52 protein-coding genes and 4 tRNA genes (1 of these 56 only partly in view) are annotated in these 55,962 nt (G+C 62.5%); 33 read left to right on the plus strand and 23 right to left on the minus strand.

Annotation, left to right across the window (positions count from 1 at the left end; genetic code table 11):
- Positions 1-479: 479 nt before the first annotated feature.
- Complete coding sequence (locus tag QP884_RS09280; RefSeq protein WP_284821825.1) at positions 480-1,067, minus strand: hypothetical protein; 588 nt, start codon at positions 1,065-1,067, stop codon at positions 480-482.
- A 192-nt stretch (positions 1,068-1,259) separates the two neighbouring features.
- Between QP884_RS09280 and QP884_RS09285 the strand changes: the two genes are divergently transcribed.
- The 5 genes from QP884_RS09285 to rlmB are packed head-to-tail and all read left to right on the plus strand — an operon-like array spanning position 1,260 to position 5,444.
- Positions 1,260-1,844: a CarD family transcriptional regulator gene (locus tag QP884_RS09285; protein WP_284821826.1), complete on the plus strand. Its 585-nt coding sequence runs from the start codon at positions 1,260-1,262 to the stop codon at positions 1,842-1,844.
- Complete coding sequence (ispD, locus tag QP884_RS09290; protein WP_284821827.1) at positions 1,816-2,565, plus strand: 2-C-methyl-D-erythritol 4-phosphate cytidylyltransferase; 750 nt, start codon at positions 1,816-1,818, stop codon at positions 2,563-2,565. Before QP884_RS09285 ends, ispD begins: the two co-directional genes overlap by 29 nt.
- Positions 2,558-3,040 (plus strand): 2-C-methyl-D-erythritol 2,4-cyclodiphosphate synthase, encoded by a 483-nt coding sequence (gene ispF / locus QP884_RS09295; RefSeq protein WP_005329967.1) that lies wholly within the window; start codon positions 2,558-2,560, stop codon positions 3,038-3,040. The genes ispD and ispF overlap by 8 nt, the downstream gene beginning before the upstream one ends.
- A 44-nt stretch (positions 3,041-3,084) precedes the next feature.
- Positions 3,085-4,473, plus strand: coding sequence for a cysteine--tRNA ligase (gene cysS / locus QP884_RS09300; protein ID WP_284821828.1), 1,389 nt, complete (start codon positions 3,085-3,087; stop codon positions 4,471-4,473).
- A gap of 23 nt (positions 4,474-4,496) precedes the next feature.
- On the plus strand, positions 4,497-5,444 hold the full coding sequence (gene rlmB / locus QP884_RS09305) for a 23S rRNA (guanosine(2251)-2'-O)-methyltransferase RlmB (RefSeq protein WP_005325725.1): 948 nt from the start codon (positions 4,497-4,499) through the stop codon (positions 5,442-5,444).
- Positions 5,445-5,459: 15 nt separating this feature from the next.
- Here rlmB and QP884_RS09310 read toward each other — a convergent pair whose 3' ends face one another.
- From QP884_RS09310 to QP884_RS09330, 5 genes are all read right to left on the minus strand, one after another.
- Positions 5,460-6,470: an HNH endonuclease signature motif containing protein gene (locus QP884_RS09310; RefSeq protein WP_284821829.1), complete on the minus strand. Its 1,011-nt coding sequence runs from the start codon at positions 6,468-6,470 to the stop codon at positions 5,460-5,462.
- A gap of 63 nt (positions 6,471-6,533) precedes the next feature.
- Positions 6,534-7,370, minus strand: coding sequence for an alpha/beta hydrolase family esterase (locus QP884_RS09315; protein WP_284821830.1), 837 nt, complete (start codon positions 7,368-7,370; stop codon positions 6,534-6,536).
- 11 nt (positions 7,371-7,381) lie between these two features.
- On the minus strand, positions 7,382-8,296 hold the full coding sequence (locus QP884_RS09320) for a metal ABC transporter permease (RefSeq protein ID WP_284821831.1): 915 nt from the start codon (positions 8,294-8,296) through the stop codon (positions 7,382-7,384).
- Positions 8,274-8,975, minus strand: coding sequence for a metal ABC transporter ATP-binding protein (locus QP884_RS09325; protein WP_284821832.1), 702 nt, complete (start codon positions 8,973-8,975; stop codon positions 8,274-8,276). The genes QP884_RS09320 and QP884_RS09325 overlap by 23 nt, the downstream gene beginning before the upstream one ends.
- A complete protein-coding gene (locus tag QP884_RS09330) occupies positions 8,975-9,970 on the minus strand; it encodes a metal ABC transporter solute-binding protein, Zn/Mn family (RefSeq protein ID WP_434736462.1) in 996 nt (331 codons plus the stop codon). Before QP884_RS09330 ends, QP884_RS09325 begins: the two co-directional genes overlap by 1 nt.
- A 50-nt stretch (positions 9,971-10,020) precedes the next feature.
- Between QP884_RS09330 and QP884_RS09335 the strand changes: the two genes are divergently transcribed.
- Positions 10,021-11,133: a LacI family DNA-binding transcriptional regulator gene (locus QP884_RS09335; RefSeq protein ID WP_284821834.1), complete on the plus strand. Its 1,113-nt coding sequence runs from the start codon at positions 10,021-10,023 to the stop codon at positions 11,131-11,133.
- Positions 11,134-11,144: 11 nt separating this feature from the next.
- On the opposite strand, the gene otsB is transcribed toward QP884_RS09335, so the two are convergent.
- The 5 genes from otsB to thrE all read right to left on the minus strand — a co-directional run bounded on the left by otsB (position 11,145) and on the right by thrE (position 16,115).
- Complete coding sequence (gene otsB, locus QP884_RS09340; protein ID WP_284821835.1) at positions 11,145-11,927, minus strand: trehalose-phosphatase; 783 nt, start codon at positions 11,925-11,927, stop codon at positions 11,145-11,147.
- A gap of 18 nt (positions 11,928-11,945) precedes the next feature.
- Positions 11,946-12,467 (minus strand): META domain-containing protein, encoded by a 522-nt coding sequence (locus tag QP884_RS09345; RefSeq protein WP_284821836.1) that lies wholly within the window; start codon positions 12,465-12,467, stop codon positions 11,946-11,948.
- Positions 12,464-13,906: an alpha,alpha-trehalose-phosphate synthase (UDP-forming) gene (locus QP884_RS09350; RefSeq protein WP_284821837.1), complete on the minus strand. Its 1,443-nt coding sequence runs from the start codon at positions 13,904-13,906 to the stop codon at positions 12,464-12,466. The genes QP884_RS09345 and QP884_RS09350 overlap by 4 nt, the downstream gene beginning before the upstream one ends.
- Positions 13,907-13,920: 14 nt before the next feature.
- Positions 13,921-14,292: a hypothetical protein gene (locus tag QP884_RS09355; RefSeq protein WP_005325749.1), complete on the minus strand. Its 372-nt coding sequence runs from the start codon at positions 14,290-14,292 to the stop codon at positions 13,921-13,923.
- Positions 14,293-14,378: 86 nt separating this feature from the next.
- Positions 14,379-16,115 (minus strand): threonine/serine exporter ThrE, encoded by a 1,737-nt coding sequence (gene thrE, locus QP884_RS09360; RefSeq protein ID WP_239281185.1) that lies wholly within the window; start codon positions 16,113-16,115, stop codon positions 14,379-14,381.
- Between the two features lie 151 nt (positions 16,116-16,266).
- On the opposite strand from thrE, the gene QP884_RS09365 reads away from it, so the two are divergent.
- Positions 16,267-16,339: transfer RNA gene (locus tag QP884_RS09365), tRNA-Thr, on the plus strand.
- 28 nt (positions 16,340-16,367) lie between these two features.
- On the opposite strand, the gene QP884_RS09370 is transcribed toward QP884_RS09365, so the two are convergent.
- Positions 16,368-16,922 (minus strand): TetR/AcrR family transcriptional regulator, encoded by a 555-nt coding sequence (locus QP884_RS09370; protein ID WP_005325753.1) that lies wholly within the window; start codon positions 16,920-16,922, stop codon positions 16,368-16,370.
- On the minus strand, positions 16,888-18,399 hold the full coding sequence (locus QP884_RS09375) for an MFS transporter (RefSeq protein ID WP_284821838.1): 1,512 nt from the start codon (positions 18,397-18,399) through the stop codon (positions 16,888-16,890). The genes QP884_RS09370 and QP884_RS09375 overlap by 35 nt, the downstream gene beginning before the upstream one ends.
- Positions 18,400-18,571: 172 nt before the next feature.
- Between QP884_RS09375 and QP884_RS09380 the strand changes: the two genes are divergently transcribed.
- The 3 genes from QP884_RS09380 (at position 18,572) to QP884_RS09390 (ending at position 22,726) form a co-directional block, all read left to right on the plus strand.
- The gene (locus tag QP884_RS09380; RefSeq protein ID WP_284821839.1) at positions 18,572-20,317 is read left to right on the plus strand and encodes a pyruvate dehydrogenase; all 1,746 of its coding nucleotides are present in this window, start codon (positions 18,572-18,574) and stop codon (positions 20,315-20,317) included.
- A 186-nt stretch (positions 20,318-20,503) separates the two neighbouring features.
- On the plus strand, positions 20,504-21,208 hold the full coding sequence (locus tag QP884_RS09385) for a response regulator transcription factor (protein ID WP_150850895.1): 705 nt from the start codon (positions 20,504-20,506) through the stop codon (positions 21,206-21,208).
- A 12-nt stretch (positions 21,209-21,220) separates the two neighbouring features.
- Positions 21,221-22,726 carry a sensor histidine kinase gene (locus QP884_RS09390; RefSeq protein ID WP_284821860.1) on the plus strand — a complete coding sequence of 502 codons (1,506 nt, stop codon included), beginning with the start codon at positions 21,221-21,223 and terminating at the stop codon, positions 22,724-22,726.
- Here the strand turns inward: QP884_RS09390 and QP884_RS09395 are convergent.
- Positions 22,723-23,154: an HIT family protein gene (locus QP884_RS09395; RefSeq protein WP_284821840.1), complete on the minus strand. Its 432-nt coding sequence runs from the start codon at positions 23,152-23,154 to the stop codon at positions 22,723-22,725. The two genes, QP884_RS09390 and QP884_RS09395, sit on opposite strands and share 4 nt — an antisense overlap.
- A gap of 35 nt (positions 23,155-23,189) precedes the next feature.
- On the opposite strand from QP884_RS09395, the gene purD reads away from it, so the two are divergent.
- The 5 genes from purD to QP884_RS09420 all read left to right on the plus strand — a co-directional run bounded on the left by purD (position 23,190) and on the right by QP884_RS09420 (position 29,894).
- Entirely contained in the window at positions 23,190-24,464 is a 1,275-nt protein-coding gene (purD, locus tag QP884_RS09400; RefSeq protein ID WP_284821841.1) for a phosphoribosylamine--glycine ligase, read from the plus strand.
- Between the two features lie 41 nt (positions 24,465-24,505).
- Complete coding sequence (gene purB / locus QP884_RS09405) at positions 24,506-25,936, plus strand: adenylosuccinate lyase (protein ID WP_284821842.1); 1,431 nt, start codon at positions 24,506-24,508, stop codon at positions 25,934-25,936.
- A 161-nt stretch (positions 25,937-26,097) separates the two neighbouring features.
- A complete protein-coding gene (locus QP884_RS09410; protein ID WP_284821843.1) occupies positions 26,098-26,991 on the plus strand; it encodes a phosphoribosylaminoimidazolesuccinocarboxamide synthase in 894 nt (297 codons plus the stop codon).
- Between the two features lie 39 nt (positions 26,992-27,030).
- On the plus strand, positions 27,031-29,154 hold the full coding sequence (locus QP884_RS09415; protein ID WP_284821844.1) for a S9 family peptidase: 2,124 nt from the start codon (positions 27,031-27,033) through the stop codon (positions 29,152-29,154).
- 56 nt (positions 29,155-29,210) lie between these two features.
- Positions 29,211-29,894: a DUF2334 domain-containing protein gene (locus QP884_RS09420; RefSeq protein WP_250409047.1), complete on the plus strand. Its 684-nt coding sequence runs from the start codon at positions 29,211-29,213 to the stop codon at positions 29,892-29,894.
- 186 nt (positions 29,895-30,080) lie between these two features.
- On the opposite strand, the gene QP884_RS09425 is transcribed toward QP884_RS09420, so the two are convergent.
- Positions 30,081-32,843 carry an ExeM/NucH family extracellular endonuclease gene (locus QP884_RS09425; protein WP_284821845.1) on the minus strand — a complete coding sequence of 921 codons (2,763 nt, stop codon included), beginning with the start codon at positions 32,841-32,843 and terminating at the stop codon, positions 30,081-30,083.
- Positions 32,844-33,075: 232 nt separating this feature from the next.
- Between QP884_RS09425 and purS the strand changes: the two genes are divergently transcribed.
- The 4 genes from purS (at position 33,076) to trhA (ending at position 37,250) form a co-directional block, all read left to right on the plus strand.
- Entirely contained in the window at positions 33,076-33,318 is a 243-nt protein-coding gene (gene purS, locus QP884_RS09430) for a phosphoribosylformylglycinamidine synthase subunit PurS (RefSeq protein WP_150850979.1), read from the plus strand.
- Entirely contained in the window at positions 33,319-34,002 is a 684-nt protein-coding gene (gene purQ / locus QP884_RS09435) for a phosphoribosylformylglycinamidine synthase subunit PurQ (RefSeq protein WP_005325791.1), read from the plus strand.
- A 13-nt stretch (positions 34,003-34,015) separates the two neighbouring features.
- Positions 34,016-36,325, plus strand: a complete 2,310-nt coding sequence (purL, locus tag QP884_RS09440; RefSeq protein WP_284821846.1) for a phosphoribosylformylglycinamidine synthase subunit PurL — start codon at positions 34,016-34,018, stop codon at positions 36,323-36,325.
- A 202-nt stretch (positions 36,326-36,527) separates the two neighbouring features.
- On the plus strand, positions 36,528-37,250 hold the full coding sequence (trhA, locus tag QP884_RS09445; protein WP_434736463.1) for a PAQR family membrane homeostasis protein TrhA: 723 nt from the start codon (positions 36,528-36,530) through the stop codon (positions 37,248-37,250).
- Here the strand turns inward: trhA and QP884_RS09450 are convergent.
- Positions 37,247-38,257 (minus strand): acyl-CoA thioesterase, encoded by a 1,011-nt coding sequence (locus QP884_RS09450; protein ID WP_284821847.1) that lies wholly within the window; start codon positions 38,255-38,257, stop codon positions 37,247-37,249. The genes trhA and QP884_RS09450 overlap by 4 nt on opposite strands.
- A 33-nt stretch (positions 38,258-38,290) precedes the next feature.
- On the opposite strand from QP884_RS09450, the gene QP884_RS09455 reads away from it, so the two are divergent.
- Genes QP884_RS09455 through purM form a run of 3 tightly spaced genes read left to right on the plus strand, consistent with a single transcriptional unit; the run spans position 38,291 to position 41,273 of the window.
- Positions 38,291-38,695 (plus strand): sterol carrier family protein, encoded by a 405-nt coding sequence (locus QP884_RS09455; RefSeq protein ID WP_284821848.1) that lies wholly within the window; start codon positions 38,291-38,293, stop codon positions 38,693-38,695.
- 10 nt (positions 38,696-38,705) lie between these two features.
- Positions 38,706-40,202, plus strand: coding sequence for an amidophosphoribosyltransferase (purF, locus tag QP884_RS09460; protein WP_284821849.1), 1,497 nt, complete (start codon positions 38,706-38,708; stop codon positions 40,200-40,202).
- Between the two features lie 18 nt (positions 40,203-40,220).
- Positions 40,221-41,273 (plus strand): phosphoribosylformylglycinamidine cyclo-ligase, encoded by a 1,053-nt coding sequence (gene purM, locus QP884_RS09465; protein ID WP_239230571.1) that lies wholly within the window; start codon positions 40,221-40,223, stop codon positions 41,271-41,273.
- Positions 41,274-41,365: 92 nt separating this feature from the next.
- On the opposite strand, the gene QP884_RS09470 is transcribed toward purM, so the two are convergent.
- Both QP884_RS09470 and QP884_RS09475 read right to left on the minus strand, forming a co-directional pair.
- Positions 41,366-41,563, minus strand: a complete 198-nt coding sequence (locus QP884_RS09470) for a DUF3073 domain-containing protein (RefSeq protein WP_005330028.1) — start codon at positions 41,561-41,563, stop codon at positions 41,366-41,368.
- Between the two features lie 140 nt (positions 41,564-41,703).
- Complete coding sequence (locus tag QP884_RS09475) at positions 41,704-42,768, minus strand: YgfZ/GcvT domain-containing protein (protein ID WP_284821850.1); 1,065 nt, start codon at positions 42,766-42,768, stop codon at positions 41,704-41,706.
- A gap of 30 nt (positions 42,769-42,798) precedes the next feature.
- Between QP884_RS09475 and QP884_RS09480 the strand changes: the two genes are divergently transcribed.
- Positions 42,799-43,662, plus strand: coding sequence for an aminodeoxychorismate lyase (locus QP884_RS09480; protein ID WP_284821851.1), 864 nt, complete (start codon positions 42,799-42,801; stop codon positions 43,660-43,662).
- Here QP884_RS09480 and QP884_RS09485 read toward each other — a convergent pair.
- Positions 43,659-44,354 (minus strand): FABP family protein, encoded by a 696-nt coding sequence (locus tag QP884_RS09485; protein WP_005325810.1) that lies wholly within the window; start codon positions 44,352-44,354, stop codon positions 43,659-43,661. The genes QP884_RS09480 and QP884_RS09485 overlap by 4 nt on opposite strands.
- 65 nt (positions 44,355-44,419) lie before the next feature.
- On the opposite strand from QP884_RS09485, the gene QP884_RS09490 reads away from it, so the two are divergent.
- Positions 44,420-45,445 (plus strand): diacylglycerol/lipid kinase family protein, encoded by a 1,026-nt coding sequence (locus tag QP884_RS09490; protein ID WP_179387593.1) that lies wholly within the window; start codon positions 44,420-44,422, stop codon positions 45,443-45,445.
- Here the strand turns inward: QP884_RS09490 and QP884_RS09495 are convergent.
- The gene (locus QP884_RS09495) at positions 45,429-46,256 is read right to left on the minus strand and encodes an LmeA family phospholipid-binding protein (protein ID WP_284821852.1); all 828 of its coding nucleotides are present in this window, start codon (positions 46,254-46,256) and stop codon (positions 45,429-45,431) included. The two genes, QP884_RS09490 and QP884_RS09495, sit on opposite strands and share 17 nt — an antisense overlap.
- Positions 46,257-46,289: 33 nt before the next feature.
- On the opposite strand from QP884_RS09495, the gene mshD reads away from it, so the two are divergent.
- The 5 genes from mshD to pstB all read left to right on the plus strand — a co-directional run bounded on the left by mshD (position 46,290) and on the right by pstB (position 51,448).
- Entirely contained in the window at positions 46,290-47,207 is a 918-nt protein-coding gene (gene mshD, locus QP884_RS09500) for a mycothiol synthase (RefSeq protein WP_284821853.1), read from the plus strand.
- Positions 47,208-47,421: 214 nt separating this feature from the next.
- The gene (gene pstS / locus QP884_RS09505; RefSeq protein ID WP_284821854.1) at positions 47,422-48,525 is read left to right on the plus strand and encodes a phosphate ABC transporter substrate-binding protein PstS; all 1,104 of its coding nucleotides are present in this window, start codon (positions 47,422-47,424) and stop codon (positions 48,523-48,525) included.
- Between the two features lie 121 nt (positions 48,526-48,646).
- Positions 48,647-49,693 (plus strand): phosphate ABC transporter permease subunit PstC, encoded by a 1,047-nt coding sequence (pstC, locus tag QP884_RS09510; RefSeq protein ID WP_005330047.1) that lies wholly within the window; start codon positions 48,647-48,649, stop codon positions 49,691-49,693.
- A 14-nt stretch (positions 49,694-49,707) separates the two neighbouring features.
- The gene (gene pstA / locus QP884_RS09515; protein WP_005325819.1) at positions 49,708-50,622 is read left to right on the plus strand and encodes a phosphate ABC transporter permease PstA; all 915 of its coding nucleotides are present in this window, start codon (positions 49,708-49,710) and stop codon (positions 50,620-50,622) included.
- 52 nt (positions 50,623-50,674) lie between these two features.
- Positions 50,675-51,448: a phosphate ABC transporter ATP-binding protein PstB gene (pstB, locus tag QP884_RS09520; protein ID WP_023019857.1), complete on the plus strand. Its 774-nt coding sequence runs from the start codon at positions 50,675-50,677 to the stop codon at positions 51,446-51,448.
- A 75-nt stretch (positions 51,449-51,523) separates the two neighbouring features.
- Here the strand turns inward: pstB and phoU are convergent, their stop codons facing one another.
- Both phoU and dusB read right to left on the minus strand, forming a co-directional pair.
- Entirely contained in the window at positions 51,524-52,252 is a 729-nt protein-coding gene (gene phoU, locus QP884_RS09525; protein ID WP_284821855.1) for a phosphate signaling complex protein PhoU, read from the minus strand.
- A 101-nt stretch (positions 52,253-52,353) separates the two neighbouring features.
- Positions 52,354-53,499, minus strand: a complete 1,146-nt coding sequence (gene dusB / locus QP884_RS09530; protein WP_284821856.1) for a tRNA dihydrouridine synthase DusB — start codon at positions 53,497-53,499, stop codon at positions 52,354-52,356.
- A gap of 191 nt (positions 53,500-53,690) precedes the next feature.
- Here dusB and QP884_RS09535 point away from each other — a divergent pair, with 191 nt between their 5' ends.
- Positions 53,691-55,193, plus strand: coding sequence for an acetyl-CoA hydrolase/transferase family protein (locus QP884_RS09535; RefSeq protein WP_005330051.1), 1,503 nt, complete (start codon positions 53,691-53,693; stop codon positions 55,191-55,193).
- 108 nt (positions 55,194-55,301) lie between these two features.
- Positions 55,302-55,374: transfer RNA gene (locus QP884_RS09540), tRNA-Lys, on the plus strand.
- Positions 55,375-55,404: 30 nt separating this feature from the next.
- Here the strand turns inward: QP884_RS09540 and QP884_RS09545 are convergent.
- Positions 55,405-55,737 (minus strand): metal-sensitive transcriptional regulator, encoded by a 333-nt coding sequence (locus tag QP884_RS09545; RefSeq protein ID WP_005325826.1) that lies wholly within the window; start codon positions 55,735-55,737, stop codon positions 55,405-55,407.
- Positions 55,738-55,819: 82 nt separating this feature from the next.
- Here QP884_RS09545 and QP884_RS09550 point away from each other — a divergent pair.
- Both QP884_RS09550 and QP884_RS09555 read left to right on the plus strand, forming a co-directional pair.
- Positions 55,820-55,895: transfer RNA gene (locus QP884_RS09550), tRNA-Glu, on the plus strand.
- A 35-nt stretch (positions 55,896-55,930) separates the two neighbouring features.
- A tRNA-Asp gene (locus QP884_RS09555) sits at positions 55,931-55,962 on the plus strand; it runs 42 nt beyond the window's last position.

A 55,962-nucleotide genomic window follows, 5' to 3' on the forward strand; every position in this document is an offset into this window, starting at 1 on the left:
CTTAACTGCGTCTGGCGGACTTTCCGAGCATACTGACTTAACCGGATATGGCACCCAGCTTCCGTAGCTACGGCATACGCAGCGGTAAGATGCATCCCACATCTTTTAGCAGCTTGGCGTACCGACAGTCCGCTTCGGACTAGCTCTACAAGCTGGACAGCCTGGCTGCCGCGGCGATCAACTCGTTTGGCTTTATACACGACTGGCAATCCAAAGGCATGGCAAAAATTCAAAGCATGCCCGTAATGACAGCCAAGCTCACCAGCCGCCGAACGGACACTACGCCCACTGCCAACCAAGGCAACTAAGCCACGACGATCCGATTCAGACAACGAATGAAACGGGCCAACAACCCCGGACACAACAACACCCTCCTAAGGGAAAGTGTTGCAACGACCCTCTGAACTCAAGCTAGCCTAAAACACACAAACGCCCCCGGCCCGAAACGGGCTGGAGGCGAGATCTTTGGGCGACAGGGCTTAGTTCTTTGGAGCCTCGGAGGAGTAGCCCTCGGAGGACTCGACGTCGCGGTCGAACTCGCCGGACTGCATCTGGGTGGCGGCGATGGTGGCATCCACGTCGATGGAACCGTTGGAGAACTCGAAGGTGACTGGGCGGCTGCCGGCGTAGCCGAAGTCATCGTTCTTCAGCGTGGTGGCGATGTACTGGACGGTCTCGGAATCCTGCTGGGTGGTTGCGTCCAGGTTCTCCTGGGAATCCGCGATGATGGACTGGTCGCGGTGCAGCGGCTGGGCCTTGTCCATCTCGACGCGCTGGCCGTCGACCTTGACGGATTCCAGGGAGATGACATCGGTGTCGTAGCCCTGGTTTACGGCGGTGAACTTCAGGGCAGCGGAGCCGTTCGGCTCTGCCAGGATGGTGACATCGCGAACCGCAACCTTGTTATCTTCCGTGCTTGCAGAAGCGCCATCGACCGCAGCCACCTTGTCAGCGGTCTGGGTGACGTGACCCGCCGAGCAAGAAGCCAGCGCCAGAGCGGAGACGGCGGTAACGGAAATAATGGCACCGCGGCGGGCGGCGGACTTCAGGGACTGCACGTTGAGCATCCTCCATCAATTGCGATCACAGGGCTTATCAACGCTTTAGCCTAGTCCCTTTCGCATTAAAGTACACAGTTTGTCCCAAACCGGGCGGGTAGACCGTGGGGGTATACGGGGGTATCCGCAGGTGGGGCGGCCGTGCGTGATAAAATAGCGGCCTTAGTCAACCGGGATAAATCGGGAACACAAGGAGTGGCAATGGAGTATAAGGTCGGCGAGGTCGTCGTCTACCCGCACCACGGTGCGGCCGTCATCGAGGATATCGAGACCCGCGAGATGGGCGGCGAGACGCTGGAATACCTGGTGCTGCACATCAACCAGTCCGACCTAGTCGTTCGCGTGCCCATCAAGAACGCCGATAGCGTCGGCGTGCGCGACGTCGTGGGCAAGGAAGGCCTGGAAAAGGTCTTTTCCGTGCTGCGTGACGAGGACGTTGAAGAGGCCGGCAACTGGTCCCGCCGTTATAAGGCTAACCAGGAGCGTTTGGCTTCCGGCGATATCAATAAGGTCGCCGAGGTCGTCCGCGACCTGTGGCGTCGCGACCAGGACCGTGGCCTCTCGGCCGGCGAGAAGCGCATGCTGGGCAAGGCCCGCACCATCCTCGTGGGCGAGCTCGCGCTGGCCAAGCCGGTTGATGAGAAGAAGGCCGACACCATGATGGAAGAAATCGATGCCACCATCGAGCGCCACCGCGCGGCCGGATTGGTAGACGATAAGTCCATCACCACCGATATCGACAACGACATCGATCTCGATGACCTCTCCTTCGACGACGAAGACTAAACCGCGCGTCATCGCGCTCATCGCGGCCGCCGGCCAGGGCACCCGCCTCGGGGCTGAGGTGCCGAAGGCGTATGTTGAGCTGCGCGGACGCACCCTCCTGGAGCGCTCCGTGCGGGCGCTGCTGGCCTCCGGCGTGGTCGATGAGGTCATTGTGCTGGTCAGCCCAGATATGGAGCCCGAGGCAGCCCGCATCATCGGCCGCATCGACACCGCAGGCACTAAAAGCGATACAAACGCCGCGCCCATCCGCCTCGTGCACGGCGGTAGCGAGCGCGCCGATTCCGTGTGGGCCGGCCTCCAGGCAATTCCCGACGACGACGCCGTGGTACTCATCCACGATGCGGCCCGGGCGCTGACTCCGGCGGCGATGGTGCGGGGCGTCGCCAAGTGCGTGCTCGAAGGCGCCCCCGCGGCCGTGCCCGTGGTTCCCGTGGCCGATACCATCAAGGAGGTCGCGGCCGACGCCGTGGTGAGCACTCCCGACCGCTCCCGCTTGCGCGCCGTGCAAACCCCGCAGGCCTTCCGCCTGTCCGCGCTGCGCCAGGCCAACCTCGATTATTGGGACCAGCAGCCCGAATTCACCGCCACGGATGACGCCAGCCTCATGGAATGGCACGGCGAGCGCGTGGCAACCGTGCCGGGCGATACCCTGGCGTTCAAAATCACCACGCCCATCGATCTCACCCTGGCCCACGCCCTGACCGAGGAGACCCATGACTAACCCGATTATCCCGCGCGTTGGCATCGCCACCGATGCTCACCAGATCGAGGCCGGCAAGGACTGCTGGATCGCCGGCCTGCTCTTCGAGGGCGATGCTGGCTGCGAGGGCCACTCCGATGGCGACGTCGTAGCGCACGCGCTTGTCGACGCCCTCTTATCCGCCTCCCACCTCGGCGACCTCGGCTCCTTCGTGGGCGTCGGCCGGCCCGAATACGACGGTGTATCCGGAGCGAAACTGCTGCGCGAATGCCGCGAACTCCTCGAATCCGAGGGCTTTATCATCGGCAACGCCGCAGCGCAGCTCATCGGCCAGACCCCCAAGATGGGACCGCGCCGCGAAGAAGCCGAAGCGGTACTGAGCGAAATCCTTGGTGCCCCCGTGTCCGTCTCTGCCACCACGACGGACCATATGGGCTTTACCGGCCGTAAGGAGGGCCGCGCGGCGGTTGCCACGGCCGTCGTCTGGCGCGCCTAGCCCACCACACTAACCCCGCGCACGCGTCAATTAGACTGGGTGGCGTGAGTACTTTGCGCATTTATGACACAGCCACCCGCAGCCAACGCGATTTCGAGCCGATTCGCCCCGGCCACGCTTCCATCTATCTGTGCGGCGCCACCCCGCAGGCCCAGCCGCACATCGGGCATCTGCGCTCCGGCGTCGCCTTCGACATCCTGCGCCGCTGGCTGCTCGCCCAAGGCTATGACGTAGCCCTGGTGCGCAACGTCACCGATATCGATGACAAGATCCTCACCAAGGCGGCCGAGAATAATCGCCCCTGGTGGGAGTGGGTGTCCACCTATGAGCGCGAGTTCACTAAGGCCTATAACACCCTGGGCGTCATCCCGCCTTCTGTCGAGCCGCGTGCGACCGGCTTTGTCACCCAGATGGTCGACTATATGCAGCGGCTTATCGACGCCGGCTTTGCCTACCCCGCCGACGGCTCCGTCTACTTCGACGTCGCCGCCTGGACCAAGGCCGAAGGCTCCGATTATGGTTCGCTGTCCGGCAACAAGGTTGAGGAAATGGAGCAGGGCGAGGGCGAGGATTCCGCCAAGCGCGGCGCCCAGGACTTTGCCCTGTGGAAGGCCGCGAAGCCGGGCGAGCCCAGCTGGCCTACCCCGTGGGGCGACGGCCGCCCTGGCTGGCACCTGGAGTGCTCGGCCATGTCCACCTACTACCTGGGCTCTAATTTCGATATCCACTGCGGCGGCCTGGACCTGCAGTTCCCGCACCACGAGAACGAGATCGCGCAGTCGCATGCGGCCGGCGATAAGTTCGCCAACTACTGGATGCACAACCACTGGGTGACGATGTCGGGCGAGAAGATGTCGAAGTCCCTGGGCAACGTGTTGTCCATCCCGAATATGCTCGAGCTGGTGCGCCCGGTGGAGCTGCGCTACTACCTGGGCTCGGCACACTACCGCTCCGTGCTGGAGTATTCCGAGGCCGCGCTGACCGAGGCCGCCGCTGGCTACCGCCGCATCGAGGACTTCCTCGGCCACTTTGACGATCTGGAGCTGGGTGAGTGGACGCAGGGCTTTGCAGACGCGATGAATGATGACATCGCGGTGCCCAAGGCTTTGGCGGAAATCCACACCACCGTCCGCGCTGGCAATAAGGCGCTCGCGGCCGGCGATGAGGCCGAGGCACGCGCGCTGGCTGGCCAGGTCCGCGCGATGGCGCATGTACTTGGTTTTGACCCGCTGGAGTGGGAAGATGGAGCGCAAGCTAGCGGGGCGGATGCCGCGCTGGATGCGCTGGTACAAGCTGAGCTGGAGCGGCGCACCCAGGCGCGCGCGGACAAGGACTTCGCTACTGCCGACGCCGTCCGAGACCGCCTCGCGGCCGCCGGCATCACCATCACCGATACCCCAGACGGCCCGACCTGGTCGCTGGCGCAGCGTTAAGCACTCCGAAAGGACAATAAACTATGGCACGTACCCACGGCCGCGGTGGCGCGGGAATCCGCAAGACCAATAAGAAGGGCGCTACCAAGGGCTCCGGCGGCCAGCGCCGCAAGGGCTTGGCCGGTAAGGGCCCGACGCCCAAGGCAGAGGACCGCATCTACCACGCCAAGCACAAGGCCAAGCTGGAGCGTGACCGTCGCAATTCCGGCCGCCACCAGAAGGAGACCGCCGAGATGGTCGTGGGCCGCAACCCGGTCATCGAGTGCCTGCACGCCAAGGTGCCGGCCACCACGCTCTACATCGTGGCCGGTACCCGCAATGACAAGCGCCTGTCCGAGGCCGTGGCCATGTGCAATACCCGCAATATCCCCATCATCGAGGTGCAGCGCCACGAGATGGACCGCATGACCGGCAACGGCATGCACCAAGGCATCGGGTTGCAGATCCCGCCGTATAAGTACGCCGACGTCGACGAGCTCATCGCCCGTGCGGCCGAGAACGCACGCCCAGGCATGTTCGTCATCCTGGATAACATCACCGATCCGCGCAACCTCGGCGCGGTCATCCGCTCCGTGGCGGCCTTCGGCGGCGACGGCGTCATCATCCCCGAGCGCCGCTCCGCGTCCGTGACCGCCGTAGCGTGGCGTACCTCGGCCGGCACGGCGGCGCGCCTGCCGGTTGCCCGCGCGACGAATATCACCCGCACCGTGCAGCAATTCCAAAAGAGCGGCTACCAAGTCGTCGGCCTGGATGCTGGCGGCGAGCATACGCTGGATACCTATAACGGCGCGACGGATCCCGTGGTCATCGTCATCGGCTCCGAGGGCAAGGGTATCTCCCGCCTCGTGCGTGAGAACTGCGACGTCATCATGTCCATCCCGATGACGGACTGGGTCGAGTCCCTCAATGCTTCCGTCGCGGCCGGTTCCGTGCTCTCCGAATTCGCACGCCAGCGCCGCGCGGCCCAGTAACCTCCAGCGAGGTTTCTATCCGCTTTCCGCCCAGGGTGGCAGCCACTTAATGGTTCCATTCACCCTGGCCAAGCGGCCGCGCAGCGGCGGGGCGTTGGGGTCATCGTCGTTGACGCCGTTGTGATACGGACAGGCGATGGTGAGATTTTCGGGGTTGGTCTCGCCGCCGTGGCGCCACGCGGTGAGGTGGTGGACTTGGCATTCATCGGCGGGGTAGTTGCACTGTGGCCAAGGACAGGTGGGGTTTTCCGCGGCAGCCATGGTGCGCTGCTTCGGCGAGGCGAGCCGCTCGGTGCGGTACAGGTTCACCGGGCCTTTCACGGGGTGGATCAGAGTCACATAGCCGTGCGCGGTGAATGCGCGACGCACTAGGTCCGCGCCGGTCATTCGGGCACCATTGGTCAGTTGCAGAGTGATGTCATCGCCCGCGGTGTCGACGACGCGGTCGAGCTCGTCCAAGCGCAGCACCACATTGGTGGTCACGGCCGGGCGGGAAGCGGCGGCGGTGCCTTGAAAAATCTTGCGCACCGAATCGAGTGGGGCGTCCTTATCGAGCGCGGCGTGCATATCCGCGATGTCCGCAGATTTGCCGGTAATTGTCATGGTCCAGGGGCCATCGGCGCGGCGGTAGAGTTTGACACCGGGCTTGCGCTGCGGCGGACCCTTAATCTCACGCACGCGCTTGCGCCCCTGCTTATCGACGTCCGATGCATCCCCCTTCATCCCACATAGCTCCCGCCGCAGTGCCCAGGCCTGGCGCTTATTTTTCAGCTTGGTGGCGTGGCGCTCGATGGCCAGTAGCGCGGTGAGGCTGTGCGCGTTGGTGCGGGCCGCGGCGATGGATTCGCGCTGGAGGCGGCTAAAGGCGGTGGGTCCGAAGTAGGTATCGGCGAGGACAAGCAGGCGGGCGGCGGTGGTGTCGGGACAGCCGGCGTCGATAAGCGCGCGCTTAGTAAGGCCGTGGCAGTCGGCGATAATGTCCATGCCGGCGGCCAGGCCTGTCAAGAATTTCTGTAGCGCGTTCACGGCTCCACACGTTAAGTGCGGGTGCACGCCGGCGCGCGGCGCGTGGCGCGCAGCTGTGGATAACTAGGCCTCGGCGTCGTCGAGGCCGAAGAACTCGCGGACCTTATCCACAGCGCGGAAGGAATCCGTATTTGGGCCTATGCGTGGGTCGGTTTTCATGCTAGAGGGAATCACGTGGCCGAGGCCCTCCATGGTCCACAGCTCGACGGGGAAATCGCCGTCGTATGCGGTGGCGGTGACATCCGCGGTGGGGTGGTAGTCACGGGGCGGTTGGCAGCCATTGGCCAGCGCGAAGTGCTCGGCGGTGGCCGGCGCGGAAAGCACACGGCCGCGGGTCTGCTTGGCATCCAGCCCGGCGACCCCGCCCTCGTATGGCGCGTAGGGGTCGGCGGTGCCGTGGAAAAACAGCAGTGGCGTGGGCCGGTAACCGTCCGGGTTGCTGGGCGCATGGTTGTCGCCCTCGCCCAGCGTGGAGGCGAAGATGCAGGCGCGGGTGAGCCTAAAGGGGGCGTCGAAAAGCAGGCGGAGCACCATCTGCCCGCCGTTGGAGTAGCCGCAGGCAAAGGTGCGGTCGGTGCCGAATTCGCGCCGCATCTCCTCGACGAGGAAGGCGGTAAAAGCTACATCGTCCACGTTCTCTGCGCGGGCGGTGACGGGCAGGATGCTGCGGCAATCGTTGAAATGGCGGTCGATGCCGTCGGGGTAGACGAGGACGGTATTGGTGGCGTCGGCAAGCTCGTCGAAGGTGCCGTTAGTAAAGCGGCGCATCACGTTGCCGGACTGCAGCGAGCCGTGGAAGAAGAGCAAGAGGTCTGGGTGCGGGCCGGGGCTATCCGGCGCGATGACGAGGAAGCGGCGGGTGCGGCCACCCACATCCGCGGTGCGGCGGTGTACGTGCATAGCCGCCCAGTCTAGTCGGCGTGGTGCTCTTCGGCGGTGCTGTGGCAGTCGGCGTGGAAGCGCCTAGCGGCGACCTCGTCACGCACCGCCTTCTTATTTCGCTGCCAGCCAATGAGGCGGCACACCAGGTAAATGACAAAAGAAATCGTGGTAACAAAGACCGAGACCGGAAGGCCGGGCGCGAGCGACAAGACAAAGCCGCCCACGGCCGAGACCTCGGCGAAGATGGTGGCCCACATGACCGCGCGCAGGGGCGAGGAGGTAATCTGCACGGCCGCCGCGCCCGGGGTGATAAGCAGCGCCATGACGAGCAGCGAGCCGACGATTTGTACTGACTGTGCGGCGGCCAAGCCTACGAGTACGGCGAAGGCGACGGAAATGAAGCGGGTGGGTACGCCGGCGGCTTGGGCCATGACTGGGTCGGCCGAGGCGAAGAGCATGGGCCGCCACAGGATAGCTACGGCGGCGAGGATGACCACGGTAGTTACGGCCAAAAGCCACACCGAGGCGGAAGAGACGCCAACGATCTGGCCGGTCAGCAGCGTCATCGCGGTATTCGCGTTGCCGGGGTAGAGGTGTAAAAACAGCACCGAGAGGCCTAAGCCAAAGCTCATGACCACGCCGATGGCGCTGTCTTGTTGGCCTTTGAAGCCCAGCACGGCGAGGATGATGGCGGCCACAATGGCGCCGGCCACCGCGCCAAAGCCGAGGTTGAGGCCGAAGAGCAGCGCGGCCGAGGCGCCCATGAGCGCGAGCTCGGAGGTGGCGTGGACCGAAAAAGACATCTGGCGCAGCACGATGAGCGAGGTCATCACACCGGACAGGATGCCCAGCAGCGCGGAGGCGATAAGCGAGGACTGTACAAAGTCCACGCTGAGCAGGTACTGGGTGTCTTCCATAAAGCTAGACAACGATGAGCCTCCCATCGACGTTTAAGACGTTGACCTTGGAACCGTAGAGCTCGGAAAGAACATCGGAGCGCATGACCTCATCCACGGTGCCGAAGGTATGGCCGCCAGGGGCGAGGTAGAGCACCTTATCGGTCACGCCGAGCACCGGGTTGATGCCGTGGGTGACGAACATGATGGAGGTACCGCGCTCGCGGCGCAGCGCATCCAGCTTGTCCACGGTGGCCTGCTGGCGCGCCGGGTCGAGCGAGAGCAGCGGCTCATCGGCGAGGATGAGCTCGGGATCATTGGCCAGCGCTTGGGCCTGGCGGATGAGCTGCTGCTGGCCGCCGGAAAGCTGGCCCACACGGCGATCGCGCAGGCCGGTAGCACCGACCTCGGCGAGGAGCTCGTCGATGCGATGGCGGGGCGGGCGGCGGCGTCGGAAAGCGCCGTGTGCCAGGGAGAGCGAAACTAAGTCGCGGGCGCGCAGGGGTAGGTCGGCCGGGAACATGCGTTGCTGCGGGATGAAGCCGACGCGGCAGTTTACGTCGACGCTGCCGGCCGTGAGCTTGCGGGTTCCCAAGATGGTGCCGAGCAGGGTGGATTTGCCCACGCCATTGGGGCCCAAAACGGCGATAAACTCGCCGCGGTCAACGGCGAGGTTAAGGCTGGACCACAGCGGGGCAACCGCTGCGTCGTGGAAGTGGATGAGCACTAGAGCTTCCCCAGGGAATCGGTGACCTCGTCATAGTAGGTCCAGAATTCCTTTCCATCCGGCGGGGTCTCGCCGATTTCGACGATAGAGACGTCCGCATCCTCCGCGGCGGACTTGATGCGGCCGGCGGTATCGGTTTCGGTCTGTGGGTTAAAGATGAGCAGGTCTACCTTGTCCTCTTTAATTGCCTTGGTGAAGGCGGCGAGGTCGGCCGCGGTGGGCTCGCCCTCAGAAATGGTGGCCTTGCGGTAGCCCTCTGGGGTGACGTCCTTGCCGGAGGTGTACTTCATGATGTAGTCCGCAATCGGCTCGGTCTGCGCGTAGGAGAGGTCGCCCGGTAGTTCCTTCAGCTTGTCGCGCAGGCGGTCGACGTGGGAGTCCACGCGCTCGGTGCTGGCGTTGGCATCGGTATTGAGTTCGTTGATCTTGTCAGCGATATTTCCTGCGACCTCGTCGAGGGCGGCCGGGTCGTACCAAATGTGCTCGTTGCCCTCGATATTGGTGACCTTCTTCGGGTCCTTCTTGGCGGTGGCCTTAGCAGCGTCGATGGTCATGACATTGGGGTCATCGGCCAGCTTGCCGTGATCGGTCAGCGGCAGGGCGGAGACGATATTGTCCTGGTCGGAGACGGCCTGGTAAATCCAGGAATCGTAGCCGCCGCCGTTGACCACGAGCAGGTCCGCGTCCTCGGCCTTGGCAATATCGGCGGCGGAAGGCTCGAAGTGGTGGGGGTCGACGCCGTTGCCCTCGACGATGGGCTTGACCTCGATGTCCACGCCGGAGGCGGTATCGGCCACGGCTTGGGCGACGTCGGCCCAGATGGAGGTGGACGCGACGATGGAGATCTTCTTCTGGGCGCCCGGATCGGCGGCCGAGTCCTCGGTGTCGGAGGAGCAGGCGGTGGCGGTCAGCAGGAGACCACCGGCCGCGAGGAGGGCTGCGGATGCGCGAAGTGAGGTATGCATAGTTTCCAGTGTGCGTTTGATGGGAACCATTGTCAATTGAATATGTATTGAAAATACGGCCGCGGGGTATGCTTGCGGTCATGGTGAAACGCAGCCCCACCCGCAAGACGCTGGCCTCGCTGGCCGCCGAGCTGGGTGTTTCGCGCACGACGGTATCCAATGCCTATAGCCGGCCGGACCAGCTTTCGGCTGCGACGCGAGAGCGCATCCTGGCGGCGGCGAAGGCACGGGGGTATCCCGGGCCGGACCCTACGGCCCGCAGCCTGCGCACTCGCCGCGCGGGCTCGGTGGGCGTGCTGCTGACCGAGCACCTGTCCTATGCCTTCGAGGACATGGCCTCGGTGGATTTCCTGGCTGGCATGGCAGAAGCCTCGGCCGGCGCGCAGACTACGCTCACCCTCATCCCGGCCGGTCCTGAGGGTGAGGCGGAGGCGGCCAGCCTGGTGGGCTCGGCCGCGGTGGATGGCTTTGTGGTCTACTCCGTGGCAGCCGGGGATGCCTACCTCGAGGCGGCGCGCGGCCGCGGGCTGCCGGTGGTGGTCTGCGATCAGCCGACGGATTCGGGCCTGCCGTTCGTGGGCATCGATGACCGCGCGGCGATTGCCCCGGCCGCCCGCGCGTTGGTGGAGGCCGGCCACCGCAAGATTGGAGTGCTGGCGATTCGCCTCAAACGCGAGCGCCACGATGGCCCCATTTCGTGGGGCGAGCTGCAGGGCGCCGATATGCACGTGCAGCGCGCCCGAGTCATGGGTGCCATGGACGTCTTTGCGCAGGCGGGCATCGCGCCCGAGACCGTGCCCGTGGTTACCCAGCACATCAACGATGCGCACACCACGCGAGCGGCCGCGCAGTTGCTTCTCGACGCCCACCCGGACCTCACCGCCGTCCTGTGCACCACCGACTCCATGGCGCTGGGCGTGATGGCCTATGCGCGCGAGCGGGGCATCGACGTCCCCGGCGAACTGTCTGTCACCGGCTTCGACGGCATTGATGCGGCGCAGCGCCTTGGCTTGACGACGATCGTCCAGCCCAATAAGGCCAAGGGCGCGGCCGCCGGCCACATGCTCGCCAAACTCATCGCGGGCGCAGAGGATTCGGACTTAAGCGAAGCTGCGGTGCTACGGCGCGTGCTGCAGACCAGCTTCGAGGCCGGGCGGACGGTGGCTCCGCCGCGCTCGGTGCCGCTCCGTTAGGCTGCGGCGTGTTAAGCAGCGCCGCCGTTGTCGGGGCGGCCGACATGGTCCGCGCGGGCGGCGGCGAGTTCGGTGAGGAAGTGGGCGACGGCGTCGACGTCGGCAAGCTGCACTACGGCCGCCGTATCGCCCTCGCCGACCTTGACGCCCACGTCCGGCGGCTGGTGCAGGGCGCGGAAACCGTCCTCATCGGTGACGTCATCGCCCAAGAAGACCACGGCGGTGGCTCCGGTGCGCTCGCGCAGGTTCTCAATCCACGTTCCCTTGGTGGCCTGGGTGGCGGAGAACTCCACCACGGACTTGCCGGCCGTGCGGGGGAAGCCGCCCGGATCGAGCGCGAGGCCGGCTTCATAGGCTTGGGCGGCAGCTTCTGGATCGGAATCCTCGAGCGCGCGCAGGTGCAGAACGCGCTGGAAGGGCTTGACCTCGATGTCCGCGCCGGGGAAGCGCTCCATGATCGCGCGGATCTCGGCTTCCTTGGTGTCGAGGTGCTCGCGCATCGCGGGGGTCAGTTCCGTGTCCTCCCACGAGGACTCGGCGCCGTGGGAGCCGCCGAAGAGGACGGGCTCGCGCAGAGGGCACACGCGCTGGAGGCCTTCGAGGTGGCGGCCGGAGAGCACGGCCGCGGTGGTGTGTGGCAGGTGGGCCAGTTTATCCAGGGCGCGCAGTGATTCCTGGTTCATTTCGACCTCATAGATGGCCGTGGCGAAGGGGGAGAGCGTGCCGTCGAAATCCGAGACCACCGCGAGGTGCTCGGCGGCGGCAAGGGCCTTGATGGCAGTTGAAAGCGTCATGGCTTCCAGCCTACGCAACTAACCGCCGAGGGAAACCAACTTGATAGACGGCGAGTCCACTTCATCGGTGACCAGTTCCAAGACCAGCTGGTTATTGGAATTGACGGTGTAGTGGAAATCGTGGTCCGCGGAAATCAGGTTGCGCAGCAGGTTATCGGCCCACACGGACGCGCCGTGGCAATCCTCGGCGGTCTCGTCAAACTCCACCTCATCGAAGTGGAGGCGGTTGCCCTCGCGGATGTTTTGGCGCTCATCATCGGCGGAATAGGTCACTTTGCCCACCATTTGGGCGCACCCGGTGGTGCCCACCATCGTGGATTGACCAAAGCTCAACGTGGGTGCCTGCGGGATGGATTCCGGGATGGTGGAGGCGGCATCCGGGGTGGTGTTGATGGAGACTACCTGCCACTGCTTATCCAAGATCTGCTCATCGCCAGGGGCTTGGGGTTCCTCGTCGCCGGAGCCACAACCGGCCAGTAGGGCGGCGGCGCAGGTTGCGGCAATGGGCGCTGCGGCCAGGCGGGGAAAGCGAGACATCATGCGCCCGCCTCCTGTCCTTCGGCTTGGCGCAGGCAGCCCAGGAAGGACTGGGACCATAGCTGCACGTCGTGCTCGGTGACCTGCTGGTGCATGGTGAGCATGCGCTGGGTCATGGTGGAGGGGGCGTCGTCAAGCGCCTTGAGCGCATTGAGCAAGGCGGCCTTGACGGACTCGATATCGAAGGGATTGCACAGGTAGGCCTGGCTGAGCTCATCGGCCGCGCCGGCGAACTCGGAGAGCACCAGCGCGCCCGAGCCATCGTCGTGGCAGGCCACGTATTCCTTGGCCACCAGGTTCATGCCGTCCTTGAAGGGAGTGACCAGCATGACATCGGCCATGCGGTAGTAGCAGCGCAGGAGGCTCTTGGCCACGCCTCGGTGCTGGTAGTGCACGACTGGGTGGCCGACGCGGGCAAAGCGGCCGTTAATGCGGCCGACGGCCTCTTCTACCTTGGAGCGAGTGGCCTTGTAATGGTCGAGGCGCTCGCGCGACGGCGTGGCGAGCTGCACCAGCGTCACCTCCTCCGGGTCGAGCGCGCCGGTGTCCAGCAGCTCCTCAAAGGCGGTCAGCCGCTGCAGGATGCCTTTGGTGTAATCGAGGCGATCCACGCCCAAGATAATGCGCCTGGGCGAGCCCAGCTCTTCGCGCAGCTTGGCGACGTCCCCCTTCTCCTCCCCAGTGAATGCGGCAAAGTCCTTCGCGGCGATGGAAATGGGGAAGGCGCCCACGCCGATGGTGCGCCCCTGCGGCAGGCGAATATGCGCGGTGACCTCGCGGGTGCTGGCCTCGCCTTCCACGTCGAGGCCCTGGCGGCGGGCAAGCTCCAAGAAGTTGCGGGCATTGGCCTCAAGGTGGAAGCCGATGAGATCCGCGCCAAGTAGCCCGCGCACGAGCTCCTCGCGCCAGGGCAGCTGGCGGAAGAGATCGGCGGAAGGGAAGGGGATGTGCAGGAAAAATCCGATGGTGAGATCCGGGCGCTTCTGGCGCAGGATGCCAGGCAAAAGCTGCAGCTGGTAGTCCTGTACCCACACGGTGGCGCCTTCGGCGGCGACCTCGGCTACCTCGTCTGCAAAACGCAGGTTGACCTCGCGATAGGCGTGCCACCAATCGCGGTCATAGGTAGGGGTGACGATGAGATCGTGGTAGAGCGGCCACAAGGTGGCATTAGAAAAACCCTCATAAAAGCCCTCGAAATCGGACTCGGTGAGCTTGACTGGGTGCAGCAGCACGCCGGTATCGGTGCGGAAGGGCTCTGGCGCGGCATCGGCCACACCGGGCCAGCCCACCCAGCATCCCTGGTGTGATTCGAGGACTGGAGACAATGCGGTGACCAGACCGCCCGGCGAGGGCGTCCAGGTATGGCTGCCATCGGGCCGGGTTTCCAGATCTACCGGCAGGCGGTTGGCCACCACCACGAAGTCATTGCCACGCTCACTCATGGTGCAAGAATAACTTAAGACTTCTTAGTGGACTTCTTCGTTGCCTTCTTGGAGGCCTTCTTCGTCGCCTTCTTAGTGGCCTTCTTTGTAGCCTTCTTGGTCGACTTCTTCGTCGATTTCTTGGTGGACTTCTTAGTCGACTTCTTCGTGGACTTTTTGCTGGATTTCTTGGTCGACTTCTTGGGAGCGGCATCGGCCTGCTCCGCCAGCACCTTCTTGTGCACCAGGCCCTTTGGCTCCACGCCCAGCATGGACATCAGGGTCACGCCGTCGAGGAAGTCCTGCGCATAGGTGGCCACGATGCGGCGGGCTGCGCGGGAGGTCTCCTCCTCAAGGGCGTGATTCTGGTCAGCCTGTGGGTGGGTGTCTTGGACCTTGGGTGGCACGACGTGTCCTCCTGAACGTTGTGGAAACTACTTAAGCGCTTGCAAGAAAAGCTATCAGAGCAAATATTGTACGCTACCGGCGGCGTTTAGGGCCGCTCGGGTCCGGATTCGGTGCCCGGTTGCTCCGGTTTCTGGGCACGAAAGGTTTCGGTGCCGGGCACGGTATAGGTGGTCTTCTCGCGCTGCTGCGGCTGCGCCGGCCACTGGGAATCTTCCGGCCACAGGTCCGCGGCCGAGCGGGTATGCGGCGCATGGTTTTGGGCCTCGTGGCGCGGGTGCTGCTGCGGCGGCTTCGGCCCGAGCTTGGGTGGTAACTCCGGGCGATTGACGCGCGGGGCAAACGGGGACATCGGCACGCGCGGGATGCGCGGGGCCTTGCGGGCCAAGTGCGTGGCCTTATGGAAGGAGAAGCGGCCGATGCGCTTGAAGGTGGTGTACGGGCGGAAGTACTGCGGGCGGCGCAGGCGGCGAGCCACACGCTCGCCCAGTACTACGCCGGCGGCCAGGGCGCCGGAGATGGCCAGCGCCATCGCCATATTGGTAAAGCCGGTAATCATCTGCTCATTGAGAGAGGCGTACATGCCGCGGTAGAGCATGAGGCCGGGCAGCATCGGCGTATAGCCCACGATCATGGTGATAAGCGGCGGAATTCCCCAGCGGCGCGACATCAAACCGCCGGCGAGGCCAACGACCACCGCGGAAAGACCAGAGGCAATCACCGGGCCGACGCCGAAGGGCACCACCACGAAGTAATAGAAAATCATGCCGGCTGCGGCCGTAAGGCCAGACATGGTGATCTCAATCCAGGCTGCGCCGCAGGCCAGCGCAAAGGCAGCAGAACCCGTGCCGCCGAGCAGCACTAGCAGTGGAATTTCGTGGTAGACCGGTGGGGCCAGCGTGGCCAGCGGCGGCAGGTTAAAGCCCAGCGAATCGGCCAGCTGGATGCCCACACCGACGCCGGCGATGATGGCGCCGGTAGATAGCAGCGCCTCAAAGAAGCGGGCGGAGGAGGTAACGGGGGCGCGCGTGATGCCGTCGACAAGCGATTGCACCAACGTCAGCCCCGCCACCAGCACGATGATGCCGGAGGCAATGATCTGCGTGGGCGAGAAATTAATGCCGAAGGAGGCTGCGACGTTGTACAAAATGGCGGCCGGGAAGACGGCGAAAAAGCCGCCGACCGCATTCTGATAAAAGGGCGGCAGGCGGTAATTGGCCAACCAGGCGTTCAAGCCCATGATGAACGCGGAGACCACAAACGCCACCACGCCGACGAGCAGGTCGCCGCCAAGCATCATGGAAATCAGGCCACCCATCGCGCCCCAGCCGAGCATGACCGTGGACGGCTTATAAGGCGCTGGCATGCGGTCGATCTCGTCTAGGCGCTGCTCCGCCATGGCCGGCGGCATCTGGCCGGAGTGGATGGAGCGAATGAGCTTATCGACGGCCGCGAGCTTGGAAAAATCCACGCCAATGCTCGGCACCACGCGGAATACATGCAGGTTTTGGCGCTGCTCGCCGGTGCCGATGGTGGTGTGGATGGTGATGGTATTCATCAAGATATCCACGTGGCAGTAGTGCAAGCCATACGACGACGCTGCCAGGTGCACCTGGGCGCGCGCATCCGAGTTGGCGGTGCCGGCTCCGATGAGGATTTCACCAATGCGAGCGGCGATCTCCATAACGCCGGTGACTTGGGCGGCGTCATGGAGATTGACCGGAGCGAGTGGGGATGGCGGCGGTGCGGCTTTAGCCGCGTCGATGATGGCTACCTGGCCCGAGGAAGCGCGCAGGCGCTCCCGCATAGCGGACAAAAATGACACGGAAATAACCCTCGAAAAAGCGCTGGGAATGTGGGATTGATTCTGCCTGAACTTTAGCCCCTGCACCCTGTCAATGCATAGATGGGGGACCGGCTTTCCCCTCGGCGGCGGTGCTCGGGTACTATGCAACGAGCGGGATTTCTCCCGCGGTGCTGGAGTGGCGCAATTGGTAGCGCAACGCACTTGTAATGCGTAGGTTGCGAGTTCAAGTCTCGTCTCCAGCTCAAAAGGAGGCTGGGCCCCGGTGTGGGCCTAGCCTTCGGTGGTTTTTGAGGGGGCGTCGATAAGTCGAAAAAGCCGGTCGACCATGCGCTGGCGGTTAGCGGGGGATAGCTTGCGCTGGTTGAGGTGATCGTGCACCCACAGGCCGGTACTAAGAAGCATGATCAGCAGATTATCCTCGTCCGTCTCGGCGGCGGAAGGATCGACCATCCAGCGCGCATCCACCTCGGCCCACTGGGCGGAAAAATCCGGGTGGGTCTGGGAATGTACACACATCAACAGCTTGATGAGCGGATCATTTTTGCCCATCGACAATACGAGCGCGCGGGAACGCTCGGCCCAGCTGAGCTCGCTTGCCGGGTGGCCGCCGGCCAGCTTCTCGAGTTCTGCTTCCCAGCGTGCGGCGCAAAATCCATGGCAGTCTACGAGCAGATCATGGCGGGTAGGGAAGTGATAAATGAGTCCGGACTTGGACATGCCGGTCGCCTGCGCCAGGGATTCGTAGGTCAAGCCAGAGACGTCCTCGGCAGCGATGATGTCGAGCGCAGCTTCAAGGGCTGCGGTCTTTTTGTTGAGTCGCGGCATAGGGATCTCCTGATTTCGGGTTATCGCGGAAACACCAGGCGGTTATCGCGGCTAGGAGCAAGGCGAAGCAAGCTAGGCCGCCGATGGTGGAAAGATATCCGGCATTGTAGGCGCTCGCGGCGGCCGCGTGGGAAGAGGGGTGGTGCAGTGCGTCGGTACCCAGTTCCGCGAGGTGGGGCGGCAGTTCGCGGGCCATGAGTAGCGGCACGAGGGTGCCGGTCAGTGCAATGGAGATCAGGGTGCCGAATTCATAGGAAACCGCTTCTACGCCCGAGGCCATGCCGGTGCGATGAAGGGGAGCGGCATTGATGATGGCGGTGGAGGACACGGACATGGCAAGGCCCGCGCCGAGGCCGGTGAGCACTAGGGCGGAGACGAGTAGGGGAAGCGTCTCGCCCCGGCTCACCACCACCAGGGCCATGCCGGCGGCCATGAGCAAGAATCCGCCGCTAATGAGTGGGAGGAACCCCACGCGATGCAAGGTGGCACCACCCAGGATGGAGGTAGGGATGGCAGACAGTGCCATGGCGGAGATGATGAGGCCGGCGTGAAGGGGTGAGAGGGCGTCGACAAGCTGCAGCTTTTGGGTACTCAGCAGCTCCAGGCCGGCGAGGCCGAACATGGCACCCCCGGCCGTTAGGGCCCCGCCGCTGAAGATACGGGAGCCAAAGATGTCGAAGGTCAGCAGGGGATCTGACAAGCGAGCCTGGCGGCGGCCGAAGGCGAGCGCGCCGCAGATGAAGACGATGCCTGCGGCGGCGCTCACCGGCCAATTATGTGCCAGGGATTTGATGGCCAGCACTAGGCTGGCGAGAGTGATAAGGGAATACAGGGACGAAGGGAAGTCCCAGTGTTTTAGGGGGTTCGGAGCGTTTTGCGGGGCAAGGAACAAAGTCAGCACAATGGTCACGACCACAACCGGGACATTGAGCAAAAAGACCGAGCCCCACCAGAAGTGCTCCAAAAAGAAGCCGCCCACGGTGGGGCCAGCCGCCGCGCCGATGACGGCGACAGAACCCCAGATGCCAATGGCCGTGTTGCGCTCCACCTCATCGGGAAAGGTCAGGCGGATTAGCGCTAGGCTCGACGGCATCATGATGGCGGCGCCGCAGCCCAGGAAGGCGCGGCCTACAACCAGCGTCCAGGCGCTGGGGGAATAAGCGGCGAGCAGGGAAGCGCCGCCGAAGACGGCCAAGCCGATGAGGAACATCCGCCGGTGGCCGGTGCGATCGCCCAGCGTGCCGGCGCCAAGAAGGAGGCCGGAGAGCACCAACGCGTAGGCGTTGATAATCCAGAGTTGCTGGGTATCGGTGGTGTGCAATTGCTGCGATAGCTGCGGCAATGCGGTGTAGAGGATGGAATTATCCAGCCCAACCATGAGTAACCCCAGAGAGATGACGGCGCAGAAAGACCACCGCTGGGCGGCCGTGGAGGCCGCAGCGGCGTGGTCTTGTGCGCGGGGCGGGTGGATACTCATAGCGCAGTAAACAGTACCGAACGGTCGTTACAGTTTGCAGCCGAAGATAGGTTAGTATTGCCTTCCTCACAGCTAGGTGCAGTGTGTGAGTGTATAGGAGATGAGTGGACTTTCCTGCGGTCTAAGTAGCACAGTGGTATTAACACCAATTAAGAGTTAAGGATGATTTTTAATGGCACGTAACTATGCAGAACAGCTAGTTGACACCCTGGAAAAGCAGGGTGTCGAGCGCATTTATGGCCTCGTCGGTGACTCCCTGAACCCGATCGTGGATGCCGTTCGTCGCTCCTCCATCGAGTGGATTCACGTCCGCAACGAGGAAGCAGCAGCCTTCGCTGCCGAGGCAGACTCCCTGACCACCGGCAAGCTGGCTGTATGTGCTGCATCCTGCGGCCCGGGCAATACCCACCTGATTCAGGGCCTGTACGACGCCCACCGCAACGGCGCCAAGGTGCTGGCACTGGCTTCCCACATCCCATCTCGCCAGATCGGCTCCAAGTTCTTCCAGGAGACCCACCCAGAGGCAATCTTCCAGGAGTGCTCTGGCTACTGCGAGATGGTCAACTCCGCTGAGCAGGGCGGCGTTGTCCTGCACCACGCCATCCAGTCCAGCATGGCCGGCAATGGCGTATCCGTCCTCGTTATCCCGGGTGACGTTTCCATGCAGGACGCTGAGGATGACTCCTTCGTCGAGTCCAAGATCTCTGCTGGCCGCCCGGTCGTCTTCCCGGATCCGGCCGAGGCTGCTGCCCTGACCCAGGCCATCAACGAGGCTAAGTCCGTCACCCTCTTCGTTGGCGCCGGCGTCAAGGATGCCCGCGAGCAGGTGCTCAAGCTGGCCGAGAAGATCAAGGCTCCCATCGGCCACGCCCTGGGTGGCAAGATGTACATCCAGTACGAGAACCCGTTCGACGTAGGCATGAACGGCCTGCTGGGCTACGGTGCGGCACACGAGGCCACCCACGAGGCTGACCTGCTCATCCTGCTGGGTACCGACTTCCCGTACAACGACTTCCTGCCGGATGCCAACGTGGCACAGGTGGACATCAACGGCTCCCACATCGGCCGCCGCACCAAGATTTCCTACCCGGTCACCGGTGACGTAGCCGCCACCATCGAGAACATCTTGCCGCACGTGGATGAGAAGAAGGATCGCTCCTTCTTGGACAAGATGCTCAAGAAGCACTACGGCAAGCTGGAGCACGTCGTTGAGGCTTATACCTCCAACGTGGACAAGCACACCCCGATCCATCCGGAGTACATTGCAGACCTGATTGATAGGAACGCGGATGAAGATGCCATCTTCACCGTCGATACCGGCATGTGCAACGTGTGGGGCGCTCGCTACATCACCGCCAACGGCAAGCGCGAGCAGATTGGCTCCTTCCGCCACGGCACCATGGCCAACGCCCTGCCACAGGCACTGGGTGCGCAGGCCGCTAACCCGGGCCGCCAGGTCATCACCTTCTCCGGTGACGGCGGACTGTCCATGCTGATGGGTGAGCTGCTCACCGTGAAGCTGCACAACCTGCCTATCAAGATGTTCGTGTTCAACAACTCTTCCCTGGGTATGGTCAAGCTGGAGATGCTGGTGCAGGGTCTGCCGGAGCACGAGACCGACCACGAGTCCGTCAACTTTGCCAAGATTGCAGAGGCTTCCGGCATCAAGCACTTCCGCATCGAGGATCCGAAGGACGCACCGGAGCAGATCAAGAAGGCGCTGGCTTATAACGGCCCGGCTCTTATCGACGTCGTTACTGACCCCAACGCCCTCTCCCTGCCACCGACGCTGACCATCGAGCAGCTCATGGGCTTCTCCAAGGCTGCCACCCGCACCGTTCTGGACGGTGGCGTTGGCCAGATGATCACCATGGCAAAGTCCAACCTGCGCAACATCCCGCGCCCGCAGGACTTCTAAATAGCGCGCTGCGCTAGCTGCCACGCCCTTCCCCACCTGGGGAGGGGCGTGGTTTTCTTTTGCGCCGAGCAGACCGAGCATCCACGTTCACAGGATTCAGGCAGAAACTCTTCAGTAGGCTGGAAAGCAAGCGTGCCATGATGACGTGTTAGAAAATCACAACCTTTAAGGGAGTCTGAGGAGAACATGGAAGACACTAAACTCGCCAAGGTTCTTGTCGTCGATGACGAACCCAATATTGTGGAGCTGCTTACCGTATCGCTGAAGTTCCAGAACTTCGAGGTATTTAGCGCCAATTCCGGCAACGAGGCGCTGCGCATTGCCCGCGAAGTAAACCCAGATGCCTACATCCTGGACGTCATGATGCCGGGCATGGATGGCTTCGAGCTCCTGGGCAAGCTGCGCCAAGAAGGCCTGGACGGCCCGGTGCTCTACCTCACCGCTAAGGACGGTGTGGACCAGCGCATCCACGGCCTGACTATCGGCGCGGATGATTACGTGACGAAGCCCTTCAGCTTGGAAGAAGTTATCACCCGGCTGCGCGTCATCATGCGCCGCGGCGGCGCGGCGGAAGAATCAACCAACGATGCCACCATGAGCTATGCAGATCTGACGCTCAATGATGACACCCATGAGGTCACCAAGGCCGGCGAGCTCATCGAGCTTTCGCCCACCGAGTTCAACCTCCTGCGGTACCTCATGCAAAACAAGGAAGTGGTGCTGTCCAAGTCCAAGATTCTGGACAATGTGTGGCACTACGATTTCGGCGGCGATGGCAACGTGGTCGAGTCCTATATCTCCTACCTGCGCCGCAAGATCGATACCGGCGAGACGCAGCTGATCCACACCGTGCGCGGTGTGGGTTATGTACTGCGCACCCCGCGCTCCTAAAGTGCTTCAGTGATGGAAGATTCACAGGAGACTCAGGACCAGGCACCTGCGCCGGCGGCGGCGCGCCCGCAGTCCATGTGGCATGAGGGCCTGGGGCAAGGCGAAGGGGAGGGAAATTCCTCCAAGCGGCGGATGTTTTCCCAGATTCCGCAGGCCATGCCGCTGCGGACGTGGCTGGTCATCCTCCTCGTCGTGGTCTCCGGGCTCGGCATTACGGGCTCGTCCTTTGCGGTGAATTCCATCATGCGCAACGTCCTCTTCAACAACGTCGATGATGAGCTGCGCGCCGCGTCGACCACATGGGCGCGCGATATCAGCAATGACTTTTTCATCGGCGATCACACCAAGCGCCCGCCTACCGAATACGTGGTGCTGAACTACCTGCCCGATGGCACCATCCGCTACTCGGGGCCATCCTCGACCACCCCGAATGCGGAAAATATCCCGCTCGGTGGGTATCCCACCACCGTGGGGTCCATCGAGAACAACACCAAGTGGCGCGCGCTCGCCTTCGCGGATTCCCATGGCGTCATCACGGTCATTGCAAAGGATATGACCCACGAGAAGGAAATCCTGCACGGCCTAGCCATGGTCCAAGTGACCATTGCCGCCATCGCCTTGGCCGCCATTGCGGCCGTGGGTTTCTGGTTTATCCGCAGGGCGTTGCGGCCGCTGCGGGTGGTGGAAAAGACGGCGTCGGAAATCGCGGCAGGCGACCTAGACAAGCGCGTTCCCAAATGGCCGCTGCACACCGAGGTGGGCCAGTTGGCCGCCGCGCTCAATATCATGCTGGGGCAGCTGCAGCGCTCCGTCGTGCGCGCGCAGGAAAAAGAGGAACAGATGCGTCGCTTCGTCGGCGATGCCTCGCATGAGCTACGCACGCCGCTGACCAGCCTGCGCGGCTATACCGAGCTCTATCGCTCCGGCGCCACCAAGGACGTGGACCTGGTCTTTTCCAAGATCGACGATGAGTCCAAGCGCATGTCCCTGCTGGTGGAGGACCTGTTGGCCCTTACCCGCGCCGAGGGCACGCGCCTAGACCTGCACCCCGTAGACCTGCTGGAGCTGGCCCTGTCCGTGGGCTCTTCCGCGCGTGCGGCCTTCCCCGGCCGTGAGATTAAGGTGGCCAATGATGCCAAGTCCATCCCGGTGGTCAATGGCGATGCCAGCCGCCTGCATCAGGTGCTGCTCAACCTGGTGACCAACGGCATCCGCCACGGCGGCGAGGATGCCACGGTGACGCTGCGCCTGCGCCGCGAGGCTAATGATGTGCTGGTCGATGTCAGCGATGATGGCAAGGGCATGTCCCAGGAAGATGCGGCGCACATCTTCGAGCGCTTTTACCGTGCCGATACCTCGCGCACCCGCGATACCGGCGGCTCTGGCCTGGGCTTGGCGATCGTCCACTCCCTAGTGGAGCAGCACGATGGCAGCATTAGCGTCGACTCCGAGCTCGGCCGCGGCACCACCTTTACGGTGCGCCTGCCCGCGCTTGCCGACGCCCCCTCTAAGCCCTAGTCCTCCTCCCGAAAGCCTTCCTCGTTGGTACCCAGGTGCTGGCGGATGCGGGCGGCTGCCTCATCCATCGCGGCATCGTCGGTGTTATCGGCGTCGAAGGCCTTGGCAAAGTCATACTCTTCCATCTTCTCGGCGGGGAAGAGGTGAATATGGGTGTGCGGGACATCGAATCCGGCGATGATGTAGCCGGTGCGCGGGGTATCAAACGCGGTCTTGATAGCTCCGCCGATCTCCAGGGCGACCTCGTTGAGGTGGGCCCAGGTCTGTGGATCCAGGTCGGTCCACTTATCTACTTCCTCGATGGGCACGACCAAGGTGTGGCCGTAGCGCAGCGGCTCGATGGAGAGGAAAGCCACGCAGGTCTCATCGCGGTAGACAAAGCGAGCGGGTAGTTCACCATTAATGATCTTTGTAAATACAGAAGCCATGTGTGCCAGGCTACCCGCTGGTTATGATGGTGGGCATGCGCATTCTCGTAATTGGTTCGGGCGGCCGTGAACACGCCCTTGTCAAGGGCCTGTCCGCCGACCCCAAGAGCACCGAAATCCACGCCGCGCCGGGCAGCGCGGCCATGTCTGATCTCGCCACGGTCCACCCGGAATACTCCCAGGTAGATAACGCTGATCGCATGGTGGAGCTCGCCCAGAGCATCGCCGCGGACCTTGTTGTCATCGGCCCTGAGGTTCCCCTCGTCGCCGGCGTGGCCGATGCCCTGCGCGCGGCCGGCATCGCTGTCTTCGGACCTAGCAAGGAGGCAGCCCAGATCGAGGGATCCAAGGCCTTTGCCAAGGACGTCATGGAGTCCGCCGGCGTCAAGACCGCCCGCGCGGAGCAGCTGCGCCCGGGCGCCACCGAGGACGACATTGAAGCCGCCCTCGACCGCTTCGGCCCGCAGTTCGTGGTCAAAGACGATGGCCTGGCCGGCGGCAAGGGCGTCGTGGTCACCCCGGACCGCGCCGCCGCCCGCGCCCACGTCGATGCCGTCCTCGCGGCCGGCAACCCGGTGCTGCTGGAATCCTTCCTCGATGGCCCCGAAGTCTCTCTCTTCTGCTTAGTCGATGGCGAGACCGTCGTCCCGCTGCTGCCGGCTCAGGATCACAAGCGTGCTTACGACAACGACGAGGGCCCCAATACCGGTGGCATGGGCGCCTACACCCCGCTGCCGTGGCTGCCGGAGGACGGCGTGCAGCGCATCGTGGACGAGGTCTGCACCCCTGTGGCCAAGGAGATGGCGCGCCGCGGCACCCCTTATTCCGGTCTGCTCTACGCCGGCCTGGCCTGGGGCGAAGAAGGCCCGGCCGTCGTCGAGTTCAACTGCCGCTTCGGCGACCCGGAGACCCAGGCAGTGCTCTCCCTGCTCAAGTCCCCGCTGGCTGAGGCCCTTAACGCCACGGCCACCGGCACCCTTTCCGAGCTCCCGCCGCTGGAGTGGGAGGATGGCTTCGCCGTCATCATCGTCATGGCGGCCGAGGGCTACCCGGCCTCCCCGCGCAAGGGCGATGCCATCTCCGGCGCCGCCCTGGACGATCCGCAGCGCGTCCTCCACGCCGGCACCGTGCATACCGACGGCGCCTACCGCACCGCGGGCGGCCGTGTGCTCAGCGTGCTGGGCAAGGGTGCCACGCTTGCCGACGCCCGCGCAGACGCCTACGCCACCGTCGACGGCATCGAGTTTGCGGGTGGCTTTGTGCGCCGGGACATCGGCAAGCGAGCAGAAGACGGTGAGATTTCTCTCTAACCCTTCACCCCGCGGTGGGGCAGGCATGGAATAATAGCCACGTGGCTGAAAAGAAGAAGATTTCCAACGTCCTGTCCTCCCGCTATGCCTCCGCGGAGCTGTCCAATATCTGGAGCCCGGAGCATAAAATCATCTTGGAGCGCAAGCTCTGGATTGCGGTCATGCGCGCCCAGAAGGATCTGGGCGTAGACATCCCCGCCAAGGCCATCGATGCCTACGAGGCCGTGGTAGAGGACGTGAACCTCGAGTCCATCGCGGAGCGCGAGCGCGTCACCCGCCACGATGTGAAGGCCCGCATCGAAGAATTCAATGCGCTGGCCGGCTACGAGCACATTCACAAGGGTATGACCAGCCGCGATCTCACCGAGAACGTGGAGCAGCTGCAGATCCACACCTCGCTGGAGATCATCCGCGATAAGGCCATCGCAGTGGTCTCCCGCATCGGCCGCCACGCCGCCGAGTACCAGTCCCTGGTCATGGCGGGCCGCTCCCACAACGTGGCCGCGCAGGCCACCACCCTGGGCAAGCGCTTCGCTACGGCCGGCGATGAGATGCTGCTGGCCATCGAGCGCGTCGAGGATCTCTTGGCACGCTACCCGCTGCGCGGCATCAAGGGCCCGATGGGCACCTCCCAGGACATGCTCGATCTCATGGGCGGCTCCGAGGACAAGCTCGCCTCCCTAGAGACGGCCATCGCGGATTACCTGGGCTTCCACCGCATCTTCAACTCTGTGGGCCAGGTCTACCCGCGCTCCCTCGACTTCGACGCCATCTCCGCCCTAGTGGAGCTCGGCGCCGCTCCGTCCTCGCTGGCTACCACCATCCGCTTGATGGCCGGCAACGAGACCGTCACCGAGGGCTTCAAGGAAGGCCAGGTCGGCTCCTCCGCCATGCCGCACAAGATGAACGCCCGTTCCTGCGAGCGCGTCGGCGGCCTGCAGGTCATCCTCCGCGGCTACCTCACCATGGCCGCGGACCTCGCTGGCCAGCAGTGGAACGAGGGCGATGTTTTCTGCTCCGTCGTCCGCCGCGTCGTGCTTCCCGACGCCTTCTTTGCCCTCGACGGCCAATTCGAAACCTTCCTCACCGTCCTCGACGAGTTCGGTGCCTTCCCGGCCATGATCGATCGCGAGCTGGAGCGCTACCTGCCCTTCTTGGCCACCACCCGCATCCTCATGGCGGCCGTGCGCGCCGGCGTGGGCCGCGAGACCGCCCACGAGGTCATCAAGGAAAACGCCGTGGCCGTCGCGCTCAATATGCGCGAAAACGGCGGCGAGCAGGACCTGGTCCAGCGCCTTGCTGCCGATGACCGCCTGCCCATGGACGAGTCCGACCTAGAGGCCGCCCTGGCCGATAAGCACGCCTTCATCGGCGCCGCCGAGTCCCAGGTCAGCCAGGTGCTCAACCGCATCAACGCCCTGGTAGGCGAACACCCCAAGGCCGCGGCCTATACCCCGGGCGAGATCCTCTAAAGCGAGCCGGGCAGGGCCCGCTTTCCTTTGGCAGTGCGTCCTACTTTCGCATTTAGCCCCACTTTTCGCATTTCGATCAAATAGTCCCCGAATCCCACGCGGATTTCGGGGCTTATTTGATCGAAACGTGCTCGCTACCCCTGGGCGCTAGAATGAAGGTCATGCGACCTGAGCTTTCTTCTTATACCCATCTTGCCTCCGGCAAGGTCCGCGATATCTACGATGTAGACGAGAACACCCTGTTGATGGTGGTTTCGGACCGCATCTCGGCCTACGACCACGCCCTCGAACCGGCCATCCCGGACAAGGGCCGCGTGCTGACCGCAACCTCGAAGTTCTTCTTCGACTCCATCGATTTCCCCAACCACCTGGCCGGCCCGCTCGATGATGAGCGCATCCCCGCCGAGTGCCTCGGCCGCGCGATGGTGGTCAAGAAGCTGGATATGCTGCCCTTCGAGTGCGTGGCCCGCGGCTTCCTCACCGGTTCCGGCCTGAAGGAGTACAAGGCCAACGGCACCGTGTGCGGTATCGAGCTTCCGGAGGGCCTGGTTGAGGCTTCCCGCCTGCCCGAGCCCATCTTCACCCCGGCCACCAAGGCAGAACAGGGCGAGCACGATGAGAACGTCTCCTTCGACTACGTGGTGGACAAGCTGGGCGCAGAGCGCGCCGAAGAGCTGCGCGCGGCCACCCTCCGCATCTACTCCGAGGCCGCCGCGCTCGCGGAGGAGAAGGGCATTATCCTCGCCGATACCAAGTTTGAGTTCGGCCTAGACCAAGACGGCACCCTCGTGCTGGCCGATGAGGTTCTGACCCCAGATTCCTCCCGCTACTGGCCGGCCGATTCTTATGTGGAGGGCGAGGTCCAGCCGTCCTTCGACAAGCAGTACGTGCGCAATTGGCTGACTTCCGACGCCTCCGGATGGGATCAAGCCGCCGACGGCACCCCGCCCCAGCTTCCCGACGATGTCGTTTCCGCCACCCGCCTGCGCTACATCGAGGCCTATGAGCGGCTTTCCGGCGAGCGCTTCGCGGACTTCCTCTCGCCCGAGGCCTAGCTCTCGCTCTACGGGGCGCCACGCGTACAGTGGGGCGGCATGAGCAACGAGAATCTTTCCGCCCCCGTGGCCGCCGTCCACCCCGTGACCCGTTCCTTCCACGGACGTGAGTTCGTGGATAACTACGAGTGGCTGCGCGATAAGGAATCCCAGGAAACCCTGGATTACCTCAACGCAGAAAATGATTACACCAAGGCGAAGACCGCGCACTTGGATGAGATGACGGAAAATATCTTCCAGGAGATTAAGTCCCGCATCAAGCAAACCGATATGTCCGTGCCTTCTCGCCGCGGCGATTACTGGTACTACGGCCGCACCGAGGAGGGCAAGAGCTACGGCTACTCCTGCCGCCTCCCGGTAGAGGAGGGGGCCGACCCATGGACTGCCCCGGTTATCCCAGAGGAAGGCACCCCGGAAGGCGAGGAGATTATCCTCGACGCCAACGCGCTGGCGGAGGGCAAGGACTTTTTCGCCCTCGGCGCCGCCTCCATCTCTGATTCCGGCCGCTACCTGGCCTATTCCGTGGACTTCGCCGGCGACGAGCGCTTCGAGCTCTACATCAAGGACCTAGACTCCGGCGAGCTTCTCGACGACCACCTCAAGGGCATCTTCTACGGCGCCACCTGGGCCGGCGACGGCTATATCTTTTACACGACCGTCGACGAGGCATGGCGCCCTGACGCCATCTGGCGCCACAAGGTCGGCACCGCGCAGTCCGAAGACGTGCAGGTGTTCAAGGAAGAAGACGAACACTTCAACGTCGGCATCGGCAGCGCTCGCTCCGATAAATACCTCTTCCTTGGCGTGAGCTCCAAGGTGACCTCTGAGGTGTGGGTCCTCGAAGAAGACAACCCCGAGGGTGAATTTCGCCTGCTGTGGGAGCGCGAATCCGGCGTGGACTACGACGTCGACCACGCCGTCGTCAAGGGCGAGGATTACTGGATCGTCACCCACAACGCCACCGGCCCCAATTTCGAGGTCGGCTATACCAAGGCCAAGGATGAGCTGCCCGCCCTACGCGAGCTGCCGACGCTTCTGCCGCACGAGGAAACCACCCGCATCGAGGGCGTGGACACCTACCGCGATCAGATTGTGGTGGGCTACCGCCGCGGCGGCATCGGCCGCGCCGCCATCATGCGCGTGAACGACGGCTTTAGCGAATTCGAAGAGCTCAACTTCGACGAAGAACTCTTCACCGTGTCCGTATCCGGTAACCCCGAGTGGGACGCACCGGTGCTGCGCGTGAGCTACGTGTCTTTCACCCAGCCCTCCCAGCTCTTTGATTACCGCGTGGATACCGGCGAATTTACCCTGCTCAAGGAGCAGGAGGTTCCCGGCGGTTATAACCCGGATGATTACGTGGCCTACCGCCTGTGGACCACGGCTGCCGACGGCACCGAAATCCCCGTCTCCATTGTCCACCGCGCCGACCTCGACCGCACCCAGCCGAATCCGACCCTGCTCTACGGCTACGGTTCCTATGAGGTCAGCGTGGATCCGGCTTTCTCCGTTACCCGCCTGTCCCTCATGGACCGCGGCATGATCTTCGCCGTGGCCCATGTCCGCGGTGGCGGCGAGATGGGCCGCACCTGGTACGACGACGGAAAGATGCTCAAGAAGAAGAACACCTTCACCGATTTCATCGATGTTGCTGATGACCTCATCGCCCGCGGCGTGACCACCGCGGATCAGATGGTGGCCGAGGGCGGCTCTGCCGGCGGCATGCTCATGGGCGCGATTGCCAATATGGCCCCGGATCGCTTCACCGCCATCCAGGCCGTCGTGCCGTTCGTGGATCCGCTGACCTCCATCCTCATGCCGGAGCTGCCACTCACGGTCCCTGAATGGGAAGAGTGGGGCGACCCGTACCACGATCCAGAGGTCTATGACTACATGAAGTCCTACTCGCCGTATGAAAATATCGAGGCTAAGGACTACCCGGACATTCTGGCTATCACCTCGCTCAATGACACTCGCGTACTCTACGTTGAGCCGGCCAAGTGGATCGCCCAGCTGCGAACGACGGCCACCGGCGGCGAGTTCTTGCTCAAGACCGAAATGGCCGCAGGCCATGGCGGCGTGTCCGGGCGCTATGAAAAGTGGCGCCAGAATGCCTTCGAGTACGCGTGGACCATCAACAAGGCCACTGGCTTGGAGAAGTAAAACCCGGATAGGGGGCCAACGCGCGAATCCTGAATTCCTGTGCGATAATTTTCCTTATGAATGGCCACCTTCTGGTATCTATCTCCAGCATCTTTGATGACACACGGAAGCAGGCTAGCCGGCTCCTCTCGATCCTTGATCGAGAGGAGATTCCTGTTTCCCTGCTGATTGCCCCGCATATCGACGGCAATTGGCACCTCGCCAAAGACAAAGACACCAAGAAGTGGCTGCAAGACCAAGCCGATGCCGGCCGCGTTCTTATCCTGAACGGTTTTGATCGTTCAGTGCAGGGCCGCCGCGCGGAATTCGCCAACCTCGATTCACACGAGGCGAAGCTGCGCCTCGCCGGAGCTACCCGCCAGATGGCCAAGATCGGCTTCGAGCCCACCATCTTTGCTCCCCCTCGCTGGCGCATGTCGCCCGGTACCTTGCAGGTCTTGCCGCAGTTCAAGTTTGAGGTAGCCGCCTCCACCCGCGGCATCCTCCAGATTAATTCCGGTAAGTTCCACCAGGCCCGCAACCTTTCTTTTGGCGAAGGCTTTGGTTCCGCCAAGTGGTGGCGCAAGAACATTATTCGCGCTGCTGAGCGCTCAGCCCAGCGTGGCAACACCGTCCGCCTTTCGGTTTCCGGCCGCAACCTGGATGACCGCAAAGTAATCAATGACTTCGTCAAAGCCGCCGACCGGGCCATCAACGCCGGCGCGATCCCTGCCGATTACGGCGCTTATCTTCCAAAGTAGCCCGCGCATTCCCTCGCCAGAGGCTCCGCGGAGCAATAAGCACAGCTTCGCGATTTTCGTCCATATAAACGCCCATTTCCGTCGACGGTTGTGGTGGTTTATATGGACGAAAGTCGTGAAATGGCAAAAGGCCCCGCCGCTAGGGAGTCTTCCTCCGAAGCGTGCGGGGCTAGGGCTAATGGGTGATTAACGCTGCAGGCTAGTGATGAAGTTCTTCACTTCCTTTGGCAGCATGACCCAGATGGGGGCCGGGATGGCCTTCTGGAGGTTGCCGGTCACGGCGAGGAAACCAGGGATGGCGACGAGGCCGGCGATGGCTGCGATGGCGGCGGCGATGCCGGCACCGACGGAGCTAGTGCTGGAGCTAGAGCCGGAGGCAGGCTTGCCCGGCTTTTCAGAAGGATTCTCGGAGGGCTTGTCCTCTGGCTTGCCTGGCTCATCGGAAGGCTTGTCCGCAGTATCATCCGGCTGGCCGGCGGAGTCGTCCTCGCCGAGGGTGAAGCCGACCTTGACCGGGTCGTGGTCGGAGGCGCGGAATGGGGAGTCATCGTAGAAGTCCACGATGTTGTAGTTGCGGCGGGAGTATTCGAAGGCGACGGGTTCGTCGGCGTTGATGTTCCACACTTGGGCGTCGTCAAGCGTGCCGGTGGCAACCTTGTTGGCCAGCACGTGGTCGAGGGTGCCAAGCAGGCCGGAGAACTGGTAGGAGGGGTCAGCCTCGTATTTTTCGGCGGGGACGGTGAAGCCATCGTTGCGGAAGACATCGAGCGCCGTCTCGTGGGTGTAGGTATTGAAGTCACCCAGGGCGAATAGCGGCTTATCCTTCCAGTCCTCTTGCTTGTGCAGCGCATCGAGCACGGCCTGGGCCTGCGCATTGCGGACGTTTGGGTTATTTCCCTGGCCGTCGCCGGAGTCGGCGTCGCCCTTGGCCACCGAGCCCTTGGACTTGAAGTGGTTGGCCACGGCAACGAAGGACTCCTCGCCCTCCTTTAGCGGCTGGAATTCCTGGGCGAGCGGTTCGCGGGCGGTGCCAGTGAAGCGATCATCCTGGAAGATGCGGGATTCGCCGACGGGCTTGACCACATCCTTGTGGTAGATGAACGCGGTGCGGATAACATCCGGGGAGCTCGGTACGGCGTCCTCGGAAGGAGAGGGGACAAAGGCCCACTTATCGGAGCCGGCCGCCTCGTTGAGCTTTTCCGTCAGGTGCTTGAGTGCCTTATCGCGCTGGGCGAAGTCACCGGTGACGGCGTAGCCATCTTCGATTTCGGAAAGGCCGATGACGTCGGCATCGAGGCCGTTGATGGCGGCGACGATCTTGCGCTCCTGGTCTTCCAGCGCGGATTGGGTATAGGCGCCGCGGGTCTTACCGCGGTTCACGGTGACCTTATTGCCCTCGCGGTCGGTGTAGGCGCTGCCGCCGAATTCCTCGCCCAGGGAGGTGAAGTAGTTCAGCACGTTGAAGGCGCCGATGGTGTACTCGCCCTTGACGTCATCGATGGCGTGGAGCTCGGCCGCGCGGGAATCCTCCCAAGAGATGGGCAGGTCTGCGCCCTTGGTGTTGCCGGTGACCGGGGTGGTGGGCTGGAAGCGCCACTGGTCGTGGGAGAAGCCCACGATGACCGGGTGCTGGAAGGACACGGTATCGGTGGTGCGCAGGGACTTGATGGTCTGGGCATCATCCTGGGCGATATAGGGCAGTGGGGTGTTCTGGTCGGTCTTGAGATAGTCGCGGGTGCGGCCATCGTCCAGGGTGACCAACTTATCGGCGTTGTCCTTGGTCAGCTTCTGAATATCGGAGTTGGGATCCGTGGAGGGGGAGAAGATATCGGAAGGCTGGCGGAAGGCTTCCTTGCCCGGGGCGAGGCCGACCTCGCCGTACTGGTTGAGTGAGTAGTTATTCGTCACGGTGTGCTCGCCAGGCTGGATGAGCATGTGCTCGAAGGGTTCGCGGGCCTCGGTGCCATCGGGAAGCTGTTCTACCTTGAGTGGGGTGACCTTCTCCAGCGGGGTATCGAGCTGCGTGACCGTGGAGGCGGTGAGCTGGGTGGAACCATAGAATTCGGAGACCTTGCCGGTGACCTCGACGGAATCTTCTAGGGCAGGGTACTGGTCGGCCGGCTTATCACCCATGTAGACGAAGATGGCCTGGGAGGCGTCGGTGGCCTCGGCGCCAGTACCTCCGGTCTGAATGGTGAAGCCATTGAGGCCGCCTTCGGACCACACGCCGGTGACGACGCCCTCGGTGGACACGGTCTGGTCCTTGAGCGGGGATTCGGCGCCGGTGCCTTGGATATCCGCGATGGCGGTGACGCCCTCGGGGGCCGGCTGCGCGGGCTCGGCCGGATTCTCGGGCTGCGGGGCGGGGGCCTCGTTACCGGAGTTGGTCGGGGTAGGCGCTCCGGTGGTGAAGTCGGCGGCGTTGTCATCGGTATCGGTGCCCTCGGCGTCGCGGGAGGCGGACGTGGCATTGGACAGGCCAGCGGCGGCGGTGCCTTCCTTGAGGGAAGCGGCGCCGTAGCCGATGGCATCGATGGGGGTACCGGCGGCGTCGGCAAGCTGCACGGAGCCCTTGGAGCCGGACATGTTGAGGCTGCCCTCGGCATCTGGGGCAGGCAGGGCCTCGCCCGCGCCATTGCCGGCCGCGCCCTGCACTAGGAAGTAGCCGTGCGGGGCGATGGTGCCGGAAAGCTCCACCTTGCCGCCGGTATTGCCGGAGGCGGAGAAGTACTCCACGGTGTAGCCGGTCAGGTCAATCGGGGCATCGGTGGGGTTATAGAGCTCGATGAAGTCATGGGTGAAGGCAGCGCCCTTATTGCCGCCTCCCCCGTAGACCTCGGAGATGACTGCGGCGGAGCCATCGGTGGCGGCCGTGGCGGTAGGAACGGCAAGGGCGGCAGAAGACAAGGCGGTGGCAAGTGCCAGCGCGCCGAGGCGGCGAGAAGACATAGATTCAACCTTAAAAAGAGAGCGACAGTGTGCGTTGTCTATTAGTAGAGTGCCGCGCCGGGCAAGGTTGGAAAGCACGCCGAAGTTTGCCAGAGCGTCGTTTGGGGTTCACGTAGAGTTTGCTCAACCGGGGTGAAACCCACACTGCGGGGGTGAGTCTAGGTAAAAGGCGGGGGTGCCAACTAAACTAAGCCGCGCAGACCAAAGCCCCATACAGTAAGGCAAATATTTCATGGCTCGTGTAGTTGTCAATGTCATGCCCAAGGCGGAAATTCTGGATCCGCAGGGCCAAGCCGTCGTCCGCGCGCTGGGTCGCATCGGGGTATCCGGTGTCAGCGATGTGCGCCAGGGAAAGCGCTTCGAGCTCGAAGTCGATGACTCCGTCACCGCAGAGGACTTGGAGAAGGTAGCCGCCACGCTGCTGGCCAATACCGTCATCGAGGACTACGAGGTTGTTGGGCTGGAGGTCAAGTAAGTGACCGCCACAATCGGAGTAATCACTTTCCCCGGAACCCTGGATGATGTGGATGCCGCTCGCGCTGCCCGCACCGCCGGCGCAGAGGTGAAAAGCCTCTGGCACGCAGATACCGATCTGCACGGCGTGGATGCGGTAGTAGTGCCGGGCGGTTTTTCTTATGGTGACTACCTGCGCTCGGGCGCGATTTCTGCGCTCGCGCCGGTGATGCAGTCCGTTATCGATCGCGCGAAGCAGGGCATGCCGGTGCTCGGCATCTGCAATGGCTTCCAGATTCTTACCGAGGCGGGCCTGCTGCCAGGCGCGCTGACCCGCAATAAGGGCCTGCATTTCCACTGCACCGATACCTACCTCGAGGTGGCTAATTCTACCACCGCGTGGACTAGCGAGTTTGAGCAGGGGCAGAAGATCTTGGTGCCGGCCAAGCACGGCGAGGGCCGCTTCCAGGCCGGCGATGATGATATCGCCCGCATCGAGGGTGAGGGCCGCGTGGTCTTCCGCTATACCGATAATTACAACGGTTCCGTCAACGGCATCGCCGGTGTGAGCGATGAGTCCGGCCGCATCGTGGGCCTCATGCCGCACCCCGAGCACGCCATTGACACGCTAACCGGCCCATCCACCGACGGACTGGGACTTTTCGTATCCGCCATCAAGGCCGTCGCCCAGGCGCCGGCGGTTTAAGGAGGCCATTTTCATGACCGTTCATAATGACACCGTAGAAAAGGCGCAGTCCACCCCGGACGAGCAGCAGCCCTACGCGGAACTCGGCCTGAAGGACGACGAGTACCAGCGCATCCATGACATCCTGGGCCGCCGCCCCACCGATGCGGAGCTGACCATGTACTCCGTCATGTGGTCCGAGCACTGTTCCTATAAGTCTTCCAAGACGCACCTGCGTTACTTTGGTGAGACCATGACCGAGGAAATGGGGGAGAAGATCCTCGCCGGCATTGGTGAGAACGCCGGCGTGGTGGATATCGGAGACGGCAACGCGGTGACCTTCCGCGTGGAGTCCCACAACCACCCCTCCTACGTGGAGCCTTACCAGGGTGCGGCCACTGGTGTGGGCGGCATCGTCCGCGACATTATGGCCATGGGTGCTCGCCCGATTGCTGTTATGGACCAGCTGCGCTTTGGGCCTGCCGACGCCCCCGATACCAAGCGCGTCCTGCCCGGCGTTGTTTCCGGTATTGGTGGCTACGGCAACTCCCTGGGCCTGCCCAATATTGGCGGCGAGACCGTCTTTGATGAGACCTATGCCGGTAACCCGCTGGTCAACGCCCTGTGTGTGGGTACCCTCAAGGTTGATGACCTGAAGCTGGCCTTTGCGTCCGGAAAGGGCAACAAGGTCATGCTCTTCGGCTCCCGCACCGGTCTGGATGGCATCGGCGGCGTGTCTGTGCTGGCCTCCGATACCTTCGAGGACGGCGCTGAGCGCAAGCTGCCGGCCGTGCAGGTGGGTGACCCCTTCGCGGAGAAGGTCCTCATCGAGTGCTGCCTGGACCTCTACCACGCCGGCGTGGTCGTAGGCATCCAGGACTTGGGCGGCGCGGGCCTGGCCTGCGCCACCTCCGAGCTTGCGGCCTCCGGCGATGGCGGCATGGAGGTCAACCTCGATAACGTGCCGCTGCGCGCGCAGAATATGACCGCGGCCGAGATCCTCGCCTCCGAGTCCCAGGAGCGCATGTGCGCCGTTGTGGCTCCGGAGAACGTGGAAAAGTTCCGCGAGATCTGCGAGCACTGGGACGTCACCTGCGCCGAGATTGGCGAGGTCACCGAGGGCAACCACCTGGTCATCCGTCACCAGGGCGAGGTCGTCGTGGACGCCCCGGCCGGCACCATTGCGGACGAGGCTCCGGAGTATGACCGCCCGTATGCCCGCCCGGAGTGGCAGGACGAGCTGCAGAAGTACCAGGGCACCGACAAGCGTGGCCTGGTTGAGTCCCTGCAGAAGCTCGTGTCCTCCCCGGCGCTGTGCTCGCGCGATTTCATCATGAACCAGTACGACCGCTACGTGCGCGGCAATACCGTCCAGTCCCACCATGCGGACGCCGGCGTCCTGCGCATCGACGAGGAGACCGGCCGCGGCGTGGCTGTTTCCGCCGATGCTTCCGGCCGCTACACCAAGCTGGATCCGAACATGGGCGCCCGCCTCGCGCTGGCGGAGGCCTACCGCAACGTCGCCGTCACCGGCGCCAAGCCCGTGGCGATTACCAACTGCCTGAACTACGGCTCCCCAGAGAACCCCGACGTGATGTGGCAGTTCCGCGAGTCTGTGCATGGGCTTGCCGACGCCGCCGTGGAGCTTTCCATCCCCGTCTCCGGCGGCAACGTTTCCTTCTACAACCAGACCGGCGAAGAGCCGATCCTGCCTACCCCAGTGGTGGGCGTGCTGGGCGTTATCGATGACGTGCACAAGGCCATCGGCAACGAGCTGGGCACCGTGGGCGAGAAGGAAGTGCTCATCGCCCTGGGTGAAACCAAGGATGAGTTCGGCGGCTCCATCTGGCAGCAGGTCAGCGCCGATACCTCCGATGCTTCCTCCCTCAATGGTCTGCCGCCGCAGGTAGATATGGCCAACGAGAAGCGCCTGGCCGAGTTCTTCCACGGCAATGATCTGCTCACCGCGGCGCACGATATCTCCGAGGGCGGCCTTGCCGTCACTGCCTTTGAGATGGCAAAGCGCGCCGGTGCTACTGCCGACGGCGCCGGCCTCGGCCTCAACCTGGACCTCACCGAGGTCCACGAGGACGAGTTCGTCGCCGCCTTCTCCGAGTCCGCCTCCCGCGTGCTCGTGGCCACCACCGCCGACCGCGCCGATCAGGTCTTGGCCCGCGCCGGCGAGCTGGGTATCCCAGCCGCCATCGTTGGTGAGACCACCGAAACCGGCGCCCTCACCCTCGGCGGCGAGTCCGTCGCCATCTCCCAGCTGGTCGCCGCCTGGTCCGCCACCCTGCCGGACCTCTTCGACCACGCTGTGGGCGCTAACTCCGTAGTGGAGTAAACCGCTCCGCACTCCCGTCGCACAACGACGCGGATACGCGAAAAGCCCAGCTTCGGCTGGGCTTTTCTTATGGCTAGGTTCCTTACCTGAAAGAGAACAAGATGCTTTTCTAGTAGGTGTCCCTTGAAGGCCTCTGCCTGCACCCGTACACTTACGGTATCGTAAGTTATCCGTTGTGAGGCAGTAGAAGGGGAGTACCGCCGTGGCACAGATCCATGCGAATAGTGCGCCGGGGCCGGGCCTTGTCCAGCGCACTTACTGGATGGCCGACCGCGGGCCAAGACCAGCGAGCCGCGGTTGGGGACATGCGATTGCAGCGTTGCTGTCGGTGATTGCCTCCACCGTGCTCATTACCTATGCGTGGATGACGCTGCAGTGGTGGCAGGGGCTTGGCGTAACTGTTTACGGAGTGGGGCTGGTGGGACTCTTTGGCGTCTCGGCGCTCTATCACCGCTACCCGTGGGCGAGCGCGCGTGCCGTGCAGTGGTGGCGTCGAGCGGACCATGCGACCATCTCGGTGTTTATTGCGGCGACGTACACGCCGCTGTGTCTCATTGTGCTTTCGCCGGTGCAAGCGGCGTGGATGCTGGCCGTCGCTTGGGGCGGGGCAATCTTGGGTGTGGTGCTCAACTTGGTGTGGATCAACCACCCGCGCTGGTTGGACGTGGTGGTCTACCTAGCGCTGGGCTGGCTGGTGCTGCCGCTCTTGCCCACGCTGTGGACGCAGGCCGGCGCGGCCGTCGTCTGGCTGCTCATTGCTGGCGGCGTGGTGTACTCGCTTGGCGCGCTGGTTTATGGCTTTAAGTGGCCAGGGCGCAACGCACGCTACTACGGCTACCACGAGCACTTCCACACCGCGACTATCGCGGCGGCGGTGGTGCACCTTGTCGCGGTGTGGATGGTCGTGGTTCAGGGGGCTGCTTAGTCGATGTGCTGATTCGTCGGCGCCACCACTAGCGGCTTCGGTGAGTATTTGGCGCGCAGTCCGCGCAGGAGGGTGGCGTGCTCGGCCAGGCGCTTGTCTTCCTCGGTGTGCGGGTGGAAGGGGCGGGCCACCTGCGGCTGGCCATCGTGGTCCAAGGCGATATAGGCCACGGTGGCATGGATGGCGGTTTGCAGGTTATCGCGGCCGCCGCGCGGGTTGCCCGAGCGGACGTGGATGGACATCTGCATGGAGCGGGTATCGGTGCGCATCATGCGGGCGTCGACCTCAATGAGGTCACCGATGGAAATCGGGCGGTAGAAGCGGATGCCGCCGGCGTAGACGGCAACGGTGCGCTCGGCGGACCACTCCATAGTGCAGGCTGCACCGGCCTCATCGATCCACTGCATGGCGGTGCCGCCGTGCACCTTGCCGCCCCAGTTGACGTCGGTGGGCTTGGCCAGGAAGCGGTTGACCATGCGCGGGGCGTCGGAAGGCCCGTCGTAGGTTTGCTTTTCCATCTCCGCCTCGATGGCCTGGCGCAGCTCAATGCGGGACTTGGCGGCTTCTTCTACGCGGCGCTGCTCATCGGTCTCCGGAACGAAGGGCGGCACCGGGGTGGACTTGCCTGTGGCAGGGTCCTTGGCTACGAAGATAACCAGGCAATCGCAGGCGCGGGTGAAAATGCCTTCGCGCGGGTCGGCAGAGAGCACTTCGTTGACGATGTGCATGGAGGAACGGCCGGTCATAGCGATGCGGGAGCGCACCTCCACGATGTGCCCGGAAGGGATCGGCCGGGTGAAGTGGATATGGCCCACGTAAGCGGTCACGCAGTACTGGCCGGACCACTGCACGGCGCAGGCATAAGCGGCCTTGTCAATCCATTCCAGGACGCGGCCACCGCTGATGCCGGTGGCGCCGGCCATGGTGACGTCGGTTGGCGATGCCATAAAGCGCAGCGTCAGCGCCGGCGATTTCTGAGTTTCCGCAACGGAAGGCGTAGGTGACATAAACAACAAGATAACAGTAGCTATGATGTAGCTATGAAAAAGCCCGTCGATCCCGCAGCCACCCGCGCGGCCATCATGGCCATCAAAGACTGGATTGCCGCCCCGGCGGAGCACGATAAGCCTGGTAGGGCCCTGCTTGCCGACGCCGTCCGTCGCACCGCCCGCACCCTCGAGGCTGACGCGCCGGGTCACTCCGTGGAACTGCGCGTACCCCCATTTGTTGCGGTGCAATGCATTGAAGGACCCCGCCATACCCGCGGCACCCCACCCAATGTGGTGGAGACCGACCCGGAAACCTGGCTGCGCCTTGCCACCGGATTGGCGGACTGGGAAGAGGCCGTAAACACTGGTCGCGTCGATGCTTCCGGCTCCCGCGCGGGCGAAATTGCGCAGTGGTTGCCGCTTATTCCGTTAGTTTCCGGCGGCGCGACAGGCTAATATAAACGCCGTGGTAGAAGTACATACTCCTAGTATCACCAATCTCGACGATCACAATGAGCAGGAGCCCCGCGAAGAGTGCGGCGTCTATGGCGTTTGGGCTCCCGGGGAGGAAGTCTCCAAGCTGACCTACTTTGGTCTCTTCGCCCTGCAGCACCGTGGCCAGGAGGCTGCCGGCATTGCGGTGGGCGATGATGACCGCATCGTCGTCTTCAAGGATATGGGCCTCGTGGCCAATATCTTTGATGAGTCCACCCTGTCCGCCCTCCAAGGAAACGTAGCGGTGGGCCACACGCGCTATTCCACCGCCGGCGGCAAGGAATGGTCCAATGTCCAGCCGATGTTTTCTACCTCCTCCACCGGGGTAGACATCGCCCTCGGTCACAACGGCAACCTGGTCAACTACCTGGAGCTGCGCGAAGAAGCCGTGCAGCGCGGGCTAATTAAGCCGCACGAGGAGTCCGTATCTGACTCCATGTGCTTGTCTATGCTGCTTGCCGACGGCGTGGATGAAGACACCTCCGTCTTCGACTCCGCCCGTGACTTGCTCCCGCGCGTGAAGGGTGCATTTTGCCTAACCTTTACCGATGGCCACACCATGTACGCCGCTCGCGACCCGCACGGCGTGCGTCCGCTGGTCCTCGGCCGCTTGGCCAAGGGCTGGGTGGTGGCCTCTGAGACCTGTGCGCTCGATATCTGCGGCGCCCAGTTCATCCGCGAGATTGAACCCGGCGAGCTCGTCGCCATCGATGAGGCTGGCATCCGTTCCGTGAACTTCGCGCCGGACAAGCGCCACGGCTGCGTCTTCGAATACGTCTACTTGGCCCGCCCGGATAGCGATATCAAGGGCCGTTCCGTCAACGCCTCCCGCGTGGACATCGGCCGCCGCTTGGCCCGCGAATACCCGGCCGAGGGCGCGGACCTGGTCATCCCGGTTCCCGAATCCGGCAACCCGGCCGCCGTGGGCTATGCCCGCGAATCCGGCATCACCTTCGCCCACGGCTTGGTCAAAAACGCTTATGTGGGCCGCACCTTCATCCAGCCCACCCAGACCCTGCGCCAGCTGGGCATCCGCTTGAAGCTCAACCCGCTGCGCGAGGTTATTAACGGCAAGAAGCTCGTCGTGGTGGATGATTCCATCGTCCGCGGCAATACCCAGCGCGCGCTCATCCGCATGCTGCGCGAGGCCGGCGCCGCCGAGGTGCACGTGCGCATCGCCTCCCCGCCAGTGAAGTGGCCGTGTTTCTACGGCATCGACTTCGCCTCCCCGGGCGAGTTGATCGCTAACGCCAGCCCCTCCGACGATCCGGAAACCGTCTGCGCCACTATCTGTGACACCATCGGCGCCGATTCCTTGGGCTTTGTCTCTATTGAGGAGATGGTGGCCGCCACCGAACAGCCCCGTTCCGAGCTGTGCACCGCCTGCTTCTCGGGCGAGTACCCACTCGGCCTGCCCGCCGGAAACCCCAATGCAGACGCCGTGCGCACCTTGCTCGGCACCGAATAACAAAGGACACCTGAAACCATGAGTGACAATACTTACGCAGCAGCCGGCGTCAGCATCGAAGAGGGCGACCGCGCCGTAGAACTTTTCGCCCCGCACGCTAAGCGCGCCACCCGCCCTGAGGTTCTGGGCGGTCTTGGCGGCTTTGCTGGCCTGTTCAAGCTCGGCGATTACAAAGAGCCCATCCTTGCCGCCGGTTCCGACGGCGTGGGCACCAAGTTGGCCGTGGCCCAGGCCATGGACAAGCACGACACCATCGGCATCGACCTCGTCGCCATGTGCGTGGATGACCTCGTTGTCTGCGGCGCGGAGCCACTCTTCCTGCAGGACTACATCGCCGTGGGCAAGGTCGTGCCGGAAAAGGTAGCCGAGGTAGTCAAGGGCATCGCCGAGGGCTGTGTGCAGGCCGGCGCCGCGCTGCTGGGCGGCGAGACCGCCGAGCACCCCGGCATGATGGAAGAAAACGAATACGATGTCTCTGCCACCGCGGTCGGCGTCGTTGAGGCCGATGGGGTACTAGGCCCAGACAAGGTCCGCGATGGCGACGTGCTCATCGCTATGGGCTCTTCCGGCCTACACTCCAATGGTTACTCCCTGGCCCGCCACGTCCTGCTGGAGCAGGCTGGCATGCCTCTCGACGGCCACGTGGAAGAGCTCGGCCGCCCCCTCGGCGAGGAGCTGTTGGAGCCCACCCGCATCTACGCCAAGGATTGCCTGGCTTTGGCCAGCGAGTGCTCCGTATCCACCTTCTGCCATGTCACCGGCGGTGGACTGGCTGGCAACCTCGAGCGCGTCATTCCGGAAGGTCTAGCGGCCGATATTAACCGCGCCACCTGGACCCCGGGCCAGATCTTCAAGCTCATCTCCTCGGTGGGCAAGGTGGAGCTGGCGGAAATGGAGAAGACCTTCAACATGGGTGTCGGCATGATTGCCGTAGTCAATCCCGAAGACCGTGACCGTGCCCTGGCAATGCTTACCGCACGCCATATCGATGCGTGGGAGCTGGGCACCGTCCGCTCCGCCTCCGGCGAGGAGCCGCGCGTGGTCATGCACGGCGAGCACCCCAACTTCTAGCAGGGCCTTGCCCCTGCTAGCGGGGGAGGGTATGAGGAAGGGCCCTAGGAGATTTCCTAGGGCCCTTGAGCTATCCGGCGGCGAGCGGAAGATTAGCGTTCGTCGCGGTCGTCATCATCCCATTCGTCGACGTAGTCGGCGTATGGGTCATCCTCTTCATAATCGCGGGAGTCACCCTCTTGCTGTGCGGCGAGTTCCCGTTGCAGGGACTCGATATCCATCTCGGGTGAGTTGTACTTGAGCTGGCGTGCAACTTTGGTCTGCTTTGCCTTTGCGCGTCCGCGTCCCATGTGCATGACCCCCTTGGGTTAGTAGGGCGCGCCAGGGATTCTTGGGCGCCCCATCGACTTGTCTATTGAGTATCTTCCTGTAAGACACAATAGCCTGTGTGACGAAAAAATTCCGCACCGCCCCCTAGCTAGTGGGAGATCTAACGTCCGCGCAGCCGGTTTACCGCCTCACGTCCGGCCTTGGGGCCCTCATCTTCGGGGATGGAAGAAGGATCGATGGAAGCCGCCGTATCGCCCACCTCTAGGGTCCCGGCGTCCAGCGCAGAGCGCTTCACGAGGCCTAGGGCAATGGGGCCAAAATCGCAGTCATCCACAATCGTGCCGATGCGGCCTACCTTACGTCCATTGAAAGTAATGTCATCGCCCACATTCGGCCGTTGCGGGGCTGAGCCGTCGAGGTGCAGCTGCACCAATAGGCGAGGGGAGCGGCCGAGGTTTTCCACGCGCGCTACCGTTTCCTGACCGCGGTAACAGCCCTTATTGAGGTGGACGTGGGCCGGATTATCTGCGCTACGGCTAATCCACTGCGGTACCTCGTGGGGGATGGATTTATTATCCAGATCCGCTGCCAGCTCTGGCTCGCGCGCCCGCACACGCTCGGCGGTAAACGCCATAAGCCCGGCTAGTCGCGCGCCGGATTCCTCCAAAAATTTCGTTGCCTTAACCAAGGATTCGCGCGGAACTCCCAGGTCAACGCGATTGATTCCGGTCCACTGAACCTGGCGGGAGAACTCCACCATGGGTGGAAGCGAAACATCGGCCTCACCAAGGAGGGTGAGGATGGCGATATCGGCTTCCTCTACGGTGACCTCGGACCAAAAGACCATCATGGTGAGGAACTTAAAAAGGGAGTCGAATTGGGCCGCGGGGACGTCGATAAGAAAGGCGTCTTCGGTGCGGACGATATCCATGTGGTGGAGGATATGTCCTTGGATGTCTAGGTCAAGGGCACCGGCGCTAAAGCCCACGGGGGCGGTATCCAGCTTTTGCGAAAGCAAATTATTAAGAAACTCGGCGGCGTCCTTGCCGCTGACGCGAATGACGCGGCGTTGGGAACGGTCGATGACTATGGTGCCGCCATCGGCAGCCCGTTGCTCACCCAGCGGATTGCCATAGTGCCAGGCCACGCCTTGGGCATCGAGTACGGTTGCGTCCTGGTGCTCTGCGGCACCGGCGCGTTGCAGAAGAGGCGAAGAATAACTCACAACTACCGATGGTAGGGCATAATCAAAGGTATGAAGTTCTCGCCGCGAAAAGAGCCGGTCATCTACGTTGTCGAGCCCTTTGGAGGGTCGGTACGCAGGCACATGCCCACGCTGCCTCTCGTCTATGCGGATGATGCCGCGGTCACCCGCGGCGATGGCATCTTTGAATCCCTGCTCGTACGCGGAGGAAAAGCCGCCAACCTGCAGCGGCACGCGCAACGCTTCTGCGATTCAGCGCGCACCATGAATCTGCCGGAACCACCTATAGAGAAGTGGGAAGAAGCCACGCGTCTCGCGATTGCGGACTTTTGCGGGGATGAGACAGGGGATGCTAAATGCACCTGGACCTATACCCGCGGGCGCGCCTCTACGGGAAGGCCGAGCGCCTGGGTCGTGGTTCAACCCATCGAGGAAAGGGTCCTAGAACAGCGCGCACACGGCGTAGCCGTCATGACCAGCCCGCGCCTGTGGCACGTAGCGGAGGAATTACCCGCCAAGACGCTCAACTATGCGGCCACGATGGCGATGCTGCGCATGGCGCGAGAGAAGGGCTTTGAGGATCTCATCCTCACCGATCCGGACACCGGAGAGATTCTCGAGGGTGCCACCTCAACCGTGGTGGCCGTCAAGGGCGAGAAACTGCGCACCGCGGCCGGCCGCGGGATCCTGCCCGGCACCACGCAAGCGGCGCTCTTCGCGCACGCCAAAGAGAAAGGCTATCGCTGCAAGGCCAAGCCGCTGACCGTGGAGTATCTGGAAAAGGCGGACTCGGTGTGGTTGGTGTCCTCGGTGCGCGTTGCCGCGCGCGTAACTAGGCTCAATGACAAAAAATTGAAGGCCCCGGATAACGTGGACGTCATTCGAGACCTTATTGATGCAGCGCTTGGGGCTTAGCCGGCGATGCGGGTGAGCTCCGCGGACATGTAGGGGCGCATCTCGCCATCAACCATGCGCTCGTCTACCCAGCCCAGGTTGTTATTAGGCATGAGGCCGTACATGCGCTTGCCTGGGCCCAAGTTCTTCGGGCCGGTTTCCGTGACCATGGTGGAGGCGGATTCCAGCTGCCATGCGCGGTCATTGAAGGGTTCGCCGTAGAAGATTTCCACGATGCCGGTAGAAGAGGTGTAGGTGACCTCGATTTCATCCTTTTCCGAGATACGCCAGAAGCCGGTCTCGCGCACAGACGGGCCTTCTGGCTTGCCCTCGGTATCGATCTTCCAAGTGCGGGAGCTAAAGGTCAGGTAATTCTCGCCATCGTGGGCGATGACCAGCTGCTGGCCAAAGGTGTATTCTTGGCCCTTCGTATCGTGGGCTTGGCCCTCGCCCTGCCATACGCCAACAAGGGGGAGTAGTCCCAGCAGGCCGTCGTGCAGCGATGGGCCCTGGCGCAGGTTCGCGGTATCGTCCGGTACCGGGGTATCGCCCAGCTCGAGAGCGGGGATATTGCGGCTAGCGGCGTCCTTCCACTGCTCGGCAGCCTGGTTCACGGCATCGTTGCCATTGAGCTTTCCAGGATCATTTTCCGGGTGGGAAGCCGCGGTGGTCTCGATGTTTTCAGGGGTGGTTTCATTATTATTTTCGCTCATGGGCGTCCAGCCTAGTCGTGCACCCGCCTTTTTAACTACTAGACTTGGACCTCGTGCACGCATTGATGATCTCGAATCCAAACTCGACCTCACAAACCAACGCCCTCTTCCGCCAAATCGTTCCCTGCCTACAAGCGGTAGAGGGCCTGCACCTCAAGGTGCAATTTACGCATTACCCTGGCCACGCCGAAGAGATGGTCAAGGGAATGACCAGGGATGACTATGACGTCATCATTGCTGTGGGCGGAGATGGAACCGTCAACGAGGTAGTCAACGGGCTCCTCGGCCCGGCGGATGAGCAGCGTCCCGATCCGCAGTCCATCCCGGCGCTGGCCGTAATTCCTACCGGCTCCGCCAATGTCTTTGTGCGCGCTCTAGGGTTCCCCAACACCCCAATGGAGGCCACCCATGTGCTGGCTCGCATGCTCGACCGGGATCTGCGCCGCACCATTTACCTAGGAACGTGGAACGAGCGGTGGTTTGCCGTCAACGCCGGCTTCGGTTTGGACGCGGATGTCTTGGCACGCGTGGATCGTGCCCGCGAACAGGGATTTTCGGCCACTCCGCTGCGCTACCTCAACGTTGCCATTCGGGCTTGGAGCCGTGCGCGGAAGAACCCGCCGCATATTGCAGTCAAGGCCGAGTCCAGCAGCGGCGAACAGCTGCGCAAGGACGATGTGCCACTGCTGTTTACCTCGAATACCAACCCGTGGACTTTCCTGGGCCCGCTGCCGGTAGTGACTAACCCGCGCAATTCCTTCGATGAGGGCCTTGCCCTGTTTGGGTTGGAGGAGTTTAGCGGGCTCGGCGGCGTTGTCGGCCTGTTGCACCTCTTCGGTGCTGATAAGCGCGGATGGCTCAATAAGCTCACCAAGGAAAAGACGGTGGCCTTCGACGACGCCATGCGGGTAGAGCTCGTCTGCCGCGAACCACAGCGCTTCCAAGCCGATGGAGAATCGGAGGGGCGCTTTGACGCGGTTACCTTGGCCTCCGTGAAGGATGCCATTGAGGTATTCGCCCCGCAGGATAGGCGGGAGGCCCATCAGCGCACGATGAAGGAAGTTCTCCGGGACTTTATTCGCCTGCGCTAGTCTGCGGCGCGGGGCCGACCCGGTGCTTGGTATCGGCGGCCTTCTTTTCCGCCTCTTCTACGGCCTTTTGCTCCGAGCCTTCAATCTCCAGCGGGGAGAGCTGGGCCAGCTGCACCTTGATATTGCGGCGCTGTACCTCGAAGGAAATGGTTCCTCCCTGCATCTTTACCGCGGTCGCTTGGGCCGGAAGCGGCAGCTGGCGGGTGTCGAAGTTGAGGGAAAAGGCCTTTTGTAGGCGCTCATCGTCCGTGTCATAGACCTGCATGCGAAACTCCGGACCAACCAGGCGGAGGGTGACCTTGGCGGTGGACTTGTGGGCGTCGCCAGGCAGGGTGCCCGTTAGCTCTGCTTCTGCGGAGGTGCCACCGGAGGGGGAAATATCGTCGGGGTTAGCAATCGAGAGATCGGTAATTCCCAACAGGCGGCCCAGGGCCACACCATCCAAGGAGATGCCGCGCGAGTAGGTGGAGACGGGCGCGCCCTCAATATCGCCGTTCATGACCTGCTCTGGGGTGACGGTAATATCGCGCAGTACGGTCGAGGCATTGACCATGCCCAGCTTGGGCACCTCCACGTCCAGCGCCTTGACCTCGAGGTAGGGGATTTCCTTCGAAGCCGCCGCCCACACGTAGGGGGTGCCGCCGATGAAGACATCCGGCGTATTATCCAGCCGCGAATTGGCTTTCACGGCTTGTGCCACCTTGTGTTCCGTGTGCATAGCCACGCAGGCATCCGCCACCCAGGTCGCAATGAGCACGCACACCACGAGGAGGACGTGCACGATGCGCCGGTCAATCTTTAGAACACTCACCCTTTCATTCTTACCCTACGTATTCTGGGGCCTATGACTAGCAATGCCTTTAAGATTACGGAAGAAAACCTGCCGGACGCCCCGGAGCTGGCTCGCCGCGTAAAAGCGCTGGCTGAGCAGGCAGAACGCCAGGATGGGATGGCGCCACTTTCGGAGCAATTCCTCAACGGTCTTAGCGATTCCCGCCTGGAGCACCGCCACCTGGTGGCCTGGGTAGGGGAGGAGCCGTGCGGCGTAGCCGGTCTGGAGGGCTCTACCGCCGAGCTATTTATTGCCCCCGATTACCGCGGGCAGGGCTTTGGCGCCGCTCTTTACGACGCCTCCGCTAAGACCCCCAACCTCCACGCCTGGGCCCACGGAAACCTGCCGGCAGCGCAGGCGCTGGCGCACTCCCGCGATCTGCAGGTCACCCGCAAGCTGGTGGTCATGGGTATCGGGGGAGAAGAGCTCGCAGCGGCCGCCCGCCCTGAAGGCTTGCCTCTGACCGCCCTGAATTACACCGAGGCGGTGGATAAGTGGGGCAAGGACTTTGTGGAAGAGCAGTGGCTCAAGGTCAATAACGAGGCCTTTTCTTGGCATCCCGAACAAGGCGGCTGGGATCTCGATCGGCTGCACCGTGGCATGGAGGCAGACTGGTTCGACCCCGCAGACCTGCTTTTCCTGTGGGATACGGCGGATGAGCCGGCACTTGCCGGCTTCCACTGGACCAAGTGGCATGCGGAGGAAACTCCGGGCTTCGGTGAGGTCTACGTGGTGGGCTTGGCGGAAGACTACCGCGGTAAGAAGTTGGGCGGTCCGCTGCTGCAAATTGGCCTGCGCCGCATGGTGGAAAAGGGCGCTCATCGGGTAATTCTTTATGTAGAAGCGGATAATGATCCGGCGTTGAAGGCGTATGAACGCCTAGGCTTTGAGGTTGATGAAGAACACGTCGTTTGGGGCGTGTGTGACTAACGTCATGGGGTACACGACGTTTGTTCACCCAGTGTTTACCTCTTGGCACCCTTTTGGTCAGATCCTGCGGATAGCTTTACACCCTGTGAGTTAACCGCACCTGTGCGCCTGCATCTCGCCCCAGAAGGCAGAGCGGGATGCAGGAAATATCTCTCTAGGAGATGCGGTTTCCTCGGACAATCAATCTCTGATCTGCACCGGAAAGGGTTTTCCCGTGATTCGCAACTTCAAGCGCACTGCCGCAATCTTCGGCATCGTAGCCGCAACCTCTACCGCTCTCGTAGCTTGCTCTGAGGAGTCTGGCTCCTCCTCTGATTCCGCTGGCGGCGAGGACGTCTCCGGCGAGCTCGTCGGAGACGGCGCATCCTCCCAGCAGAACGCAATGTCCTACTTCCAGACTGCGTTCTCCGAGGATCACCCAGACGCTTCCCTGTCCTACAACGCTTCCGGTTCCGGCGCCGGCGTTGAGGCCTTCACCAACGGCCAGGCTGACTTCGCTGGTTCTGACTCCGCTCTGAAGGATGACGAGGGCGAGGTTGAGGCTGCCGCTGAGCGTTGCGATGGCAACGAGGCATGGCACCTGCCAACCACCATCGGTCCGGTTGCAATCGCCTACAACCTGGGTGACACCGAGATCAACCTCTCCACTGAGACCCTGGGCAAGATCTTCAAGGGCGAAATCAAGAAGTGGAACGACAAGGCCATCGCTGCTGATAACGAGGGCACCGACCTGCCGGACAAGGACATCACCGTCATCTTCCGTTCTGACGAGTCCGGTACTTCCGCAAACTTCCAGAAGTTCCTGAAGGCCGCTACCGGTGACTGGGACTCCGAGGGCAAGCAGTTCCCAGACGCTGTTGGTGAGGGTGCTAACGGCTCCTCCGGCGTTGCTGACCAGGTTGCAAGCATCGATGGTGCTATCACCTACGTCGAGGCCGGCTTCGCAGACCAGAAGGAAGGCGACGGCGTCAAGAAGGCCAAGATCGACTTCGGCCACGGCCCGGTTGAGCTGTCCACCGAGTCCGTCAACAAGGCTCTGGAGAACCTGGAATTCAAGGAGACCGACTCCGAGCACAACATGGTTGTTGACTCCGAGGCACTGTTCTCCTCCGACAACGAGGGTGCATACCCGCTCATCCTGACCACCTACAACATCGTCTGCTCCAAGGGCTACGATGAGGAGACCTCCAAGCTGGTCAAGTCCTTCTTCACCACCGTCCTGGATCACCAGGATGACCAGCTGGCTGAGCAGGGCTTCATCCCAGTTGAGGGTGCTCACCTGGACAAGCTGAAGGCTGCTGTTGACGCTCTGCAGTAAGCGCTAAAGCTGTAAAAGCTTAATACCTCCCGCCCCCACTGCCGCACACGATTCGCGCTTTGGGGGCGCAGGTATGTAACGATATTTTCCATTTTTAACGCTGAAAAGGATTAACAGTCTCATGGCAGACAATAATCTCACCACGGCTCCAGAGCAGACGGATGCAAACGCCACCTCTGCCGAGCGAGTCTCCAACAGCGGACACGACGAGGTAGCTACCACCAGCTCCAGTAGCGGCGTCAAGCGCCCGGGTGACCGCGTCTTCGAATTCCTGTCCACTGCTTCGGCAACCCTCATCACCGTTATGATTGCCGCCATTGCCGCCTTCCTGCTGTGGCGTGCGGTTCCCGCCCTAGGCGTTAACGACGGCGGCATCATGGGCTTCTTCACCTACGGCGGCCGCTGGGAGACCACCGATACCTCCGCGATGAAGTTCGGTATCCCGACCATGTTCGGTACCACCGTTCTCATCTCCGTCTTCGCCCTCCTGCTGGCTATGCCGGTGGCCCTAGCCATCGCCATCTTCCTGTCCAACTACGCGCCTGCCCGCTTGGTTAAGCCGCTCGGCTTCCTCGTGGACATGCTCGCTGCAGTTCCGTCCATCGTCTACGGCCTGTGGGGTTGGCAGGTTCTTGGCCCGGCACTGTCCGGTTTCTACTCCTGGATGGAATCCTGGGCGGGTGGATTCTTCCTGTTCCACGTCTTCGATAACTCGCCGTCGTTTGCAACCGGCCGCAACCTGTTTACCGGTGGCATCGTGCTTGCCGTGATGATTCTGCCGATCATCGCTGCTACCGCGCGCGAGGTCTTCGTGCAGACCCCTCCGGGCCAGGTGGAATCCGCCCTGGCTCTGGGTGCTACCCGTTGGGAAGTTATCCGCATGACCGTTCTGCCATTCGGCATGTCCGGCTACATCGCCGGCTCCATGCTCGGCCTGGGCCGTGCACTGGGTGAGACCATGGCGCTGTACATGGTTGTCTCCCCACTGATTGACTTCCGCTTCTCGCTTTTCGACGGCGGCACGACCTTCGCCACGGCCATCGCCCTGGCATCTGCCGAGTTCGGTAACGAGATGCGCGCTGGTGCCTACATCGCCGCCGGCCTCATGCTGTTCTTGCTGACCTTCGTGGTCAACGCCATTGCCCGCGCCATCGTGAAGAATAAGTAAGGAGGGGAGGATCAATGACTACGACTACTAATGCCAAGCCTGCCTCCCAAGGCGGCGCGACCTTCCTGGACATCTCCGGCTCCCGCAAGATGACCAATAACATCGCCACCGCGGTGGTCTGGGGCGCAATGATTCTGGCCATGGTTCCGCTGGTGTGGGTTCTGTGGGAACTCATCGCCCGCGGCAGTGGCGTCATCCTCAACCCTGAGTGGTGGACCGCCTCCCAGCGCGGCATCATGAATAGCTCTGCCGGCGGCGGTGCTGCTCACGCCATCGTGGGTACCTTCGTCCAGACCATTCTGGCCTCCGTTATCTCTATCCCGATCGGCATCTTTACCGCCATCTACTTGGTGGAGTACTCCAAGGGCGGCTGGCTCGGCCGCATCACCACCTTCATGGTGGACATCCTGTCCGGCGTGCCTTCCATCGTTGCGGCCCTGTTCATCTTCGCCATGTGGATCACCCTGTTCGGCTTCGGCCGCTCCGGCTTCGCCGTGGCGCTGTCCCTGGTGCTGCTGATGATTCCGATTGTGGTGCGCAATACCGAAGAGATGCTGCGCGTGGTCCCCATGGACCTGCGTGAAGCGTCCTACGCACTCGGCGTTCCGAAGTGGAAGACCATCGCCCGCATCGTTCTGCCTACCGCACTGTCCGGCATCGTCACCGGTATCATGCTGGCGATTGCCCGCGTGATGGGTGAGTCCTCGCCGGTGCTGGTCTTGGTTGGTTCCTCTTCCGTCATCAACTGGGACGCCTTCAAGGGCTCGCAGTCTTCGCTCCCGCTGATGATGCTGGATATGTACAAGGCCGGCGCACAGCCAGCCGTACTGGACAAGCTCTGGGGAGCAGCGTTGACGCTGGTTATCCTCATCGCCGTCCTCAACATTGCGGCCCGCATCGTTTCCGCGAAGTTCTCGGTTAAGAAGTAAACGCCGTACCCACTCGATTCCGCCATACACTTGCTAGAGGAGAAACTCCCAAATGTCTAAGCTCGCGCTCAATGACGTGAACATTTTTTACGGCGACTTCCACGCCGTGCAGAACGTGAATATGCAGATCCCGGCCCAGGCCGTGACCGCATTCATCGGCCCTTCCGGCTGCGGTAAGTCCACCGTGCTGCGCACCATCAACCGCATGCACGAGGTTATCCCCGGCGCCTCTGTGAAGGGCGAAATCCTGCTCGATGGCACCAATATCTACGGACCAAAGGTTGACCCGGTATCCGTACGCAACACCATCGGCATGGTCTTCCAGAAGGCAAATCCGTTCCCCACCATGTCCATCGAGGACAACGTGGTAGCAGGCCTGAAGCTGTCCGGTGAAAAGAACAAGAAGAAGCTCAAGGAAGTCGCGGAGAAGTCCCTGCGCGGTGCCAACCTGTGGGACGAGGTTAAGGACCGTTTGGACAAGCCAGGCGGCGGCCTCTCCGGTGGTCAGCAGCAGCGTCTGTGCATCGCCCGCGCTATCGCCGTGGAGCCAGAGGTGCTACTCATGGACGAGCCTTGTTCCGCACTGGACCCGATTTCCACCCTCGCTGTGGAGGACCTCATCCACGAGCTGAAGGAAAACTTCACCATCGTTATCGTGACCCACAACATGCAGCAGGCAGCCCGCGTGTCCGATAAGACCGGCTTCTTCTCCCTAGAAGCAACCGGTAAGCCGGGCCACCTGGTGGAGTTCGATGACACCACCAAGATCTTTGAGAATCCTTCTCAGAAGGAGACCGAGGATTACATCTCTGGCCGCTTTGGCTAAAGAGTAAGAGAGATTGTCCGAGAGAAGGGGGCCGGTTCGAAAGAACCGGCCCCCTTCTTTGGTGCTTAAATCCGTCTAACGGCGGAATTGACGCTCGAGGTCAGCCATCCGTGCTTCGAAGTCGGCGTCCTTTTTGTCCTCTTCTAGCTTCTTGGCATAGTCATTGGGCAAAAGACCCGTGGTCAGATAGATGATGTGGCCGGCCACGGAGACGCAGTGGTCCGCATAGCGTTCGTAGTAGCGCGTAATTTGCGAGGTCTCTACTGCCTCGCGCACGGTGCCCTCCCATTCGCGCTGGGTCAGGATGCGCAGAATATGGGAGTTGATATCATCCACCGCATCATCGTCGGCGCGGAGATTGATGGATAAATCCGCATCAGGGGTGACGAGGATATCGTGCAGCACTGACCCCATTTCTTCAGTGAGGCGGTACATCTCCTCGAAGTAGCCGATGTAATTCGCCGGTACCACGGCGTCAGGGTGGCGGCGGCGCGCGGAGTCCGCGATGTGCTGGGCTAAACGGCCCATGCGGTAGAGATCCTCCACGATATAAATCGAGGAGACCACCTGACGGAGGTCCTGTGCCATGGGGTTTTCCAGGGCCAAGAGTTTTACGGCACGCTCAGAGCACCTAGCGCGGATCTCATCTAGCTCCTCAGTCATGGTGAGGGCATCTTCCGCGGAGTCCAAGGCGCCTTGCAGCAGCGCCGAGGAGGCCTTATCCATGATGTCGCGTACGGTATCGCACATCACGATGAGGTCGTGGGAGAAATTGTCTAGGTGTTCCCTATAAGCGGCACGCATGCCAAAGATGATAGCGAAAAGTTTCGGAGCTTGCGCAACTTAAGTGGAGCATAAATGCAGGTTTCCTGAGTGCCCCTAGCTGCTCTTATACCTTTGTTAGGTTATCCGCCGGAGTTCATAATGTCAGCGGCGACCGGAACGCAGTCGTCCTCTGGATCGTCGAGCCAACCATCCGGCAAAGCCACCTTGGATGGCGAGCCCTGGCGGCCGCGGGCCCCGTCGGCGTCGGCAGCCAGGGCATCGGACTCTGCCCAAGGTGCAAGGAGCTCACGCAAGGTATCGAGGGAATTGACCTTGGCTAAGCCCGCGCGGACCTGGCCACCAACCGGGAAACCACGCAGGTACCAACCGATGTGCTTGCGGATATCGCGGGAAGCATTGTCCTCGCCATCGTGCTCCGCCAGTAGCTCCGCGTGGCGGAGGATCACCTGGGTGACCTCGCCCAGGGTGGGCTCTGCCGGAATGGACTCGCCGCGCAGTGCGGCGCCGAGCTCGGCAAAAAGCCACGGGCGGCCGAGGCAGCCGCGGCCTACTTGCACGCCGTCGCAGCCGGTTTGTTCCATCATGCGGCGGGCATCCTCGGCACGGAAGATATCGCCATTGCCCAGCACTGGCACGCCAGTATCCGCCAAGTGCTCCTTGAGGCGGGCGATTTCGTCCCATCGGGCTTCGCCGGAGTAGCGCTGAGCGGCGGTGCGGCCGTGCAGGGTAACGGCGGCGGCACCGGACTCGACGGCGATGCGCCCGGCGTCGAGATGCGTATGGTGCTCGTCGTCGATGCCCACACGCATCTTTACCGTGACCGGGATATTGGTGCCCTCTGTGGCCTTGACCGCGGCGGAGACGATATTGCCAAAGAGGCGTCGTTTATAAGGCAGCGCGGAACCGCCACCGCGGCGGGTCACCTTCGGAACCGGGCAACCAAAGTTCATATCGATGTGGTCCGCCAGGTTTTCGTCGACGATCATCTTCGCGGCTTTATACGTATATTCCGGATCCACCGTATAGATCTGTAAGGAACGGGGATCCTCCTGTGGCGCAAAGGTGGTCATGTGCAGCGTCTTTTCATTGCGCTCTACCAAGGCGCGGGCGGTGACCATCTCGCAGACGTAGAGGCCCGACACCGTGCCGGTGCGTTGCAGCTCCTGCTCGCGGCACAACGTGCGGAAGGCAACGTTGGTTACCCCCGCCATCGGGGCGAGGATGACGGGGGAGGAGAGGTCGTAGTGTCCAATGCGCAAATTCACGCCCCAATTGTGCTAGTTAACGGGGGAAAATAGCAACTAGTGCCACAGTGGCGCCGTTCCCTATTTTTGCTTTATGGGGTAAAGGTCACACAAAAGTGGTGGAAATCTTGCAAAGATTCGCTAATGTGGGCTGTGTAACTAATTAGAACGGCCGTTATTTTGGCTGGCCCCTTAATGAAGGAGGATTACCCTTGTCCGAGAGAATCGCGTATGCCCCATTCGAGAAGCTCGTAGTTTCCGCTGAAGAGGCTGCTCAGCACGTCAACCACGGTGACCGCGTGGGCATTTCCGGCTTCACCGGTGCTGGCTACCCCAAGGGTCTGCCCACCGCCATTGCAGAGAAGGCCAAGGCTCTACATGAAAAGGGCGAGGAATTTAAGATCGACGTCTTCTCCGGCGCTTCCACCGCCCCGGACTGCGATGGCGTTCTGGCGGAAGCTGAGGCAATTCGCTTCCGCTCTCCTTATAACTCCGATCCCACCCTGCGTAAGCAGTTCAATGATGGCACCGCGCTTTATCAGGATATCCACCTGTCTCACTCGGGCCAGCAGGTAGAAGAGGGCTTCTACGGTGACTTCCAGGTAGCCATTATTGAGGCCGTGCGCATTACCGAAGAAGGCCACGTGGTGCCGTCCTCCGCAGTGGGCAATAACCTCGAGTTCATCGAGGCTGCGGATAAGATCATCATTGAGATCAATGAGTGGCAGTCCATCAACCTCGAGGGCATGCACGATATCTATCGCATTGAAAAGCTGCCTAACCGCCAGCCAATCCCTATCACTAAGCCGGGTGACCGCATCGGTACCACCTACATGGAGGTGCCGGAGGACAAGGTTGTTGCAGTGGTAAAGACCGATGCCCCGGACCGCAACGCACCATTCAAGGAACCGGACGAGGTTTCCGAGAAGATCGCCGCCAACTTCATCGAGTTCCTCGAGGGGGAGGTCGCCGCTGGTCGCCTTGAGTATGACAAGTTCATCATGCAGTCCGGCGTGGGCAACGTCCCCAACGCCGTGATGGCCGGCCTGCTGGATTCCAAGTTTGAGAATATTCAGGCCTATACCGAGGTCATTCAGGATGGCATGCTCGACCTCATCGATGCGGGCAAGATGACCATGGCTTCCGCCACCTCCTTCGCGCTGTCCCCGGACTACGCGGAGAAGATGAATGAGGAGGCAGAGCGCTACCGCAAGCACATCATCCTCCGCCCGCAGCAGGTTTCCAACCACCCGGAGGTCATCCGCCGCGTCGGCCTGATTTCCTCCAACGGCATGATTGAGGCCGATATCTACGGCAACATCAACTCCACCAACGTATCCGGCTCCCGTATCATGAACGGCACCGGCGGCTCGGGTGACTTCACCCGCAACGCTTATATCTCCACCTTCGTCTCTCCGTCGGTGGCCAAGGATGGCGCAATTTCCGCGCTGGTTCCGTTTGTGTCCCACACGGACCACACCGAGCACGACACCATGGTCATCATTACCGAGTACGGCGTAGCCGACCTCCGCGGCCTGGCGCCGAAGGAACGCGTGGAGAAGGTCATCTCCGTAGCTCACCCGGATTACCGTCCGTTGCTCGAGGAGTACTTCAACCGTGCCAAGGAAAACAAGTTCCAGCACACCCCGCACGACCTGAAGACCGCCTTTGACTTCCAGGTCCGCTTCATGGAGAAGGGCGATATGCGCGGCTAATGTAGCCATTCCCCGGCAGGCGCTCAGCGGCGAGCTGGGCGCCTTTCGCTTGCCGACGCCCCCTAATTAGGACTTTGCAAATACCGCAAGCTAAAATGTAGCGACGTTGGGCCTTTAGCTCAGTTGGTAGAGCTACGGACTTTTAATCCGCAGGTCGTGGGTTCGATCCCCACAGGGCCCACAACTGGAGCCACCTTTTGGGTGGCTCCTTTTAGTTTTTCACCATCTTCTTAATGGCGCGCATGGCCTCTTCTAGCTTTTCGGTGGCTACCTCACCGTCCTCGGCGGCGGCACCGGCCACACAGTGCTCAATATGGTCTTCTAGGAGCGCTAGCGAGACATTTTCCAGCGCCGACTTCACCGCCGAAATCTGGGTGATGATGTCGATGCAGTATTGGTCTTCCTCGACCATCCGGTGGATGCCGCGAGCCTGCCCCTCAATGCGCTTGAGCCTGGCGAGGTAGCGATCCTTGCTCTTAGAATCCGCGTTATATCCGTGCACGTGTGGCTCGTGGCAGGAGCACGTTTGATGCTGGTCAGACATGGTTCCTAATCTTTCTGGGGGAGCGATTTTGTAACTCGGTGAGGTCTCCAGTATATTTCTAGAAGTCGCCTTGGCGCGACGGGCCCCCATCGTCTAGCGGCCTAGGACACTGCCCTTTCACGGCAGCGGCACGGGTTCGAATCCCGTTGGGGGTACCAACACAAAAGTGTTGGTCCGAATTAAATATTCGATTGGCCTTGTGGCGCAGTTGGTTAGCGCGCCGCC

Origin of the sequence: Corynebacterium tuberculostearicum, assembly GCF_030229345.1 — a bacterium.
Classification (GTDB): domain Bacteria; phylum Actinomycetota; class Actinomycetes; order Mycobacteriales; family Mycobacteriaceae; genus Corynebacterium; species Corynebacterium tuberculostearicum_G.

Excerpts from the sequence above, each read along its gene's own strand:
- QP884_RS09390 (WP_284821860.1), top strand. The coding sequence starts at position 21,221 with ATGGAAGATTCACAGGAGACTCAGGACCAGGCACCTGCGCCGGCGGCG.
- phoU (WP_284821855.1), bottom strand. The coding sequence starts at position 52,252 with ATGCGTGCCGCTTATAGGGAACACCTAGACAATTTCTCCCACGACCTC.
- QP884_RS09380 (WP_284821839.1), top strand. The coding sequence starts at position 18,572 with ATGGCACGTAACTATGCAGAACAGCTAGTTGACACCCTGGAAAAGCAG.
- mshD (WP_284821853.1), top strand. The coding sequence starts at position 46,290 with ATGACTAGCAATGCCTTTAAGATTACGGAAGAAAACCTGCCGGACGCC.
- purM (WP_239230571.1), top strand. The coding sequence starts at position 40,221 with ATGAGTGACAATACTTACGCAGCAGCCGGCGTCAGCATCGAAGAGGGC.
- otsB (WP_284821835.1), bottom strand. The coding sequence starts at position 11,927 with ATGACGCTTTCAACTGCCATCAAGGCCCTTGCCGCCGCCGAGCACCTC.
- QP884_RS09415 (WP_284821844.1), top strand. The coding sequence starts at position 27,031 with ATGAGCAACGAGAATCTTTCCGCCCCCGTGGCCGCCGTCCACCCCGTG.
- ispF (WP_005329967.1), top strand. The coding sequence starts at position 2,558 with ATGACTAACCCGATTATCCCGCGCGTTGGCATCGCCACCGATGCTCAC.
- QP884_RS09410 (WP_284821843.1), top strand. The coding sequence starts at position 26,098 with ATGCGACCTGAGCTTTCTTCTTATACCCATCTTGCCTCCGGCAAGGTC.
- purS (WP_150850979.1), top strand. The coding sequence starts at position 33,076 with ATGGCTCGTGTAGTTGTCAATGTCATGCCCAAGGCGGAAATTCTGGAT.
- QP884_RS09285 (WP_284821826.1), top strand. The coding sequence starts at position 1,260 with ATGGAGTATAAGGTCGGCGAGGTCGTCGTCTACCCGCACCACGGTGCG.
- QP884_RS09425 (WP_284821845.1), bottom strand. The coding sequence starts at position 32,843 with ATGTCTTCTCGCCGCCTCGGCGCGCTGGCACTTGCCACCGCCTTGTCT.
- QP884_RS09395 (WP_284821840.1), bottom strand. The coding sequence starts at position 23,154 with ATGGCTTCTGTATTTACAAAGATCATTAATGGTGAACTACCCGCTCGC.
- QP884_RS09470 (WP_005330028.1), bottom strand. The coding sequence starts at position 41,563 with ATGGGACGCGGACGCGCAAAGGCAAAGCAGACCAAAGTTGCACGCCAG.
- QP884_RS09345 (WP_284821836.1), bottom strand. The coding sequence starts at position 12,467 with ATGATGTCTCGCTTTCCCCGCCTGGCCGCAGCGCCCATTGCCGCAACC.
- QP884_RS09480 (WP_284821851.1), top strand. The coding sequence starts at position 42,799 with ATGAAGTTCTCGCCGCGAAAAGAGCCGGTCATCTACGTTGTCGAGCCC.
- QP884_RS09455 (WP_284821848.1), top strand. The coding sequence starts at position 38,291 with ATGAAAAAGCCCGTCGATCCCGCAGCCACCCGCGCGGCCATCATGGCC.
- ispD (WP_284821827.1), top strand. The coding sequence starts at position 1,816 with ATGACCTCTCCTTCGACGACGAAGACTAAACCGCGCGTCATCGCGCTC.
- purL (WP_284821846.1), top strand. The coding sequence starts at position 34,016 with ATGACCGTTCATAATGACACCGTAGAAAAGGCGCAGTCCACCCCGGAC.
- QP884_RS09280 (WP_284821825.1), bottom strand. The coding sequence starts at position 1,067 with ATGCTCAACGTGCAGTCCCTGAAGTCCGCCGCCCGCCGCGGTGCCATT.
- purD (WP_284821841.1), top strand. The coding sequence starts at position 23,190 with ATGCGCATTCTCGTAATTGGTTCGGGCGGCCGTGAACACGCCCTTGTC.
- QP884_RS09420 (WP_250409047.1), top strand. The coding sequence starts at position 29,211 with ATGAATGGCCACCTTCTGGTATCTATCTCCAGCATCTTTGATGACACA.
- QP884_RS09330 (WP_434736462.1), bottom strand. The coding sequence starts at position 9,970 with ATGGTTCCCATCAAACGCACACTGGAAACTATGCATACCTCACTTCGC.
- pstB (WP_023019857.1), top strand. The coding sequence starts at position 50,675 with ATGTCTAAGCTCGCGCTCAATGACGTGAACATTTTTTACGGCGACTTC.
- QP884_RS09450 (WP_284821847.1), bottom strand. The coding sequence starts at position 38,257 with ATGTCACCTACGCCTTCCGTTGCGGAAACTCAGAAATCGCCGGCGCTG.
- QP884_RS09490 (WP_179387593.1), top strand. The coding sequence starts at position 44,420 with ATGATCTCGAATCCAAACTCGACCTCACAAACCAACGCCCTCTTCCGC.
- QP884_RS09370 (WP_005325753.1), bottom strand. The coding sequence starts at position 16,922 with ATGCCGCGACTCAACAAAAAGACCGCAGCCCTTGAAGCTGCGCTCGAC.
- QP884_RS09375 (WP_284821838.1), bottom strand. The coding sequence starts at position 18,399 with ATGAGTATCCACCCGCCCCGCGCACAAGACCACGCCGCTGCGGCCTCC.
- pstC (WP_005330047.1), top strand. The coding sequence starts at position 48,647 with ATGGCAGACAATAATCTCACCACGGCTCCAGAGCAGACGGATGCAAAC.
- QP884_RS09320 (WP_284821831.1), bottom strand. The coding sequence starts at position 8,296 with ATGGGAGGCTCATCGTTGTCTAGCTTTATGGAAGACACCCAGTACCTG.
- QP884_RS09335 (WP_284821834.1), top strand. The coding sequence starts at position 10,021 with ATGGTGAAACGCAGCCCCACCCGCAAGACGCTGGCCTCGCTGGCCGCC.
- QP884_RS09485 (WP_005325810.1), bottom strand. The coding sequence starts at position 44,354 with ATGAGCGAAAATAATAATGAAACCACCCCTGAAAACATCGAGACCACC.
- pstA (WP_005325819.1), top strand. The coding sequence starts at position 49,708 with ATGACTACGACTACTAATGCCAAGCCTGCCTCCCAAGGCGGCGCGACC.
- rlmB (WP_005325725.1), top strand. The coding sequence starts at position 4,497 with ATGGCACGTACCCACGGCCGCGGTGGCGCGGGAATCCGCAAGACCAAT.
- QP884_RS09385 (WP_150850895.1), top strand. The coding sequence starts at position 20,504 with ATGGAAGACACTAAACTCGCCAAGGTTCTTGTCGTCGATGACGAACCC.
- QP884_RS09350 (WP_284821837.1), bottom strand. The coding sequence starts at position 13,906 with ATGAGTGAGCGTGGCAATGACTTCGTGGTGGTGGCCAACCGCCTGCCG.
- QP884_RS09545 (WP_005325826.1), bottom strand. The coding sequence starts at position 55,737 with ATGTCTGACCAGCATCAAACGTGCTCCTGCCACGAGCCACACGTGCAC.
- QP884_RS09315 (WP_284821830.1), bottom strand. The coding sequence starts at position 7,370 with ATGCACGTACACCGCCGCACCGCGGATGTGGGTGGCCGCACCCGCCGC.